Below are 57,671 nucleotides of genomic sequence, written 5' to 3'. Positions count from 1 at the left end.
TGACGCACACGCCCGGCGTCGGTTACCGCGACCTCCCGCTCCCCGCCGGGTACGACGTCTCGATGGTCAGCCTGACCGACATCAACGACCGCGGCGACGTCCTCGCCAAGTGGTGGGGCACGAGCACGCTCCCGCAGGCCGCACTGCTGTGGCGGGCGGACGGCAGCGCCCCGGTCGTCATCAACCCGCCCGAGGTGCCGCGCCCGAACCCGGTCGCGATCCGCAACGACGGCACGGTGCTGCTCGGCGGCACGTGGGACCCGGTGTGGCTGTGGCGCGACGGAGCACTGACCTCGCTGGGCGACTGGGGCTCCTCGGTTCGCCCGCGCGACCTCACCCGGGACGGCCTGATCGCCACCCGCGACTACGACAGGCCGCGCACCTCGTGGAAGTGGCACGAGTCGACCGGGCAGATGGAGCGCGTCGACGTCGACGGGGTGATCGAGGAGGTCAACGAGGACGGCCTGGCCATCGGCTACCTCGACGACGGCCGCTACACCTACGCCGTGTGGCAGGGCACCAGGTTCGTGGCAACCCTCCCGATGGCCGCCGGCGCCTCCGAGGCGACGGCCAGCGCGGTCGGCGCGAACGGCGTGATCGCCGGGTACTCCGGCACGAAGCCGGTCGTCTGGACCTGCGGCTGACGTTGGGGGGCGGGCTGGAGGGCTGGTCCGCCCCGGCGACCGACGTCCGGAGGCAGGCCGGAAGGCCGGTCCGCCCCAGACGACGATCACCCCGCGTCCGCCGCCGCGATCACCCCGCCGCGCCGATCACATCGCCCGCAGCACGCTCGACACGTCCGGCTGAACCTCGACCACCCGGTCGACCCCGGTCATCTCCAGCACCCGCCGCACGATGCCGCCATGCGCGACCACCACCAGCCGCACGCCCAGCCGGGTGGCCTCCTTCTGCGCCCGCACCAGCAGGTTGAGGCCCGAGGACCCCATGAACACGACCCCGGTGAGGTCGAGGACGAGCACTTCCGGCCGGGTCGCGAGCTGGGCGCGGACCTCGCGGCCGATCACCTCGTCGGTCGTGGTGTCGATCTCGCCGACGACGGAGGTGATCGGGACGGGACCGGTGTGGCCGGTCCGGACCGACACGGGCTGACCTGGATCGAGCTTCGTCATGCCGTCGCTCTTCCTGCCGCGGGCGCACCACCGGAACGGGCGGAGCGCGTTCGGACGAGGTACCCGATCGACACCTGCGACAAACGCGTGATTCGCGGAACGACCGCGTGTCGCGGTTTACGTGCGCCGGGCCGTGGGTAACGGAGGGTTTCGAACGTCTTCACGGAAGAGGGTCGGTTCGCCATGGAGTCCAGCGACGAACCCCCTCCGCGACCGGACGTCGCCCTGGAGTTGCACGAACCCACGCCTCCCCTCGCCTCCCTGCGCCACCTGGTCTCCGAGGTCTTCGACGACCTGGCCGAGGAGTCGCTGGAGGACCTGCACCTCGTCGTCACCGAGCTGGTCAGCAACGCCTACGACCACGGCCTGCACCCCCGCCACCTCCGGCTCCGGCGCCTGCCCGCCCCCGCCCTGCTCCGCGTCGAGGTCGACGACGGGTCGTCGGACCGGCCGGTCCTCGGCCGGTCCCGGATCGACGACACGCGCGGGCGGGGGCTGATCATCGTGGACAAGATCGCCCGGGATTGGGGCGTCATCGGGCGCACGACCGGGAAGACCGTCTGGGCCGACCTGTAGTCGCCGGCGTGACGGGCGCGCCTGCAGGGCGCGAACCGGTCAGCAGGTGACGTTGACGGTCGCGCTCGCCTGGAACGACACGTGCACGTGGTCCATGTGGTTGGCCGTGGGGCTGCCGCGGTCCTCCATCGGCGTGAAGCCACTGCCGTCGTTGTAGCGCTGGCGCCAGATCACGTAGGTGACGCCGAACGCCTTGCGGTTGGCCAGCACGTAGTCGGCGAGGGCGTTGCCCGTGGCGGTGTCGACCATGAAATCGAGCGCCAGGCCGGTGGGGTGGTCGCCGGAGCCGGCCCGGCCGGTGGCGCCACCGATGTCGTCCACGCCGAACTTGCCTCCGACGTGGTGGCCCACCTGCGCCACGTGCGGCTTGACGCCGTTCAGGGTGGTCGGGCAGGGCGGTGGCGGGGGTGGTGGCGGCGGCGTGGTGGTCTCGGGGGTCGTCGTGGTCACCGGGGGCGGCGTCGTGGTCACCGGAGGCGGTGAGGACGACGGCGTGCTGGACGACGTCGCGGTGGACGACGGGGTCTGACCGGCGGAGTTCGACGTGGCGGCGAGGTTGGCGGCCGCTCCGGTGGGGTCGACCGGCTGATCGGAGGTGCGGACGACCCAGAAGGTCGCGACGAGGCCCACCGTGAGGGTGGCGGCGACCGCGATGGGGAGCTTCCGGCTTGGTTTCTCTTGCGTTCTATGTCGGCCCGGCATTCGGGAAACACCTTGCGTCGGGGACGGGGTCAGGTACGGCGGGCCATATTACGAAACGAACACGGAAGCGTCACAGCCGAGTGTTGACGGTCACATCTCCGCTGGTGAGCGCACCACTACGGGTGGTGACCGCCCTGCGGTCGCGCCTGGTCAGGCGGACGCGGCCGCAGGGTTCTCAGCCGGCGAAATGGCGGTGGCTCAACGAAAGGAGCTTCTGCCGCACGGCGGAATCGTGCGACACGGCCGGAGTGCTCGCCTCTTCGGCCCGCCGGAAGTAACGCCCGGTCACGCCGGCCAGGCCGGGGTCGGTGGCCAGCCGCAACGCGCTCGCCGCGCCTTCGGCCGGGGTGAGCAGGCCGCTTCGGATCAGCGTCCGCATCGGGCGGAGCAGCGGGGGCACCAGGTCGTCGACGATGCCGGTGGCGACGAGGCCCGGATGCAGGGCGTTGATGGTCACCCCGTCGGCGCTGAAGTCGGGTGCCAGGGCGTAGCCGGCGGTGACGGTCATGAGCTTGGCGCGCGCGTAGGCCTCGAACGGCACGAAACCGTCGGCGGGGTTGAGCTCGGCCAGGTCGTCGACGCCGGTGAGGTCCAGGGTCGCCGGTCTGGGCCTGCCCGGGAACTTGATCTGCCTGGTGTCGTTGAGGGTGTCGCTGGCGACGTTCACGACCCGCGCCCGGCCGCGGCGCAGCGGCGCTCTCAGCAGGGTGGTGAGGCCGTAGGCGGCCAGGTAGTCGAGCGCGACGTGCATCTCGATCCCGTCGGCGGAGAGGCGGCGCCCGGAGAAGTGGGCACCGGCGTTGTTGACCAGGAGGTGGACCCGGTCGTGCCTGGTCGCGACGGTCGTCGCCGCCGCGATCACGTCGGCACGGCGGGACAGGTCGGCCGCGACGACCTCGACCCTGTCCGCCGCCCGCGCTCCGACGCCCGCCCGGAGCGCCTCCGCCTTGGCGGGGTCGCGGGCGATGGCGACCACGTGTGCGCCGGCCCCGGCCAGTTCGGTGGCGATCACCTGCCCCATGCCGCCGGTCGCACCGGTGACGACGGCGACCTTGCCGGTCAGGTCGGCGTTCATCGCGCGATTCTCGGGAAGGCACGGGTGTACCGCGGGGTCTCGGCCTCGTCCAGCAGGAACGCGGCGAGGTCGGCTCGGCCGATGGAGCTCCACAACCGGATCGGCAGGTCGGTGCCGGTCCGGTACCGGCCGATCGCGTCGTGGTCCGCCAGCTTCGGCGGCCGGACGATCGTCCACCGCAGACCGGAGGCGGTGATGAGCGGCTCCATCGTCTCCTTGTCCCGCATGCGTTCCGCCACGTTCGCCCACACCGCCACGGAGTACAGCGACTTGTCGTGCGTCTCCAGCACCCCGTGTGCGCTGACGGCGATCAGACGGTCCACTTCGGCCGCCTTCATCGCGGCGACCGCGGACCGGATGCCGTCCGTGCAGACCGTCGTCGGTCCCCTGTCCGCTCCGCCCAGTGCGCTGATGACCACGTCCGCGCCCGGCAGAGCGCGGGCGAGGGCCGTCGTGTCGGCGACGTCGGGCCAGACCACCTCGTCGAGGTTCGCGGCCGGTGCGAGTGTTCCCGCGCGGCGAACCAGTGCGACCACGTGGTGCCCGCGCGCCAGTGCCGCGGACACCACCTGACGGCCGGTGGCGCCCGTCGCCCCGAGGACGGCCACCCTCATCTGTGATACAGATTGTCTCATAGCGAGAAGGATGCACGTCGATCCTACTTCGAGTCAAGTTGTCTCATAGACTCGTCCGGTGACCAGCGAGACGGACCCCCGGTACCTGCGCAGCCGGGAAGCGATCCTCAACGCCGCCCGCGAGCTGTTGCTGGAGAGCGGCCCGACGGCGGTGACGCACGCGCAGGTCGCCGAGCAGGCGGGCGTGGGACGCGCCACGGTCTACCGCCACTGGCCCCAGGTCGCACCGCTCCTGCTCGAGGCGATGGCCACCGTGCCCATGCCGTTCCTCGACTCACCGTCCACACCGAGCCGCGAGTGGCTGCGGCGGGAGCTGACGGCCATCGCGAACCAGCTGGAACTGGACGACGTGCGCGCGGTGTCGACCACTCTCGCCAACGCGGCCCTGTGGGACGAGACGATGAACGCCCGCCGCGCGCAGTTCGCGGGCATCCTCACCGACCGCCTGGCCGCCGCGCTCGACGACGCCCGGGCGCGCGGCGAACTCGTTCCCGCACTGCCGAGCCGGGATGCCGCCGCCATGACCATCGGGCCGCTGTTCTACCGCGCCACCATCGAACGCGCCCCCACCGGCGCCGCCCTGATCGAAGCCGCCATCGCCGCATTGGGCACCTGGTCGAGCTGATGGCCCCTCGCGCCCACAGCGGAAAGGACGAGCAGCAGTGCGTTCAGCCCCAGGCAGGCGAACTCACGACGCCTGGCGTGGCCGAACATCGCGCCGATCATGGTGACCACCAGCCCCGCGGCGACAAGGGGTACGAACACGGGAGCGATGCTGGTCACCGCGGGGAGGACCAGCCCGAGCGCTGCGAGCACTTCGAGCACGCCGGGCACCTTGATGCCCGCGCGGCCACGAGGAGAGCGGCCATCGACCAGAGGACAACGTTCATGACCCACCTTTGACTTCGGACGAGGTGCGGACTGCCGGGTGTTCGCGGACTCTGCGCGCACTCATCTCAAGCCGGAGAAGGTGGCGCGCACGTCGTGCACGAAGTGGCCGGGCCGCTCCCAGCCGGCGAAGTGGCCCCAGGCCGGTGTCCGTCCGAAGTGGACGATGTTGGGGAAGCGGCGTTCGGCCCAGCGGCGGGACTTCCGCATGACGTCCCCCGGTGCCATCGTGATGCCGGTCGGCAGGGTCAGCGGATGGTCCTCGGTGACCGCGCTGCCCAGGTCACCGCCCTGCGCGCCCCACCGCTCGTGCCCCAGGCGGGCCATGAAGACCTCCCAGGCCGCCGCGGTCCGGGTGATGCCCCAGCCCGGTTCGGCCGGTGCCGCGGAGAAGCCGAAATCGGGCAGCGTCGGCAAGCGGACGTGCGCGAAGTCGATGTCGAGCCCGTCGATCCGGGTGCGGGACGGGTTCCAGCCGTTGAGCATCCGCTCCGCGGCGCGCCAGTCGTGACGCGTCCGCCAGTGTTCGAGCAACGCACGCATGCTGTCCATGATTCCTTCACGGGCGGAATGAGTACGGATTCGTACACTTATCTGTACGGTACGGTACACATGTGCAGACGCGTGGAGAAGCACGTCAGGACGAGATCCTCGGCGTCGTCGCGGAGTTGATCGCCGAGGTCGGTTGGGAGGGACTGACGGCGGACGCCGTGGTCGCGCGCGCCCAGACCTCGAAGACGACGCTCTACCGGCACTGGCCGGGCGGCAGGATCGACCTGGTGACGGCGGCCCTGCGCCGGGCGGCCGACTGCGCGCCGGCCGCGGTGGGCGACGCGGGCAGTGTCGTAGGCGACCTGCGGGCGTGCCTCGACTCGATGGTGGACGTGCTGGTCGGCGTCCACGGCATCGCGTTGATCGAACTGCTCAACGCCGCGCGCCGGGACGACGAGCTCCGCGCGCAGATGCGCCGCCTCTTCGACGCCTCGTGCCAGGAGAACGCGGCCGCGTTGACGCGCAACGCCGCCGCGCGGGGCGTCCGGCTCGACGGGCGACTCGTCGAACGAGCGCTGGAGGTGGCGTTCGCCTGGGCGATGAGCCAGATCGTGTTCGACGCCGTCCCGCCGGACGCGGAAGCACGCCAGGAGTTCGCCGAGCACACCCTGCTGCGGCTGATCGAGGGCACGCCGTGAGCGCGGGAACCGGCCGCGGCGACCTCTTCAACCCCGCCTGCCCGACGAGGATGCTGCTCGACCGCATCGGCACGAAGTGGACGTCGATGGCCGTGAAGCTCCTCGCCGAGGCGGGCGAGGGCGAGATCCGGTTCGCGGAACTGCAGCGGCGCATGCCCGGCGTCTCGCAGAAGATGTTGTCCACGACGCTGCGCTCGCTGACCCGTGACGGCCTGGTCGCCCGCCGCGTCGAACCGACGGTCCCACCGAAGGTGCACTACCGCCTCACCGCGCTGGGTCACTCGCTGGAGCTCCGGCTCGCCGCCTTGCGGGACTGGGCGGAGGAGCACATCGCCGAGATCGACCAGGCCAACGCCGCGAGCACCGACTGAGCCGTTACCCCGGGGAAACCACCTGACGCGGAAGTGCCGTCTTCCGCCGCCTTCCTGGCGTTCCTATCGTTGCCGCACAACACGTGCAACGAGATCGGAAAGCGGAACTGATGGTGCTGCGAAGGATTCACACCAACGGCGTCGAGCTGAACGTCGCGGTGGAAGGCGAAGGACCGGTTCTCGTGCTGCTGCACGGTTTCCCGCACACCTGGCAGGTGTGGGAACCGATCGTCCCGGCACTGGCCGCGCACCGGAGGGTCGTCGCGCCCGACCTGCGCGGCCTGGGCGCCTCGGCCCGGCCGGAGAGCGGGTACGCGGCAGCCGACGTGGCGAACGACGTGGCCGGGCTGCTCGACGCGCTGGGGATCGCCGAGGCGGACGTCGCCGCCATCGACCTGGGCGTGCCACCGGCGTTCCTGCTCGCGGCCGGACATCCCGGCCGGGTGCGCCGGCTGGTGCTGATGGAGGCGCTCGTCGGCACGCTTCCCGGCGCCGAGGACTTCCTGCGCCACGGACCGCCGTGGTGGTTCGGCTTCCACTCCGTCCCCGGCCTGGCGGAATCGGTCCTGCTCGGGCACGAGGCCGAGTACCTCGACTTCTTCCTGCACGCCGGTACCGCGGGTGATGGCGTCACTCCGCGTTTCCGCGACGCGGTTCACGAGGCTTACAAGGGCCGTGCGGCAATGAAAGCGGCGTTCGAGCACTACCGCGCACTGCCCGAGAGCGCGCGCCAGATCGAGGAGGCCGTCCGCCGGAGGCGTCTGTCCGTGCCGACGCTGACGATCGGGGCGGCTCCGGTCGGCGACGCGACCTGTCGGCAGGTGGAGCTGGTCGGGGACGAGGTGCGGAACGTGCGGCTCGAAGGCTGCGGCCACATCATTCCGCAGCACCGGCCCGAAGAACTGCTTGCCGTGCTTCGGGACTTCCTGTGAGGGAAGCCCGATCCGGTGCCGGACTACGGGTGAGCAGGATGCCGCCGATCACCACGGCCCCACCGGCAAGGGTGTGCCAGCCGACCGGTTCGGCCAGCAGGAACGCCCCCAGCGCGGTCGACCACAACGGGGTCACGTACGTGACCGTGGCCGCGACCGTCGGCCCCGCCGCCCGGATCAGGTCCAGGTTGAGCACGTACGCGTAGCCCGTGCCGACCGCGCCCAACACCAGCAGCGCGAGCACGGCGGGCAGGCCGGGCCAGGACGGCGGTCCGGAAAGGACAGGGGCGGCGACCGTCAACTGGACGGTGGCGCAGGTGATCTGCACGGCGGACAACGCGCTGGCGCGATGGGGACCACCGGACAGGAAGCGCCTGGTGTAAGCGAATCCCGCGCCGTAACAGGTCGTGGCGGCCAGGCAGGCCAGACCGCCCACCAGCACGTCACCGTCCAGTCCGCGCCACACGCCGAGAAGCACCAGCACGCCCGCGAAACCGAGCAGCAGGCCCGCGAGCCGCGTGGTCGTCACCCGCTCCCCCGGCACGACCAGCAACGCGAACGCCAGCGTCGTCAGCGGCGTCGTCGCGTTCAGCACGCCCGCCAGCACCGAGTCCACTCTGGACTCCCCGAAGGCCAGGAGCGTGAACGGCACCGAGTTGAGCAGGACCGCGACCACCGTCGCATGTCCCCACGTGCGCGCATCGCGCGGTATCGCCGCCCTTTGCACCGCACAGATCGCCCACAGCGCCACAGCGCCGAACAGACAGCGCGCCAGCGCGACCTGCACGGACGGCACACCCGCGTCCACCGCCACCTTGATCAACGCGAAGCTGCTGCCCCAGATCGCCGACAACAGCACGAACTTCCCAGTCGTCCCCACGGCGCGAGCATCACCCCGGCGGGCATCATGAGTCCAACAAGTGGTGATCGAGTGAGCATGAGATGCACTCATGACGTTGAACTTCGCCCAGCTCAGGGCATTCCTCGCCGTGGTCGACGAGGGCGGGTTCGGCGCGGCCGCCGACGCGCTGGGCGTCACGCAGTCCGCGGTGTCGCACGCGGTCGCCTCGCTCGAGCGCACGCTGGGCCACCCCGTGCTGGCGCGGCGCGGGCGGAGCACCCCCACCGCGTTCGGGGAAGAGGTCCTGGCCCACGCCCGTGCCGCGGTGACCGCGTCGGCCGCGATCGCCGACCTGGCCGAGCGCCGGCGCGGTGGAGTTCGCGGCACGATCAGGCTCGCGGCGCCGCCGACCGTCTGCCAGGGCCTGCTGCCCGGCCTGCTGGCACGGTGGGCGACGGCGTTCCCGCAGGTGCGGATCAGGGTGTTCGAGGGCGAGGACGACGAGGTCGCGGAGTGGCTCGCCGGCGGCACGGTCGAGGCCGCGGTCCTGGTCGACCCGCAGCCGGGGCCGGGCGCACAGATCGGTCAGGACGCCTTCCACGCCCTGCTGCGCACCGACCACCCGCTCGCGGGCGAGTCGCGGATCAGCGTCGCGGACCTCGGCGACGACCCGTTCCTGCTGTCGCACGGGGGTTGCGAGCGGCACGTGCGGCAGGCCCACGCGGGTCATCCGTTCACGCCGCGGCACCGGGTGCGCGAGCTGGGCACGCTGCTCGCCATGGTGCGCGCGGGCATCGGCGTGTCGCTCGTGCCGGGGCTGGTGGCGTCGATGTTGCCGCCGGACCTGGTGATGCTGCCCCTGCGGGAACAGGTCGTGCGCACGCTCGTCCTCAGCGGCCCGGCCGGCCGCGAGTGGCACCCGGCCGTGACGGCCCTGGTGGACTCGGTGCGCGGCGCCGCGGCAGGGGAACCCGTCCGGCTTTAGCGCGAAGGCGGTACCAGTCCGTGGATCGGACGCAGAGCCGTCCTACTCCCAGGGGTTGCTGCCGGACACCGTGGTGGGGGTCGTGTCGGTCACGGCCTGGGCGGTGGTGGCGGCGACGGTCGTGAGAGCCGCGACGGCGAGGGTGACGGCGGCGATCCTGGCGATGACGGTGCGGACCATTTCGGGCTCCTCAGGAATTCGTTTCTCCGGCGATGGGACAAACGTTATGGGGCCCGCTAATCCCGGTACTATCACGCGGTTTATCTCGCCACTATCCCGAGGGCGATAACTCCACCAAACCGCCCATGAGCTGCGACGAAGCGCAACAGCAGCAGTGTTTTGCAGGCAGGATATGTGCCGGGATTGCCGCGTGATAGCGGGCGTGCCGACTATTGGCCCGACAAAATCATCCGCCTGAAACGAGGATGCCGAGATGGCCACTCCGCCCGCCTTGGACCCCGGACTCCCGCCCTTCGCCCTGCTCCTGCGCCGGCACCGCAGCCGGGTCGGGTTGACGCAGCGGGAGCTGGCCGACCTGTCGACCGTGAGCGTGCGGGCCATCCGGGATCTGGAGCAGGGACGGGCGTTGCGGCCGCGGCCGGACACCGTGCGGTTGATCGCCGAGGGGTTGCGGCTCGGCAGCCGGGCCCGGCACGACCTGGAGGTGGCGGCGGACCCGGACCGGCGCGCCGAGGTCGACTCCGCCGCCGCGGTGCCGCCCACCTCGCTGGCCGCGCAGGTCGGCCGGGACGTCGAGACCGGCGCGCTGGCCGCCGAACTGGCCGGCGGGTGCAGGCTCGCGACCGTCGTGGGCCTGCCCGGGGTGGGGAAGACGCGGTTCGCGGCCGCGGTCGCCGAGGTGCTGCACGCCCGGATGCCGGTGCTGTGGGCCGGGGCGGACAGCACGCCGTTGCGGGATGCGCGGCTCGCAGGGCTGGTGACGGCGTGGTCCACGGCCGTGCGGACGGGTGGGCGGGTCGACGACGACCTCGCCGAGGTGATCGGCGCCCGGTCCGCGCTGGTGGTGCTCGACGGGGTGGACGGGCCGGTCCGCGGGGACGGCGTGCTGCGGCTGCTCGCCGACTGCCCCGGGGTGCGGGTGCTGATCACCGCGCCGGCGCCGTGCGGGCTCGCCGGGGAGCGGGTGTTCCTGCTCTCGGGGCTGGAGCCCGCCGACGCGGCTCGGCTGCTGCTCGCCGAGCAGCACGGCCCGGTGGACGCGGTCGAGGTCGACCGGTTGTGCCAGGCGCTCGACGGGGTGCCCGCCGCGCTGGCCGCCGTGGGGTCGTGGCTGTCGGTCTACCCGCTGTCGGAGCTGGCCGCCACCGATCCGGCCTGCCTGCTGGACGACGTGCTCGTGCGCGCTCTCGCCGGCGCCGCGGCGCCCTACCGCCGGTTCCTGGAGGACCTGCCGCCTCGGTTCGGCCCGTCGGCCGACACCGGGCGCCTGCTGCGCGACCTCCTGCAGCGCGGGCTGGTGCGGCCCGTCGAGACCGGGACCGGGCGCAGCTTCACCGTGTCGCCGTTGATCCGCTCGGTGCTGGCGGCCACGCCCTGACTCGCCTCCGGTCTGCCGCAGCGACTGCCGAGCGAGCCGCGTCCGCCGTGGTGGACTGGGATCCGACGCCGAGTTCCGGGAGCGTGACCGATGGCCGCCATGACCGACAACGGTCCGATAGGGGCCGCGACGGTTCCCCCCGTGCACGCCTTCTTCGTCCCCACCGGCCCGGAGGTGCTCACCGTGTGGCCTCCCACGCCGCACGCCCGCAGGGCGGCGGCGTGGGCGCTGCGGGCGCTGGGATACGACCACCTGGGCGGGGTGGTCTGCCTGATCACCCCCTCCCCCGACGCCCGCGCGGAGTGCCTGGCGACCGCGCTCGCCGTCGCCGACGCCGCGGCCGGAGGACACCGGCCGCCGGGTCCGCTGCCGGACCTCGCCGTCCGCCTGCGGGCCGACCCGGTCCACCTGTGCGGCCTCAGCGCCGCCGCGGGACTGGCCTGAAACCACGTGCCCGCACCGGAACCACCGTCCGGTGAACAGAGGAACGGCCCGGCCCCGCGAAGGAGGCCGGGCCTTTCCTGATGACCGCGTTACCCCGCCACCATCGAACCCGCGGGCACCGACCACCCCGCCGGCGACCACAGGTCCTCAGTGGACAGTGCGGACGGGTGGTACTTGCCCAGCGAGCTGATGAGCAGGCGCAGTTCGAGGGTCATCGCCTCCACCAGACGCGTCAGGCCGGAACGCGGGTTCTCGTCGACCGCCAGCAGAGCCGCCCGGCCGAGGCCGGTGGCGGTGGCGCCGGCGGCGAGGCACTTCACGGCGCGCAGCCCTTCCCAGACGCGGCCCGACACCAGCAGGCAGCCGCGCGGGGAACCGATGCGGCGCAGGCACTCCGCCAGCGGGAGGCCGACGCCCGCCAGTGACGCCGTGGGGGCCCAGCCGCTGCCGCCCTCGGCGCCGTCCACGGTGACCGCGTCCGCGCCCGCCTGCCACGCCACGTCCGCCGCCGCGGCGACGTCACGTCCCGGCGGCAGCTTCACCCACACCCGTGCGCGCGGGTAGTTGTTGCGCATCAGGCGGACCTGCTGCCGGAGGATCTCCTCGGTGAACGTGCCGGGGCTCGCGCTGCGCAGCACCCGGTCTCCCAGCGGTTCCAGGGCGTACTGGCCGGCCAGGCGTTCCGCCGCGTCGCCGTCGACGACGGTCAGCCCGCCGAGCCCGGGTTTGGCGCCCTGACCGACCTTGAGCTCGAACCCCAGCCGCCCGGACTCGAGCAGCGACCGCGTCGCCGGGTCGCTGTAGACGCGGTTCCAGACCTCGGCGTCGGCGTCCTCCGTGCTCTGCTGCACCACGACCCCGCCCGCGCCGTCCGGGGCGTGGTCGGCGTAGGCGGAGATCCGTGCCAGCAGGGACCGTTCGCCGGTGTAGCCGTCGACCGGGACGACGTTCTCGCCGACGACCATCGGGATGCCCAGGGCCCCCGCCTGGGCCGCGGCGGCGATGCCCAGGTCGGTGCCCACCGCGCGGGTCGAGCCGAACGCCGACAGGTACAGCGGGAGGCGTGCGGTGAAACCACCGACGGTCGTCGCCAGGTCCACGTCGCCGTGCAAAGGCTCACGGGCCAGGTCGATGAGCTTCTCCAGCCGCAACGGCATGAACACCGGGGGCACCAGGCGGGCGGCGTCGAGGGCGTCGGCGGGCGCGGGCCCCACCGGTTCGCCCAGCAGCGCGCTGCCGTAGTCCGACAGCGACGGGAACGCCGCCGCGGCACCGGTGCGGGCACGCTCCCGGACGGCCTGTTCCGGAAACGTGCCGGCGCGCAACGCGGTCACGGGGACACCACGCCGGGAATCTTCGGGAACGCGCTCGCCTGCCAGACCGACTCCAGCCCGCACAGGTAGCGGACCAGGCGCTCCAGACCGATGCCGAAGCCCGCGCTGGACGGCACGCCCTCGCGCACCATCTTCAGGTACCACGCGTACTTCGCGGGGTTCTCGCCGGTTTCGCGCATCCTGGCGATGATCGCGGCGTACTCGTGTTCGCGCTCGCTGCCGCTGCACAGCTCGCCGTAGCCCTCGGGGGCCAGCAGGTCGAAGTTGAGCAGCCGTCCGGGGTTCGCCGGGTTCTCGCGGTCGTAGAAACCGCGCGAGCCCTTGGGGTAGTCGGTCAGGAAGAACGGCCTGCTGGACTTGGACGACAGCAGGGCCTCCCCCGTCCAGTCGATCTCGGCGTCGGGGTTCTGGTCGTGACCGAACCCGTGCAGGTCGGCGACCGCGGTGGCGTGGGTGCGGCGCTCGAAACCGCGGCCGGACAACAGGTCCGTGAAGGCGTCCGGGTCACGGCCCAGGACCCCGAGCTCGGCGGCGCAGTGCTCGACGACCCGGCGCACGACGTGCATCACGAGGTCCTCGGCCACCCGCGTCGCGTCGTCGCGGGAGGCACCGGCGACCTCGACGTCGATCTGGTGGAACTCCGCGAGGTGCCTGCTGGTCGAACTGGTCTCCAGCGGCTCCAGGCGCACGTTGGGGGCGATGCAGAAGATCCGGTCGAACGCGGTCAGCGACGCCTGCTTGTAGAGGATGGCGCTGGTCATCAACTTGTAGCGGTGGCCGTAGTAGTCGACGTCGACCTGCTTGGCCCCGCGCGCGCCGGGGTCGGTGACCGGGCCGATGACCGGGGGCAGCATCTCGGTGAAACCCCGCCCGCCCAGGTGTTCGCGGACGGCGTCGAGCACGCGGTGCTGCACGCGCAGCACCGCGCGGGTCGCCGGGGAGGTCAGGTGGGCGCGCGGATCCACCGGCGCCGGGGTGGTGGTGTCCATCGTGGTCACTCCTTGGGGACGGGGATCAGCCTCGGTCGAAGGTGCGCTCGACGTGGGTGAGCGAGCGCAGGAGCTCGTCGGCGGTGTGGTCGGCGGCGGGGACTGCGCGGCCGGCCGGCAGCGGCAGGGCGCCGGTGCGCGACCACTGCAGCCGCCCGTCGCCGTCCACGAACGCCCTGGTGCGGCCGGCGTTGTCCTGGTGCAGGCAGTAGGGCACGTCGAGGTACCCGCGCTCGACCGCGCGGACCAGGGCGATGCCGACGTCCGGTGCGAGGTCGAGCACGGCCTCCACGAGCGCGCGGGCCTCGGCGAGCACGCCAGTGTCCTCGACCTCGCCGCCCGGCAGGGCGCGTGCCGCCGCGGCCGCGGCGGTCACCAGGGCGGCGACGTTCTCGACGACGGTCGGGATGCGGTGCGCCTCCGCCGTCGTCTTGACGATCAGCCGCTCCGCCCCGGTGCGCACGGCCAGTTCCGCGGAGCGCTCCAGCAGAGCGGTCGCGCCGTGCGGGGTGCGCGGGAACACGCCCATGTACGTGTACAGCACGACGTGCCAGTCCACATCGGACAGATGTTCGGTGGCGAGGGTGCGCAGGGCGGCCACGGCCTCGGCGTCCTGGTCCGCGTCGGTCTGCTGGGCGTAGCTCAACGACATGCTGTCCACGCCGTGCTGGCGGAAGAACAGAGCCTCCAGCACGCTGATCGCCACCAGCAGGCTCGGCGGGCAGAGCTGGCCCATCATGCAGCCGCCGAACGACTCCAGGTGCGGCCGGGCGCCGCGTTCGCGGGCGTCGGAGAGCAGCAGGCAGGACTCGGCCCACGCGCGCACCGACTCGGCGACGGGAACGCGGCTGTAGGGCAGGCAGTACGACAGCGGCCCGCCCTCCGTCGCGTCCAGACCGGCGGCCAGCAGGGCCGCCACGATCTTCTGCGGGCACGCCGAGCCGTGGCGCACCTGCACCGGGAAGTCCGGTTCGCGCAGACCGTCCAGCACGGCCCTGGTCGTCTCGGGCGGGTGGGCGGCGATGGGATAGCCGTTGAGCTCGGCGCCGGTGTCCAGGGCCCTGCGCACCGCGCGGTGGTCCCCCACGCGCGTGAAGCTGTCGACCGTGATCGTGCCCGCCGCCCGCACCCCGGCTCCGCGCACCGCGGCGAGCCCCGCCCGCATCCGCGCCGGTCCGGCGACGCCCATCCTGGGCTGCACGACCAGTTCGCCCGCGGCGGCGGCGCGGGCGACGAACTCGCCGAACGAGCCACCGGTCACGACCGCACCCCCGCGGCGAGCCGGTCGACGTAGCGGCGGAAGGCCGGGATGGCGTCGCCGTCCTCGAACACCGCGTCGAACCCGGCGGCCAGCAGGGCCTCCGCGCGACCGCCCGCGCCGTCGACGCCGAGCTTGCCGCCGATCACGACCGGGGTGCTCGCGAGGCGTGCGCGCAGCGGTCCGATGACGCGCCGGGCGTCCTGGAAGCCGTGCCCGTTCACGCTGCTGATCACGACGAGGTCCGGTGCCGCCTGTCCGCACCGGGACGTCAGCATCCCGTCGGGGACGCACGCGCCCAGGTTGGTCACGCGGTGACCCATCTCCTCCAGCACCAGCTGCAGGTACACGAGGTTCCAGGTGTGCGCGTCGGAGGCGAGCCCGGAGACCACGATGTCGAGGCGGGCTGAGTCCGTCCGGGCGGCGTCCAACTCCATGGGGGCGAGCTCCCTTTGTCGCGCGGGTGTTTCCCTGTCCCGAACGTAGGAGCCGCGCCCGGCGCCTCCAGGCAGCGGCGACGGCAGCCTTCCGGCAGTTGGCGCTATCGGGAAGGCGGATCGAAGTAGTAGAAACGTCGGCTGCAGAGCAAAAGGCCCTCGTCCGACAGGGTCACCACGTCGGCGAACTCGGCCGGGTCGGGGCACTCCGCGTCCGGAGGAGGGGTGTAGCGGCCGACGACGACCACGGTGTCCTTGTCCGCCACCAGTTTGTGGATGTGGTGGCGGCCGCGCAGGGCCGGCAGGGCGGTCAGCAGCCCGACGGTGTGGTCGCGGCCGTGCCCCGCAGGCGCGTCACAGCGTTTGAGCTGCATGTCCGGATGCAGCAGGGAGGCGTACCCGTCCAGGTCCCCCGTGTCCAGGTAGTGGTAGGAGAGGCGGACGTGGTCGGCGCCTGCGGCGGTGCTCATGGCGGGTCTCCTCACGCGATGCGCCACAACCGTCCCGCCGCCGGGCAACCTGCCGATATCTTCCCGCTATCGCGGGGGCTTGTCCTCCTCCGTGATCATGTGCTTACTCTCGGGGCATCGCAGATCCGGAAAGGGTGGCCGCGCGCTATGTCCCCAGGGGGTTTCCGGGTTCTCGGCCCGGTGGAGGTCGACGGTCTCGGCGGCGCGGCGCGGATCCCGCCGGGCAGGCAGCAGGTGATCCTCGGGCTGCTGCTCGTGGAGGCGGGCCGGGTGGTGAGCACGGCGACGCTGGTCGACGCCCTGTGGGACGAGAACCCCCCGGACACCGCACGCACGCAGGTGCAGATCTGCGTCTCCCGGCTGCGCCGCACGCTCGACACCGCCGGCATGTCCGCGGTCATCGACACCCGCCCGCCGGGCTACCAGTTGCGCCTCAACGGGGACGCGCTGGACCTCGCCGAGTTCCTCACCCGCACCGCGGAGGCCCGCGTGCTGGCCAAGGAGGGCCGTGCCGCCGAGGCGGCCGCGCTGCTGCGGGAGGCCGCGGCGTTGTGGCGCGGGCCGTGCCTGGGCGGGGCTCCCAACCGATCGCTGCGCACCCGCGCGATGAGGCTGGACGAGGACCGGCTCACCTGCGTCGAGGACTACCTGGAACTCGAACTGGAACTGGGCCAGCACCACCAGCTCGTCGGGGAGGTCACGCGCCTGGTGCACGAGCACCCGTTGCGGGAACGGCCGCGCGCCCTGCTGATGCTCGCGCTGCACCGCTCCGGCAGGCAGGCCGAGGCCCTCGACACCTACCGCGCCGGCCGGACCCTGCTGGTCGAGGAACTGGGCCTGGAGCCCGGCGAACGGTTGCGGGAGCTGGAGGCGGCGATCCTCGCCGGCGAGACGCCGGCCAGGCCCCAGGCCGAGCCGGCTCCGAAGGCCGAAGAGGTCGTGCGCACGGCACGGCCGCGGCAGCTGCCCGCCGACACCGCCGACTTCGTCGGTGACGAGGACATGTTGCGGGGCGCGGAATCCGTCCTCGTCGGGGACGCCGGGCGGTCGGCCGTGGGGGTCGTCGTGATCACCGGACGGCCCGGCGTCGGCAAGAGCACCGTGGCCGCCCACCTGGCGCACCGGGTGGCGCAGGAGCACTTCCCCGACGGGCAGCTCTACTGCGACCTGCACGGCACCGGTTCCCCGTCCACCGTGGACGACGTGCTGGGCCGGTTCCTGCTGGCGCTGGGGATTCCCGGGCCGGTGATCCCCGACGGCGTCGACGCGAGGCTGGAGATGTACCGGACGCTGCTGGCCGACCGGCGGGTGCTGGTCGTGCTGGACGACGCGGCCACCGAGGGCCAGGTCCTGCCGCTGCTGCCGGGCAGCAGCACGTGCGCGGTGGTGGTGACCAGCCGCTCACGGCTGACCGGTCTGCCCGGCGCCCGCCAGATCGAGCTCGACGTCCTCGACACCGGCCAGTCGCTGCGCCTGCTGGGCCTGGTCGTCGGGGAGCACCGGGTGACCCGCGAGCCCGAGGCCGCCGAGGCGCTGGTGCGCACCGTCGGCGGACTGCCGCTGGCGTTGCGGATCATCGCGGCCCGCCTGGCCGCACGTCCACATTGGACGCTTGCGTCGATGGTGCTCCGGCTCGCCAGCGAACGGCACCGCCTCGACGAGCTCGCCCACGGCGAGCTGACCATCCGCGCCAGCCTCGCGCTGACCCACGACGGCCTCGACCGCCGCTCCCGCCTGCTGTTCGGGTTGCTGAGCCTCGCCGAGGGCCCCGCCGTCCCCGGCTGGGTCGCGGGCGCGGTCCTGGACGACGACCGGCCGTTCCCGTCGGACCTGCTCGAGCCGCTGGTGGACGTGCAGGTGCTCGACGTGGTCTCGGTGGAGCCGACGGGCGAGTTCCGCTACCGCTACCAGGACGTCCTGCGTCTGTTCGCGAGGGAGAAGGCGGCGGAGGAGATCCCCGCCGCCGACCGCGCCGCCGCCGTGTCCCGCCTGCTCGGCGGCTGGCTGGCCCTGGCCGAGCAGGCACACCGCGACATCTACGGCGGTGACTACACCGTGCTGCACGGAACCGCACCGCGCTGGCGTCCGCCGACGGCACAGGCCGATCCCCTGGAGTGGCTGGACGGCGAGCTGGAGAACCTGTGCGCGGCCGTTCACCAGGCGGCCACCGCGGGCCTCGACGAGCTGTGCTGGGACCTCGCGGTCACGTCGGTCACGCTGTTCGAGTCACGCGGCTACCTCGACGACTGGGAGCGAACCCACGCCGAGGCCCTGGCCGCCGTCCGCGCGGCGGGCAACAAACGCGGCACCGCGGCGGTCCTGAGCTCGCTGGGCACCCTGCACATCAACCGAGGCCGCCTCGACGCCTCCCGCGACGCGCTCCTCCCGGCCGTGGAGCTGTTCGAGGAGTTGGGCGACACGCACGGCCTGGCCCTGTGCCACCGCGACCTGGCGCTGATCGCCCGCAACACCGGCGACGACACCACCGCCCTGCGCCTGTACGACCGTTCGCTCGCCGGCTACACGTCGGTCGACGACGTGGTGGGCCGCGCGATCGTCCTGACCCAGCGCGCGTTCATCCTGGCGGGCGACGGCGAGATCGCCCGAGCCCGCACCGACCTCGCCGAGGCGATGGCGGTCCACGAGTCCGTGGGGTACACCGGGGGCGCCGCCCGCACGCTCAACCGCATCGGCCAGGTCCAGGCGATGGCGGGCGAGCACGCCGAGGCCGCCGCGACCATGCGGCGGGTGCTGGACATGGTGCGGGAGACCCGTGACGTCATCGGTGAGGGACAGCTGTTGCGGAACCTGGGTCAGGTGAGTGCGGCCGCAGGTCGTTATGGGGAGGCTCGGGCGTATTTGGAGGAGGCTCTGGCTGTTCGCGAGCGGATCCTGGACCACGGGGCCGCGTCGACGATTCGGGCGGAGTTGGCGGCGTTGCCGTTGCGGGAGGGGCACACGCTGGTGGCGGCGGGCTGACCACCGGGTGTGGCGGGAGAACAGGATGCTTTCCGAGGCGGGATGGCGCGATGGGATGCGGGGTGACGAAGCCTCGGCCCTGTCCCCCGCGCCCACCTCCCCCACCCGTCACACCCCGGCGGGAACCGGTTCCAGCGCCGGGATGTGCCGCGGCAGCGACCGCCACACCTCCTCGGTGTAGAAGTGCCCACCGGGCAACTCCACGTGCCGGTACTCCCCACCGGCCAGCGCCCGCCACTGCGCCGCCGTGTCCGCGACGATCACGTCGTCGTCGGCCCCCGTCAGCACCTGCAGCGGCACGCTCACCGCGGCCCCGTCGGTGTAGGCGAACGTGTCCCGCACCCGGATGTCGGCCCGCATCAGCTCCAGCGCCATCTCGCGCAGCTCCTCGTTGCCGAGGACGTAGTCGGCGAGCAGCCCGTTGACCGTCATCCACGAAAGCAGCCCGGCATCGGTGTCGCTTTGCGCGGGGAACATGTCGCGGGGCGTCAGGCCCCTGCTCGGCGCGTTGGCCGACGACACCACCAGGGCGTCCGGGCGGCGGCCGCCCAGGCGCTCGATCCTCGCGGCCACGTCGAACGCCATCCAGCCGCCCATGCTGTGTCCGAAGAGGACGTACGGGCGGGTCGCCGCGGCGAGCACGGCGGCAGTGGCGTCGGCCGCGAGGGCCTGCCAGTCCTCGGCGTGGTCCTCGAGGAACCTGCCGTCGCGGCCCGGGTAGCAGATCGCGGCGAGTTCCACGTCCGCCGGCAGGACGTCGGCCCAGGGCAGGTACGGGCCGGCGCCGCCGCCGCAGAACCCCAGGCACACCAGCGACCGCGTGGCCTCCGGCTTGCGGCGGGGTCGGACCACCACGTTGTCGATGTTGTCCACCAGTCCTCCTAGATGGTTGATTCCAAGGTCAGTGGTCGTAGGCGATCAGTGAGCGTTTGACGGGCTGGGCGGTGTGGTCGTTGTGCCAGATCGCGGCGGTCAGGGCGAGGATGCGTTGCAGGACTCGGACGATGACGCCGGCGGGTGTGCGTCCGCCGTGGCGTTCGAGGTCGAGCTGGCCTTTGAACGTCTGGTTGATCGACTCGATGGTCTGGCGCAGCGGCTTGAACAGTCGTGCGCCAGGCCGCGGGGCCTCGCCCTTGCGGGCCTGTCGTAACAGCACGATCCCGGCGGTGCGCAGGGCATGCTCGAAGTCGCGGCCGTAGTAGTGCTTGTCCGCGATCAGTGTCTGGCCTTGCCGGTCTGCGACCAGGTCCAGGTCTTCCTCGAGCATGCCCAGCAGAGTCTGCCGCTCGTCGGCTTTGGCGCCGGTCAGAGCGAACGCGATGGGCAGGCCGCCCAGGGTGCAGACCAGGTGCAGGCGTAGCCCCCAGAAGAACCGGGAGTGGCTGGAGCAGTAGCCGAACTGCGCCCACCCGGCAAGATCTGAGCGTTTCGAGGTCTCGCGGGAACGACCGCACTCGACCGGGGTGGAGTCGGCCAGCCACACGTCATCGGTCCACAACGTCGTGTCGACGGCCAGTAGCCGGATCATCGACCGGATCAGTGCCGCAGCGCGGCGCAGCCGCTTGTTGTAGCCGGGCTGCTGGGGCAGATAGCGGAACAGATGCCCCAGATGCGCTCGGGCATGCCGCAACCAGCGGGCCTCGGACGTGAAGCCCAGCAACGCCTGCATCACCGCGAGCGTGACGAGTTCGGCGTCGGTCAGCTGGGGCTTGATCCCGATCTTCGGCCGCCACGGCGCTAACCCCGGTGCCCCTGCCAGCAGATCATCAGTTCTCACATAGAGTGCGGTCGCGAGGGTGTCCACTTCATTCGTCACACAATGATCATGGACACCCTCGTCCCATGCCTGGATCCAGGCCTACCCCTTGGAATCAACCATCTAGACGCGCAGGGACTCGACGTGCCGGGCGAGGTCGGTCAGGCGGGGGTGGCGGTAGACGTCGCGGGTGGACATCTTGAGGCCGAAGGTCTTCTTCACCTTCGACACCACCCGCAGCGCGACCAGGGAGTGGCCGCCGAGGGCGAAGAAGTCGTCGTCGGCGTTGACCGAGTCGCGGCCGAGGACCTCGGCCCACACCTGGGCGATGAACTGCTCGAACTCGCCCTCCGGTGCGGTGCCCGACTGTGCGGGCGGTGCGGGCAGGGCGGCGGTGTCGAGCTTGCCGCCCGGGGTCAGCGGCAGCGCGGCGACCTCGACGAACGCGGCCGGCACCATGACCTCCGGCAGCGCTGCCGCGGCGTGCTCGCGCAGCCCCTCCGCGCCCGCGAGGCCCGACGGCACGTAGTAGGCGACGGGCTGGCCGCCCAGGTCGTCGCGGACGACGACCGCGGCCGCGGCGACGGCGGGTGAGGACCGCACGACGGTCTCGATCTCGCCCAGCTCCACCCGGTGGCCGCGGATCTTCACCTGGCGGTCGGCACGGCCGTGGAACTCCAGCAGGCCGTCCTCGGTGCGGCGCACCAGGTCGCCGGTGCGGTACATGCGCCCACCGGCCTCGCCGGAGGGGTCCGGCAGGAAGCGGGCACCGGTCAGGCCGGAGCGGCCGAGGTAGCCGTGGGTGACGCGCGGGCCCGCGACGTACAGTTCGCCGATCTCGCCGTCCGGAACCTCGCGCAGCTTCGCGTCGAGCACCAGGAGCCGGTTGCCGGGCAGCGCGTCACCGATGGTCGGGTGGTCGCCTTCGACGACGGCGACCGTCGTGTCGACGGTGCACTCGGTCGGGCCGTAGAGGTTGAACGCCTCCACGGTGGCGGCGGCGGCCAGTTCCCGCCACACCGGCACGCTGATCGGTTCGCCGCCGATGAACAGGCGCAGCCGCCTGCCGTCGGGGCGTCCGGGCAGCAGGTGCTCGCGCAGCATCTCCCAGTGCGTCGGCGTCATGTCCACATCGGTCACCCCGCACTCGTCGAGCCACGCGGCCAGCTTGGCGGGCTCGGTGCGGTGTGCGTCCTCCAGCACGACGATCGTGTCACCGCGGCAGATCCGGGCCCACTGCTGCACGGACGCGTCGAAGGACGCACTCGCGTTCCACGCGACGACAGAGGGTTCGGCCGAGTACACGGCCATCTGCTCCAGTCCGTCCACAAGGGACGCGACGCCGCCGCGGGTGGCCTGGACACCCTTGGGCAGCCCGGTGGAGCCGGAGGTGTAGATGACGTAGGCGGCGTCGTCGGCCGACACGGCCACGTCGCTGAACGCACCGGCGCCGACGACCAGGTCCTCCGGCGTCACGGTCGTGCGCACCGCGGCGTCGGACGTCATGTGCGCCAACCGGTCCGCCGGGTAGGCCGGGTCGAGCGGCACGTACGCCGCCCCGGCCCGCCACACCGCCAGCAGCGCGACGAGGAGTCCGTTGCCGCGCGGCACGCTCACGCCCACGCGGTCACCGCGGACCACTCCGCGCTCGACGAGCACGGCGGCCAGCGCGGCCGTGCGCGCCTCCAGTTCGGCGAACGTCAGCGCGCCGGCGGTGTCGCGCACGGCGATCCGCTCGGGCGCCGTCCGCACGACGTCGTGGAAGCAGGACAGCAGGTCTCGGCCCGTCATCGGCCCTCTCCGCTCATCGGGGTGGCCGACGGGGCGACGGTCGGCGCGCAGTCCAGCACGGAGACCGGCTCGCCCATGGCGACGACGATCTTGCGGTCGCCGCGGAACGGGTCGCGACCGTGCGTGGACAGGATGTTGTCGACCAGCAGCAGGCCACCGCGTTCCCAGCGCCGGCGGGTGGTGGCGGCGTCGTACGCGGCCTGGATGGTGGCGAGCTCCTCGCGGCTGAGCACCGTGCCGTCGCCGAAGGCGGTGTTGAACGGCAGGTCCTCGACGCCGAACTCGTCGACCAGCGCGTCGCGCAGCTCCTCGTCGAGCGCCCACTCGTTCCAGAACGCCATGTGGTTGAACCACACCTCGGCGCCGGTCACCGGGTGCGAGATGATCCCGGGACGCAGCTGCGTGGTGCGCAGGTGGCCGTCGGACTGCCACTGGCACGAGACCAGGTTCTCCGCGCCGTACGCCTCCACCTCCTCCTTCGTGGTGGCGGCGAACGCGGTCTGCCACGACGTGGAGATGTGCTCGGAGTAGCTGCGGTTGAGCAGCCAGCCGACCTTCCGCATCTTGGCGACCAGCTCCGCCGGCAGCGACGCGAGCACCTTGCGGCAGTCGGCCACCGGGGTCGCGCCGCCCTCCGGCGGGGCGATCAGGCAGGCGAACATGAGCAGGCCGGGGAACGTCAGCGTGTAGCTGTTCTCGTTGTGCATGTGGATCGGCTGCGCGGCGGGCAGGTCGGTCGACGAGAAGACGCCGTTGCCGAAGTCGCTGCGCGGGGTGGCCTTCTCGCGGTACGGCGTGCGCTCGGGCATGAGCGTGTCGCGCACGAGGCCGAAGTCGTCGACGTCGTGCACGGGCAGGCCGCGCACGTACAGCGCGGCGTGCTCGTGCAGCAGGCCGCGCAGGGCGTCGGCGTTGGCCCGCAACCACTCCGTGGCCTGCTCGATCGTGTGCACGTTCCCGGCGTCGACGGTGGCGGGCGCGCCGGGCTCGATCGTGACCACCAACGGCGCCGTTCCTGACAAAGCGGTGGGGCTCATCGCACTTTCCTCTCTGCTGGCGTGGTGCCGACGCTAGGGAGGCCGCGAACCGTTGTGCGGCAGGCGGTGCGGCAGCTGCTGGGGCAGGTGGCTGCTTCCGCCAAGGTGCCGCTCGACCTGCCGATCCGGCCGTCGGGGCGCGCCTAGCTTTCGTCTCGAACGTCCACCGCGCACACCGATCCGGAGGGTGACATGTCGCTGCACGAGGAGGTCGGCCGCATCGCGACCGCCGCACCGGATCGCACCGCGGTGCGAATCGGGGGGAGGTCGACCGGCTACGCCGAGCTCGACCGGACGGCGGGCGCGCTGGCCGCGGAACTCGCCGGCGCGGGCCTGCTGCCCGGCGGCGTCGTCGCGGTGCGCAGCCGGTCGAGGGCCGACTACGTGACCGCGATGCTCGCGGTGTGGCGGGCCGGCGGCGTGTACCTGCCGCTCGACCCGGAAGCGCCCGTCGGACGCACGCGGGACATGGTCGGGGACGCCGGCGCGACCCTGATCGTCGAGGACGGCGTCGTCCGCAGGACCGGGATCGCCGCCCGCGGCACGACGGCCGGGCTGGCCTACCTGATCTACACCTCGGGCACCACCGGGCGCCCCAAGGGCGTCGCCGTCGACCACGCCGCGCTGGCCGCCCACGTTCCCGCCATCGCGGAGCGCTTCGGGATCACCGACCAGGACGTCGTCCTGCAGCTCGCGGGCCCGTCGGTCGACGTCGCCGTCGAGCAGGTGCTGACCGCGCTCACCGCGGGCGCCTGCCTGGTGCTGCCCGAACGGCGGTTGCTGTCGGTCGACGAGCTGCTGGGCCTCGTCGAGGACGAGCAGGTCACCGTCGCCAACCTCCCCGCCGGCTACTTCCACGACTTCACCGCCGCCCTGGACCGGGTGCCACCGTCGTTGCGCACCATGGTCTCCGGCAGCGACCGGCTGTCCCCGGCCGCCGCGGCCGAGTGGACCCGGCGCACCGGGGTGCGGCTGCTCAACGCCTACGGCCCCACCGAGACCGTGATCACCGCGACCGTGCACGAGACGGCCGGCGAGACCGGTTCGGTGCCGATCGGCACGCCCGTCGGCGGGCGGCGTGCGCACGTCCTCGACGGCCTGCGCCCGAGCGACGAGGGCGAGCTGTACCTCGGCGGCCCCGAGCTCGCCGTGGGGTACCTGGGCAGCGCGGCGCTGACGGCCGCGCGCTTCCTGCCCGACCCGTCCGGTCCGCCCGGATCGCGCATGTACCGCACCGGCGACACCGTCCGCCGCGGCGCCGACGGCGTGCTCGACTTCGTCGGCCGCGGCGACGACCAGGTCAAGGTCCGCGGCTACCGGGTGGAGCTGGGCGAGGTGCAGCACGCCCTCGCCGCGCACCCGGCTGTGGAGACCTGCGCGGTCGTCCCGCACGGCACCGGCCTCGCCGCCTACGTCACCGGCACCATCGACACCGCCGAGGTGCGCGACTTCCTCGCCCGGCGGCTGCCGGCGCACATGGTCCCCGCCTCGGTGACCCCGCTAGACCGGTTGCCCCTCACCGACGGCGGCAAGGTCGACCGCGCCGCGCTGCCCGCCCCTGCCTCCGCCTCCGCCGAACCCGTCGCCGACGACGCGCCCCGAGACCAGACAGAGCAGCTGCTCGCCGGGATCTGGGCCGACGTCCTGGGCGTTCGCCGGGTCGGCGCGCACGACAACTTCTTCCACCTCGGCGGCGACTCGCTGACCGCCGTCCGGGTCGCGAGCCGCGTTTTCGAGGCGTTCGGACCGGTCTCGCCGTACCTGGTCTTCGAGGCGCCCACGCTCGCCGGGTTCGCCGCCGCGCTGCGCGCCGGGTCGACGCCGGCCCGCCCCGGACCGGTCGCCCGGCCCGGTGCCCCCGCGCCGTTGTCGCGGTTCCAGCGCGGGCTGTGGCTGCGGGAGTGCTGGGAGCCCGGCGGCTCGGTCTACAACGTGCCGTGGCTGTTCCAGTTCTCCGGGCCGCTCGACACCTCCGCGTTGCGCCAGGCGTTGCAGGCGGTGGCCGACCGGCACGACGCGTTGCGCTCGACCGTCGGCACGGACGCGGACATGGCTCCGGTGCTGGTCGTCCACGACCACGTCGAGGTGCCGTTCACCGAGACCCGCGCGGAGCTCGAGGAGCAGGTCGCCGTCGTGGCACAGCTCCCGTTCGACCTGGCCGAGGGGCCGCTGCTGCGCGCCCACCTGGTCCACACCGGTGACGACGAGGCGACCCTCGTGCTCGTCGTGCACCACATCGTCTGGGACGAGAGCTCGCTGCGGGTGCTCGACCGCGAACTCCGCGAGTGCTACCTCGCCGCCGTCGAGGGCCGCTCGCCGCAGCTGCCCGAACTGGCGGTCCAGTACAGCGACTACGCCCGGTGGTCCGCAGAGGACGAGTCCGATGTGGACTACTGGGTCGAGCACCTGCGCGGTGCGCCTTCCGCACCCGCCATCGGCCCGGACCGCGACGGCGGCGCGGGCACCGGACGCGGCGAGGTCCTGCCCTTCGCCTTCGAACCCGAACTGGCCGAGGGGGTGCGCGCGCTCGCCCGTGCCGCCGGCGCGACCCCGTACCTCGTCCTGCTGGCCGCCCTCGTCGAGGTGCACCGCCGTCGCGGGATCGAGGACGTCGTGATCGGCACGCCGGTCAGCGTCCGTGACCGCGCCGAGCTCGACGCCCTCGTCGGCTACTTCATCAACCTGGTCCCGCTGCGCTTCCGGCCCGACGGCGAGGAACTGACCGGCCGCGACCTGCTCGACCACGTCCGGTCGGTGGCGCTCGACGGCTTCCGCCACCAGGGCGTGCCGTTCGAGGAGATCGTCGCCGCGACGTCCGGCGAGCGCGACGGCGGGGGCACTCCCCTGTTCCAGCTCGTGTTCGAGATGCACACCGCCGACGCCGCCACGGCCCCGTACGGCGAGGTCGAGATGCGGAAGAGGTTGCACGCCAACGAGTTCTCCCGGTTCGACCTGTCCTGGTCCGTGGAGGACGACGGCGTCGGCCTCCACGGCCGGGTCGAGTACGCCGCCGACCTGTTCGACCGCGCGACCGCCGCGGCGCTGGGTGCGCAGTGGCGGGCGGTGGTCGAGGAACTGGTCGCCGACGTCGACGCGGAACTGCCCCTGCCGGCCGCGCCCGTCGACATCGACACCCCGGTGCACGTCCGCATCGCCTCGCAGGCCGAGCGGACCCCGGACGCGATCGCCCTGGTGTCCGGCGCGGAGTCGCTGACCTACGCGGAACTCGACGCCACCGCCGACCGGGTGGCCCGGCACCTGCGCGGGCTCGGGGTCGCTCCCGGTGACGTGGTGGCCGTGCGCATCCCGCGGGACACGGCGCTGGTCGTGGCGTTGCTCGCCGTGCTCAAGGCCGGGGCGGCGTACACGTTGCTCGACCCGGACCTGCCCGCCGCCCGCCAGGAGCAGGTGATCGCGGACGCGGGAGTGCGCCTGGTGGTCACCGCCGAGACCGTGGCCGGGGCCGTGGGCGGCGATCAGGACTTCGTCGTTCCGGTCGACGCGGACGCCGTCGCCTGCGTCATGTACACCTCCGGCTCCACCGGCCGTCCCAAGGGCGTCGCCGCGACCCACCGGGCGCTCGCGGCCACCTACAGCGGCCAGGACTACGCCGGGTTCGGCCCCGACGAGGTGTGGTTGCAGTGCTCGCCGGTCTCGTGGGACGCGTTCGGGCTGGAGCTCTACGGGGCGCTGATGTTCGGCGGAACCTGCGTGCTGCACCCCGGCCAGCGGCCCGATCCGCAGACGATGGCCGAACTGGTCGCGCGGCACGGGGTCACGCAGTTGCAGCTGTCGTCGAGCCTGTTCAACTTCCTCGTCGACGAGTTCCCCGAGGTCTTCTCCGGCCTGCGGGTGGCGTTCACCGGCGGTGAGCGCGCCTCGGCCGCCCACATCGCCCGCCTCGCCGAGCGGTACCCGCACGTGCGAGTCGTGAACGGCTACGGGCCTGTGGAGAGCATGGGCTTCACCACGACCCACGACGTGGTGTCGGCCGATCCCACCGCGGCCGTGCCGATCGGCCGGGCCGTGGCGCACAAGGGAGTCCGCGTCCTCGACGACAAGCTGCAGCCCGTCGGCGGCACCGAACTCGGCGAGATCTGGGTGACCGGCGCGGGCCTCGCGCTGGGTTACGTCGCCCAGCCCGGCATCACCGCCGGCCGCTTCCTGCCCGACCCGCTCGGCCCGCCCGGATCGCGGATGTACCGCACCGGCGACATCGGCGGCTGGAACCCCGACGGCACGCTGGCCATCACCGGCCGCGCCGACGACCAGGTCAAGATCCGCGGGTTCCGGGTGGAGCCCGGCGAGGTGGCGGTCGTGCTGGCGGGATGTCCCGGGGTGGGCGACTGCGCGGTCGTGGCGCACGAACCCGAGCCTGGACGGCCGCGTCTCGCCGCCTACGTCACCGCACTCGGCGACGTCGTCCCGGACCTCGCCTCGGTGCACGACTTCCTCACGGGCCTGCTGCCCGACTACATGCTGCCGTCCAGCGTGACCGTCCTCGACGCGCTTCCGTTGACCGCCAACGGCAAACTCGACCGGGCCGCGCTCCCCGCTCCCGCCGAGACCGTCGTCCTGTCGGGCGGACCGGTCACGACCGACGCCGAACGGCTGGTGGCACGGGTGTGGGCCGAGGTGCTCGGGCTCGCCGAAGTGGGCCCTGACGACAACTTCTTCCGCGTCGGCGGCAACTCCCTGGCCGCCGTCCGGGTCGCCATGCACCTGTCCAGCGCGACCGGGTCCCGCGTCCTGCCCCGGCAGGTGTTCGCCGCACGGACCGTCAGCGCCCTCGCCCGCACGCTCGAGACGACTGGAGCAGCACAGTGAGCACCACGACGCCGGTCTCCGGCCTGCAGCGCGGCCTGTGGTTCATGGACCGCTGGACCCCGGGCTCCCCCGCCTACCTCGTGCCGTGGGTCTTCTCGTTCGACGGCGCCGTGGACGCCTCCGTCCTGCACCGCGCCCTGCTGGTGCTGGTCGAACGGCACGAGGCCCTGCGCACGACGTTCGACCTCGGCTCGGACGGTCCCGTTCGGACTGTCCACTCCGGAGCGCGGCTGCCGTTCTCGTCGGTCGCCGTGGACGGGCCGGCCGAGCTGCGGTCGGTGCTGGACCGCGAGACCCGCACCGGCTTCGACCTGGCCGAAGGACCGCTGCTGCGGGCCACCTTCGCGACCGGGCCCGGGGTGGCGGACACGCTCGTCCTGGTGGTGCACCACATCGTGTGGGACGGCTGGTCGGCCGGCGTGTTCGAGCGAGAGCTGGCCGAGGTCTACAACGCCCTGACCGAGGACCGCGAGCCGGAACTCGTTCCGCTGATCGCCGCCGGTGAGGCCGCGACGTCCGGCGACTCACTGGCGTACTGGACCGAACGGCTCGCCGGCGCCCCCGCCGAGCTGGCGCTGCCCACCGACCGCCCGCGCCCGCCCACCCGGACCTTCGCCGGCGGCACCGAGGCGTTCGGCCTGCCGGCGGGCACCTCCGCCCGCATCGGCGACCTGGCCGCCGACCTCGGCGCAACACCGTTCGTGGTGCAGGTGGCCGCGTTCGCCGCACTGCTGCACCGCTACACCGGCGCCCGCGACCTCGTGGTCGGCACCCCGGTCACCACCCGCGACCGCCCCGAACTGGCCGGCGTCGTCGGCTACTTCGTCAACATCATCGCCCTGCGCCTGACCATCGACCCCGCCGCCACCTTCGCCGACCTGGTCGAGCAGGTCCGCGACGCCGCCTTCGACGCCTACGCGTACCTGGACGTGCCGTTCGACGAGGTCGTCGACGCGCTGGCGTTGGAGCGCTCGGCCCGCCACGCACCCCTGGTGCAGGTCGTCTTCGGCGCACACGCCGAGGACCCGTCGCCGCTGCGCTTCGGCGCGGCCACCGCCACCCGGCGCATGCACCACAACGGCACCAGCAAGTTCGACCTGACGTGGTCGACGTTCGACGACGGCGAGCTGCGCGGGGAGGTGGAGTACGCCACGGACCTGTTCGACCGGGAGACCGTGCTGCGGATGGCGGGCCACTGGCGCACGCTGCTCGCGGCGGCGCTGGACGCGCCGGAGGTGGCGCTGTGGCGGCTGAGCCCGCTGGACGCGGCGGAGAGGGCGGCGGCACTGGCACCGCCGCGCGCCGGCTCGGCCCTGGCGCCATCGCACAACGAACAGGCCGTTGCGCCTTCGCCTGCCGCGCAGGAGATTCCTCTACCCCTGCACCGCGCGTTCGAGGCCGCCGCCGACGCCCACCCCGACCGCCTCGCCCTCACCCACGGCGACCGCTCCTGGACCTACGCCGAACTCGACGCCGCCGCCAACCGCGTGGCCCACACCCTGGCCGCCGACGGCGTCCGCAGGGGCGACCGGGTCGGCGTGCTGCTGGAGCGGGGCGAACGGGTCGTCACCACCATCCTCGGCGTCCTCAAGGCCGGCGCCGCCTACGTGCCCGTCGACCTGACCACCCCGCAGGACCGCGCCGACTTCGTCTTCAGCGACACCGGCGTCGACGTGGTCGTCACAGACGACTACCTGACCCACTCGCGCCTCGACGAAGCACCAGAACACCGCCCGGACACCCACGTCGACCCGGCCGACCTCGCCTACATCATCTTCACCTCCGGCTCGACCGGCCGCCCCAAGGGCGTCGCCGTCTCGCACGAGCACGTCGGCCGGTTGATGCGCTCGGGCCACGACCACTTCGAGTTCGCCGAGACCGACGTGTGGACGCTGTTCCACTCCTACGCGTTCGACTGGACGGTCTGGGAGCTGTGGGGCCCGCTGCACCACGGCGGGCGGCTGGTCGTGGTGCCGCGGGTGGTCAGCCGGTCGCCCGAGGCGTTCGCGGACCTGCTGGCCGGCGAAGGCGTCACCCGGTTGTGCCTGACGCCGTCGGCGCTGCGGACGCTGGAGGGCGTGCTGCGCTCGTGGCCGCTTCCGTTGCCCGCGTTGCGATCCGTCATGCTCGGTGGTGAGGCGCTCGACCCGGCCGTGGTCCGGCGGTGGTTCGCGTTGGAGCACTGCCCGCCCGCCGTGCTGTGCAACCTCTACGGCATCACCGAGACCACGGTGCACGTCACCACGCTCGACCTGCCGGACGCGAGCACGTTCCAGCGCAGCCTCGTCGGCGAACCGATGCCGCACCTGTCGGCGCTGGTGCTCGACGAGCGCCTGCAGCCGTGTCCGGTCGGCGTCGCCGGCGAGCTGTACATCGGGGGCGGGTCGCTCGCCAACGGGTACTGGGGGCGGCCGTCGCTCACCGCGCGGCGGTTCCTGCCCGACCCGTACGGCGTCGTGCCCGGCGGCCGGCTCTACCGCACCGGGGACGTCGCCCGGCGGCTGGCCGGTGGTGGTCTGGAGTACGTGGGCCGGTGCGACGACCAGGTCAAGATCCGCGGGTTCCGCATCGAGCTCGGTGAGGTCGAGGCCGCCGTCACCACCCATCCCGCCGTCACCTCGTGCGTGGTGACGGTGCACGACAACAGCCTCGCCGCGTACGTCACGGTCGATGGCGACGCACCGTCGTACGCCGAGTTGCGTGCGTTCCTGGCCGCGTCGCTGCCCGAGCACATGATCCCGGCGACGGCGACAGTGCTCGCGGTGATTCCCCTGACCGTCAACGGCAAGGTCGACCGGGCCGCGCTGCCCGCCCCCGACCTCGGGTCGGTGCGCGACGCCGACGCGCACGTCGAGCCCGCCACGCCGCAGGAACACGCGCTCGCCGAGGTCTACGCCGAGGTGCTCGGGGTCGACGGGGTGGGCGCCGGGGACAACTTCTTCCACCTCGGCGGCGACTCCATCCGCGCCGTCCACCTGGCGGGGAAGCTGCGTGAGCGCGGCTGGACGCTGGAGCTGCCGGACCTGTTCGGCGCGCCGACGCCGGCCGAGCTCGGCCCTCTGCTGAAAACTCTGGCCCGCAACGAAAAGGAGTCCGCGCCGTTCGACCTCGTGTCCGAAAAGGACAGGGCGGCGCTGCCCGACGACGTCGTGGACGCCTACCCGATGGTCGCCATGCAGATGTCGATGATCTTCCACATGGAGCTGTCCGACGACGCGGGCGGCTACCACAACGTCAACAGCTACCGGGTCGCCGGCACGCTCGACGAGACCGCGCTGCGCCGGGCCGTCGCTGACGCCATGACCCGCCACCCGGTCCTGCGGACCACGCTCGACGTCTCGCGTTACAGCGAGCCGCTCCAACTGGTGCACGCCGAGGCGCCGGTCCCGGTCCACGTCACCGACCTGCGCGGGCTGAGCACCGACGAGCAGGACGCCGCGGTCGCCGAGGTGTTCGACGACAACGTCGCCGCGCGCTTCGACCTGCGCACCGCCCCGCTGTTCCGGGTCACCGCCCAGCACCTCGCCGACGACGCCTTCCAGCTCACGGTCGCCGAGCACCACGCCATCCTCGACGGCTGGAGCTTCACGTCGCTGCTCGCCGAGGTCCTGGAACGCCACAGCGCTCTCGCCGCCGACCCGGACAGCACACCGCTGCCGCTCCCGCGGTCGACCTTCCGCGAGTTCGTCGCCGTCGAACGGGAAGCGCTCGCCTCGCGGGAGAGCGAGCGGTACTGGAAGTCCACACTGGACGGAGCGAGCGGCGCGATCTGGTCCAGCGGACCACCCGAGCTCGACGAGCCGGAGATCCCGCGCACGATCGAGCGCGTCCTGCCCGGCGCCGACGCGGTGCTGCGCGACACCGCCCGCAGGCACGGCGTGACGGTGAAGACCGTCGGCCTCGCCGCACATGTCGCCGCGCTGCACCGGATCACCGGCCTGACGCGCTTCGTCACCGGACTGTCGGTCAACGGCCGGCTCGAGACCGACGGCGGCGCCGAGGCGTACGGGCTGTTCCTCAACACCGTCCCGCTGGTGGTCGACCACACCGAGAACGGCGCCGCCCTGGTCAAGGCGATGCACGAGGCCGAGGCGGCGATGCTCCCCCACCGCCGCATGCCGTTCGCCCGGATCGCCCGCCACCTCGCCGACACCCGGCTGGAGGCCTGCTTCGCCTTCCTGCGCTTCCACTCGCTGGGCAGGCTGGCCGACTCCCCGACCAAGCTGCTCGACGACCGCATCGGCTGCGAGCCGACCATGCGTTACGAGCCCACCAACTTCGCCCTCGGCGCCGCCCTGGTGCAGGACCCCTCGTCGGCACGCGTGCTCCTCGCCGTCGACCACCTGCCCTCCGTCGTTCCCGACGACGTCGCCGACGCGTACGCCGACGCCTACGCCGAGGCGCTGCACCTGCTCGCCGAGGACACGGACTCACTGGTTCCGGCGTTCGCCCGCTAGCCCCAGATTTTCCCGTTGGAGAAAGGAAAACCCATGGACGCGTTCACCGACTTCGCCGTGGTGATCAACCACGAGGAGCAGTACTCGATCTGGCCGACGGAGCTGGACGTGCCGGCGGGCTGGCACGCGGTCGGCAAGAGCGGCGCGCAGCAGGAGTGCCTCGACTACATCGACGAGGTGTGGACCGACATCCGCCCGCTGAGCCTGCGCACCGCGCTGGGGGTCTGACATGACCGCCACCACCGACATCGAGGGCGTGGTCGCCGAAGTCTGGGCCGACGTGCTCGGCGTCGAGCAGGTCGCGCCGACCGACGGCTTCTTCGCCCTGGGCGGCTACTCGCAGCAGGCGGTGCGCACCGTGCACCTGCTGCGGGACCGCCTGGGCGTGGCCGTCACCCTGCGGGACCTGATGTCGGCGGGCACGCTCGCCGACTTCACCGCCGCCGTGCGGGCCCGTGCCGAGGCGGGCGCGCCCGCCCGGCCGGTGGTGCGCCTGACCGGCAGGCGCGGTACGCGATGACCACCGCCGTCGCCCGCCCGGTCGTGCTGGACGACTGGTCCTACCTGCCCCGTCCGCAGAGGACGGGGACGCAGCGCCTGGTGTGCTTCCCGCACGCGGGCGGCGACGTCGGCACCTTCGCGGAGCTCGCCGCCGCGGTCGGACCGGACGTCGAGGTGCTCGCCGTCCGGCTCCCCGGCCGGGGCGGGCGCTACACCCACCCGCTGCCGGACACGTTCGCCGAACTGACGTCCGCGGTCGCCGCGGGCATCGGTCCCCGGCTCGGTCCGGACGCGGTGTTCTACGGCCAGAGCTTCGGCGCCCTGCTCGCCCACGAGGTGGCGGTGGCGTTGGGGCACAGGGGTCCCGCGGCGGTCGTGGCCGCCTCGGCGCCCGCCCCGGCCGACTGGGAACGCACGGTCCGGGACGTCACAGCCGACCCCGCCGCGGGAGCGGAGCGGTTGCTCGCCGAGTGCGGGCTGACCGTGCCCGACGACGACGCGGTCCGCGCCATGGTGCTGGCCGTGCTGCGCGCCGACATCGCCGTCGGCGCGACCTACCGGCACCGGCCGGGCCCACCGGCCCGGTTCGCCGTCCACGCCCTGGCGGGTGCCGCCGACTCCGGCGCGAGCCCGCCCGGGACGTGGGCCGGCACCACGACGGGTCCGTTCACGTCGGCGGTGCTGCCCGGCGGGCACCTGCTCGTCGCACCCGGCGACCCCGGGCCGGCCGACCTCCTCCGAACCCTCTGCCTGGGAGCGCGCAGTGACCACGACCACGACAGTTGACCTGACCGACGCCCGCCTCTGGGCAGAACCCGGCATCGGCGCGCTCGTCGACGAGCTGCGCGCCGTCGCCCCCGTCCAGCTCACCCACACCGCCGAGGACGGTCCGGTGTGGTCGGTGCTGTCGTACGAGCACTCGTCCGCCGTGCTGACCGACGCCGCCACGTTCACCTCGGCGGGCGGCTCCCTGCTCGGCACCGGTGGTGCGCCCGCCGGGGCCGGGAAGATGATGGCGCTGACCGACGGCAAGCACCACCGCGACCTGCGGGCACCGCTGCTGCCGTTCTTCTCCCCCAAGGGCGTGCGCGGCAGCGCCGAGCGCATCAACGACCTCGCCGCCCAGGTCGTCGCCGAGGCGGTCGCTCGCCGGCAGGTCGACCTCGTCGAGGTCATGGCCACCGTGCCGCTGGTCGTGATGTGCGACGTCCTGGACATCCCCGAGTCCGACCGCGACATGGTCGTGTCGGTGTGCGACGCGGCGTTCCTCGGCACCACCCCGCAGGACCGCAGGGCCGCCCACCAGCGGCTGCTGCCCTACCTGTTCGACCAGGCGATGCGCCGCCGGATGGCCCCGGCCGGCGACCTGATCAGCGTGCTGGCCACGCACAAGGTGAAGGGCCGCCTGCTGCCGATCGAGGACGTCGTCCTCAACCTGGACAACATCATCGTCGGCGGCGTGCAGACCGTCCGGCACACCGCGGCGATGAGCATCATGGCGCTGCTGGACAACCCCGCGGAGTTCCAGCGGCTGCGCGAAGGCGCCGTCGAGGTCGACTCCGCCACCGACGAACTGCTCCGCTACACCTCCGTCGGCCTGCACGTGCTGCGCACCGCCACCCGCGACGTCCGGCTGGGCGGGGTCGACATCGCGGCCGGCGACAAGGTCGCGGTGTGGACGTGGGCCGCCGACCACGACGCGGCCGCGTTCGACGCCCCTCACGAGCTGCGCCTGGACCGGTCGCCCAACCGCCACCTGGCCCTGGGCGTCGGCCCGCACTACTGCATCGGCGCGCCGCTGGCCAAGGCCGAGCTCGGCGCCGTCTACCGGGCGCTGCTCGACCAGGTCGCCGAGATCGAGGTGTCCGGGGAACCGGTGCACAACCAGTCGATCATCAACTTCGGCTTCGACCACCTGCCCGTCACCCTGCACGCGCGCTGAGAGAGGTCCCTCCCATGTCCCAGACGACGACCGTCGGCGTCGCACCCCCCACCCGAAGGCCCGGCTGGACCCGCGTCGGGATCGTCCTGGGCGGCCAGGGCGTGTCGCTGATCGGCGACCAGGTCTTCTTCATCGCCGCGGTGTGGGCGGCCGCGCAGATGGGCGGCACCACCGCCGTCACGCTGGTCACCCTGGCCGAGTCGGTGCCCCGCGCCCTCGCGATGATCTTCGGCGGGGTGCTGTGCGACGCGCTGGGGCCGCGGGTCGTGTTGCTGCGCACCACCTCCGTGCGGATCGCGGTGCTCGGCGTGGCCACGGTGCTCGCGCTGACCTCGCCGTCGGTGTGGCTGCTCGTCGTGGTGGCCGCGCTGGAAGGCGCGTTGCTGGGCCTGGGCACGCCGTCGTTCGGCACGCTCATGCCGCGCATGGTGGACGGCGACCAGCTCGGCCGCGCGAACTCCGTGCGCACCATGGTCGCCCGGTTCGCGCCGATCATCGGATCGCCGTTCGGCGCGTGGCTCGTCGCCGAAGGGCAGCTGCCGGTCGCCCTCGGCGTGGTGACGGTCGGGTGTGTGGTCGCGCTGCTGTGCCTGGCACCGGTCACCAGGGAGATCTCCGCCCCCACCGGCGCGCCGAGCGGGGTGCCGATGTGGAAGCGCACCGGCGACGGGCTGAAGTTGCTGCGCTCCAACCAGAAGCTGCGCCTGCTGTTCCTCTCCGCGCTGTGCCTCGACTTCGCGTTCGCCTGGCCGATGAACCCGGGCCTGCCGGTGCTCGTGATCGAGCGCGGCTGGCAGGTCTCCGCCGTGGGCCTGGTGATCGCCTGCTGGGCGGGCGGTGCCCTGGCCGGAGCCGGGATCAGCGCCGTCGTCGGCGAGCGCGTCCCCTTGTCGTTCCGGCTCGTGGGCAGTGGTGTCGGCATCGGCGTGCTGCTGGTGGCGATGGTGCTCGCCCCGACGTTGACGGCGATGGCCGTCCTGTCCGTCGCTCTGGGACTCTGCTCAGGCCTCAACGGTCCCGCAGCCGTGACGCTCTACCAGAAGGCCGCCCCGGCCGACCGGCTCGGCACCGCCATGGCGATGCTCGCGCTGGCGGGCATCGGCTGCGCCCCCTTCGCCTACGCCCTCTCCGGCGCCCTCGCCGGCCTCACCTCGCCCGAGCTCGCCTGGGCGGTCACCGCGCTGGTCGCGTTCGGCGGGCCGATCGCGGCCGCCCGCGCGCTGCGGATCCCGTCGGCCTAGAAAGGAAAGCCTCCCATGTCCGCACTGTCGTTCGGCCAGCAGCGCCTGTGGTTCCTCGACCAGCTCGACGGTCCTGGTTCCGCCTACAACGTCCCGGTCGCCCTGCGGCTGCGCGGACCCCTGGACGTCGCCGCCCTGCGCGCCGCCGTGGCGGACGTGGCGGAGCGGCACGAGGTGCTGCGCACCGTGGTCCCGGTGGTGGACGGGACGCCGGGGTACCGGGTGGTGGAGGACGCGAGGCCCCCGTTCGAGGTGGTCGACGCCGCACTGCCCGCGGCACTGATCGCGGCGGCGTCCCGGCCGTTCGACCTCTCCACCGAGATCCCCCTGCGCACCACCCTGTTCCGGGTCGGGCCCGACGAGCACGTGCTCCTGGTGCTGCTGCACCACATCGCGGCCGACGGGGGCTCGTTCGGCCCGCTGCTGCGCGACCTCGACGCCGCCTACACGGCCCGGGTCGCAGGGACCGGCTCGGGCTGGGAGCCGCTGGAGGTGCAGTACGGCGACTTCGCGTTGTGGCAGCAGGAGGTGCTCGGCGACGAAGACGACCCGGGCAGCCTGCTCTCCGAGCAACTGGCGTACTGGGGCGGCAAGCTGGCCGGCCTGCCCGAACGGATCTCGTTGCCCGCCGGTGGTCACGGCACCGGAGCCGGGATCGTGGACGTGGAACTGCCGGCGGAGCTCTGCGCACGGCTGGCCGACGCGGCACGGGCGGCGGGCTGCACGCCCTTCGTCGGGCTGCAGGCGGCCGTCAGCGCCGTGCTGGCCCTGAACGGCGCCGGACCGGACGTCGTGCTGGGCACACCGGTGTCGGGCCGGCAGGACCCCGCACTGGACGACCTCGTCGGGTTCTTCGGCAACACCCTCGCGCTGCGCACCGACCTCTCCGGCGACCCCGGCTTCGGCGAGGTGCTGCGCCGAGCCAAGGAGACCGCGTTCGACGCGTACGCGCACCAGGACGTGCCGTTCGAACGGGTCGTCGAACGGCTCGGCGTGGATCGCGGTTCGAGCGCCCACCCGGTCTACCAGGTCATGCTGGTGCAGCAGGAGGACGCGGCGCCGCCGCGGCTGGGCGATCTCGACGTCACCGTGGAGCCGCTCGACCTCGCCGCGGCCAAGCTCGACCTGAGCGTGGTGTTCGGCCGGCGTGCCGACGGCGGCATGGACTGCCAGCTCGAGTACGCGGCCGACCGGCTCGACCGCGCCTTCGTCGCGCACCTGGGCGAGTCCCTCGTCCGACTGCTCGACGTCGCACTGTCCACTCCGGACCTTCCGCTGTCCCGGCTCGGCCTGCCCGCCACCCCCGCCCCGGTGCGGGCGGAGGAGCCGGTGCTGGTCGAGGAGGTTCCGGTCCGCCGGGAGCCGCGCGACGAGCGCGAACGCATCCTTTGTGGACTGTTCGCCGACGTGCTCGGCCTGGAGTCGGTCGGCGTCCACGACGGGTTCTTCGCGCTGGGCGGGCACTCGCTGCTGGCGACCCGGTTGATCAGCCGCATCGGTGCGGTGCTGGGCGTCAAGCCGGGCCTGCGCACCTTCTTCCGCGCGCCGACCGTCGCCGGGCTGGCCGCGGCCCTCGACCAGGCCTCCGGCGCGGCGCACCCGCCCTTGGTGGCCCGTCCACGCCCCGAGATCGTCCCGCTCTCGCCCGCCCAGCAGGGACTGTGGTTCCTCTCGGGCGTGCGCGGCCAGGACCGCGCCTACACGATCCCGTTGACCCTGCGGTTGAGCGGAAGCGTGGACATGCCCGCGCTCACCGCTGCCTTGCGCGATGTGGTCACGCGGCACGAGAGCCTGCGCACGGTGTTCCCCGCCGTCGACGGGCAGCCCCGCCAGCACGTCCTGGCCGAGTTCGGCGACGTGCTCACCACGCGCCGTTGTGCCGCCTCCGACCTCGACCGGCTCGTGGACGAAGCCGCCCGCGCGCCGTTCGACCTCGCCGCCGACCTCCCGTTGCGCGCGACGCTGCTCTCCACGAGCGACACCGAGTCCGTGCTCGTGCTCTCCCTGCACCACATCGCGAGCGACGGCGTGTCGAGCGGCCCGCTGCTGCGCGACCTGGGCACCGCCTACGAGGCCAGGCTGGTGGGTCGCGAGCCCGGCTGGGCGCCGCTGCCGGTGCAGTACGCCGACTACACGCTCTGGCAACGGGAACTGGACCTCGACGGGCGGATCGAGCACTGGAAGACCGCGCTCGACGGCCTGCCCGAAGAGCTCGCCCTGCCCTACGACCGCTCCCGCCCGGCCGACCCGACCCACGCCAAGGACGCCGTCACCGCCCGCGTCGACGCCGGCACCCACGCCTCCCTGACCGCTTTGGCGCGGGCCAACCAGGCGACGCTGTTCATGGTCGTGCACGCCGCACTCGCCGCCGCGCTCACGCGCATGGGCGCGGGCACCGACGTCGTCGTCGGCACGCCCGTCGCGGGCCGCGCCGACGAGGTCCTCGACGACCTGGTCGGGTTCTTCGTCAACTCCCTGGTGCTGCGGGTGGACACCGGCGGCGGACTCGCGTTCACCGAGCTGCTGGCCCGCGTCCGCGACGCCGACCTGGCCGCCTACGCCGCCGCCGACGTGCCGTTCGACCGGCTCGTCCAGGAGCTCAACCCGCCGCGCGTGCTCGCCCGCCACCCGCTGTTCCAGGTGGCGCTGTCGCTGACCGGCGGCGGGGACTCCGATGATCCGAAGTGGACAGGGCTCGACGTCCGCCTCGACGACGGCGCGCAGGGCAACGCGAAGTTCGACCTGACCCTGACCGTCGACGAGAAGCCGCGCGGCACGGGGCTGGACTGCACGCTGGAGTTCGCCACCGACCTGTTCGACCCGGCCACCGCACGCCGCCTGCTCACCGCCGTCACCCTGGTCCTCGACGCCGTCGCCGCCGATCCCGGCCAGGCCGTCGACCGCCTGCCCGTGCTCGACACCACCGACAGCGCGCTGGTGCTGCGCGAGTGGAACGACACCGGCGCGCCCTTCCCGGACGAGACCGTGCACGCCCTGTTCTCCGCCCGCGCCGCCACCCACCCCGACGCCGTCGCGCTGATCACCGACGACGCTCACGTCGGCTACCGCGAGCTGGACGAGCGGTCCCACCGCGTCGCGCGCCACCTGCGCGACTCCGGCGTGCGGCGCGGGGACGTCGTTGGCATCGCACTGGAACGCGGCGTCGACCTCGTGGCCGCCGTGCTCGGCGTGTTCAAGGCGGGCGCGGCGTACACCGTGCTCGACCCCGCGCTGCCGGCCGAGCGCGTCCGCGAGATCAGCACCGGCGCCGGGGTCGGCGAGGTCCTGACCCCGGCACGGATGGCGGCGGCCACCGCGCTGTCCGCCGCGCCCGTCGAAGTTCCGGGCGCGCCCACTGACGCCGCGTGCGTCATGTTCACCTCGGGCTCGACCGGGCGTCCCAAGGGGATTTTGAGCTCGCACCGCTCGATCGTGGCGAGCCTGCTGTCGCAGTCGTTCCTGGACTTCGGCGCGGAGGAGGTGTGGCTGCAGTGCTCGCCGGCGTCGTGGGACGCGTTCGTGCTGGAGCTGTTCGGGCCGCTGCTGACGGGGGCGGCCTGCGTGCTGCACCCCGGCTCGCGCCCCGAACCCGCGGTCGTCGCCCGGCTCATCCCCCGGCACGCCGTGACCACCGCCTACCTGTCGGCCAGTCTGTTCAACTACCTCGTCGACGAGCACCCGGACGTCTTCGCCGGGATGCGCCAGGTGATGACCGGCGGTGAGGCCGCCTCCACCCGCCACGTCGGTGAACTGCTGCGCCGCCACCCGCACGTCCGCCTGGTCAACGGCTACGGCCCGGTCGAGAACATGATCATCGGCACCAGCCACGAGCTGACGCCGGCCGACGCGCTCGGCCGGTCGGTCCCGATCGGCCGCTCCCTCGCCAACAAGCGCACGCACGTGCTCGACGCCGCCCTCCAGCCCGTGCCACCCGGTGTGGTCGGCGAGGTGTACCTGTCCGGCCTCGGCCTCGCCGAGGGCTACCTCGGCCAGTCCGGCCTCACCGCGGGACGGTTCGTCACCAGCCCGTTCGACGGGCCCGGTGAGCGCATGTACCGCACCGGCGACCTGGGGCGCTGGAATGCCGACGGCGTGCTGGAGTACGTCGGCCGCACCGACGACCAGGTCAAGATCCGCGGTTTCCGGGTGGAGCCGGGCGAGGTCGGCGCGGTGCTGACCCGGCACCCCGGGGTCGCCCAGGCCGCGGTGGTGGTGCGGGAGGACCGGCCCGGGGACAAGCGGCTGGTGGCGTATCTGGTGCCGGCGGACGGCAGGCTGGACACCGGCCAGGTCGGTGGGCCCGGCACCGCCGAAGCCCGCGTGCTCGACACCGCCGCCGTCCGTGCGCACGCCGCCGCCGCGCTCCCCGACTACCTCGTGCCCAGCGCGTTCGTCGTGCTCGACGCCCTTCCCCTCACCCCCAACGGCAAGCTCGACCGCCGCGCCCTGCCCGTCCCGTCGGCCGAGGCCCCCACCGACCAGGCCAGGCCGCGCACGGCCCGCGAGGAGATCCTCTGCGGGATGTTCGCCGACGTGCTCGGCGTCGAGGAGGTCGGCGTCCGCGACGGCTTCTTCGACCTCGGCGGCCACTCGCTGCTGGCGGCCAAGCTGATCGCCCGCGTCCGCACCACGTTCGACGCGGAGCTCGCGCTCGCCGACCTGTTCGCCGACCCGACCGTCGAGGGTGTCGCGGCCGCCGTCGACCGCGCCGCGGGCAGGCCCGTGCGCCCGGCTCTCACCGCGGGGCCCCGGCCGCGGGTGCTGCCGCTGTCGCCCGCCCAGTCCCGGCTGTGGTTCCTCAACCGCCTCGAGAACCAGGGCGCGGGCTACGCCGTCCCGTACGCGCTGCGGCTGACCGGCGCGCTCGATCGCGCCGCGCTCGAAGCCGCCCTGCACGACGTGGTCGACCGGCACGAGGCGCTGCGCACCGTCTTCCCCGAGGTGGACGGCACCCCGTGCCAGGTCGTGCTCGACGACTGGCGGCCCGCGCTGCACGTCGTCGAGGACGCCGACCTCGACAGCGCGCTCACCGACGCCGCCCGGCAGGAGTTCGACCTCGCCACCGAGGCGCCCGTGCGCACGACGCTGTTCACCGTCGGACCCGACGAGCACGTGCTCCTGTTGCTGCTGCACCACATCGCCGTCGACGGCGCGTCCCTCGGGCCGCTGGTCCGCGACCTGCGCACCGCCTACACCGCGCGGCTGGAGGGCGCCGAGCCCGGCTGGGCACCCTTGCCGGTGCAGTACGCGGACTACACGTTGTGGCAGCGCGACCTGCTCGACTCGCTGCTGGCGGGCCAGGTCGAGCACTGGCGTGGCGCGCTCGCGGGGCTGCCCGACGAGCTGGCGCTGCCCGCCGACCGCGCCCGTCCCGCCGTCGCCACCCACCGGGGTGGCACGGTGCCCGTCGAGATCGGCGCCGCCCTGCACGCCCGGCTGCTGGAGCTGGCCCGCGAGCACCGCGTGACGCTGTTCATGGTCCTGCAGGCCGCGCTCGCGACGCTGCTCACCCGCGTCGGCGCGGGCACGGACATCCCGATCGGCACCCCTGTCGCCGGTCGCGCGGACCGCGCCCTCGACGACGTCGTCGGGTTCTTCGTCAACACGCTCGTGCTGCGCGTCGACACGGCGGGCGACCCCGCGTTCACCGACGTGCTCGCCAGGGTCCGGGAGACCGACCTGCGCGCGTTCGAGCACCAGGACGTGCCGTTCGAGCGGCTCGTGCAGGAGCTGAACCCGGCGAGGTCGCTCGCGAGGCACCCGTTGTTCCAGGTGTCGCTGGTGCTGCAGAACAACGACCAGGCCGACCTGTCGCTGCCGGGCCTCGCCGTCACCGAGCACGAGATCGGCGCGGAGAGCGTCAAGTTCGACCTGGGGCTGGGCTTCGCCGAGTCCACGAGCGGTGGGCTGGACGGTTCTCTCGCCTACTCCGCCGACCTGTTCGACGCCGAGACCGCGCGGGACCTGGCCGACCGGTTCGTCCGCGTGCTGGCCGCCGTCGCCGCCGAACCCGGCCGGCGCATCCGCGAGATCGAGGTGCTCGCTCCGGCCGAGCGCGTGCGGATCCTGCAGGGCTGGAACGACACCGACGCCGACGTGCCCGCCACGACGTTGCCCGCGCTCTTCGCCGCCCAGGTCGCCCGCACCCCGCACGCGCCCGCGGTGGAGTTCGACGGCACCGGCCTGACCTACGCCGAACTGGACGACCGCGCCACCGCGCTGGCCCGCGCCCTGCACCGCGAGGGCGCCGCTCCGGGCCGCACGGTCGGCGTGGCGCTGCCGCGCTCGCTGGAGCTGATCGTCGCGCTGTACGCCGTGCACAAGACGGGCGCGGCCTACCTGCCCGTCGACCCCGGCTACCCGGCCGACCGGGTGGCGCACATGGTGTCCGACGCCGACCCGGTGCTCGTGCTGACCCCGGAGTCGCTCGCCGCTCTGCCCGCGGCGACCGAGGACGTCCCGCTGCCGTCGGCGACCCCGGACGACGCGGCGTACGTCATCTACACCTCCGGCTCCACCGGCAAGCCGAAGGGCGTGGTCGTCCCGCACTCCGGCATCGTGAACCGCCTGCTGTGGATGCAGGACCGCTACCGCCTCACCCCGGCGGACCGCGTCCTGCAGAAGACCCCGTCGAGCTTCGACGTGTCGGTGTGGGAGTTCTTCTGGCCGCTGATCACGGGCGCCGTCCTGGTCGTCGCGAAACCCGAGGGCCACAAGGACCCCGCGTACCTCGCGGACCTGATCGAGGACGCGGGCGTCACCGTCGCCCACTTCGTGCCGTCGATGCTGGAGGTCTTCACCGCCTCCGTCGCGCCCGGCCGCTGTCCCGGGCTGCGCCAGGTGGTCTGCAGCGGCGAGGCACTCCCCACGCCGTTGGCCGAGCGCTTCGCCGCAGGATTCGCCGCCCACCTCGACAACCTCTACGGCCCCACCGAGGCGTCCGTGGACGTGACGTGGCAACGGTTCCGGCACGACCCGACGCCGTCCGTCCCCATCGGACGTCCGGTGTGGAACACCCAGGTCTACGTCCTCGACCCCGCGCTGTCCCCGGTGCCCGCCGGCGCGACCGGGGAGCTCTACCTCTCCGGCACGCAGCTGGCCACCGGTTACCTGAACCGCCCGTCCACCACCGGTCAGCGCTTCGTGCCCAACCCCCACCGGCCTGGAGAGCGGATGTACCGCACCGGTGACCTGGTCCGCTGGCACGCCGGTGGAGTGCTGGAGTACCTGGGGCGCACCGACGACCAGGTCAAGATCCGCGGGGTGCGGATCGAGCTGGGCGAGGTGGCGGCGGCGGTCTCCGCGCACCCGTCGGTGATGCAGGCGGCCGCGGTGGTCCGGGAGGACCGGCCCGGGGACAAGAAGCTGGTCGTCTACGTCGTGCCCGTGGGGCCGGCCGGTTCCGGCCCGGCTCCGGGAACGGAGTTCGCCGGCTTCGACCCGGCCGCGGTGCGCGAGTTCGCGGCGCGATCCCTGCCCGAGGCCATGGTCCCCGCGGCCGTCGTCCCGGTGGCCGAACTGCCGCTGAGCCCGTCCGGCAAGCTCGACCGCAGGGCCCTGCCCGCCCCCGACTTCACCCGCACCCCGAGCCGCGCACCCCGCGACCACCGCGAACGCGTCCTCTGCGCCCTGTTCGCCGACGTCCTCGGCCTCGACTCCGTCGGCGTCGACGACGACTTCTTCGACCTGGGCGGCCACTCCCTGCTCGCCACCCGCCTGGTCGACCGCGTGCGCCGGGCCCTCGGTGTCCGCGCGACCATCCGGTCCGTCTTCGACGCCCCGACCCCCGCGGGGATGGCCACCCGCCTCGACGAGGCGGAGACCGACCCGCTCAACGTCCTGCTCCCGTTGCGCTCCACCGGTTCGAAGGCGCCGCTGTTCTGCGTCCACCCGGCCGCGGGCATCGGCTGGGTCTACTCAGGACTGCTCCGCCACCTCGACGACCGCCCCGTCCACGCGCTGCAGTCCAGGGCCCTCACCGAGCCGTGGTCCGGCACGCTGGACGAGATGGTCAAGGACTACGTCGCCGAGATCCGCGCCGTCCAGCCCGAGGGGCCGTACCACCTGCTGGGCTGGTCGTTCGGGGCCCAGGTGGCGCATGCGATCGCGACCCGGCTGCAGGCCGAGAACGCGGAGGTCGCGTTCCTGGCGCTCCTCGACGGCTACCCCGGCAACTCTGCGGGCACGGCGACGAACGCGGGGTCGACGAACACAATGCCTGCCACCGCCTCCGACCCGACCGCGGACCTCCTGGTCTCCCTCGGGCGCACGTCCCTGGACGACCTGGTCCCGGTCCTCGGTGCCCGAGCCGTGGCCGCCCTTCCGGCCGTCTTCGCCCACAACCGGCACCTGTCCGACACCCACACCCCCACGACCCCCTACCGCGGCGACGCCCTGTTCTTCCTGGCCACCGAGGGCCGCACCGAGTCCTCGCCGCACCCCGACGCGTGGGCCCCGCACATCACCGGGACCCTCCACCTCCACCCCGTCCCGACCACCCACGGCGACATGACCCACCCCGTCGCCCTGGCGGAGATCGGGGCCACGATCGGCGGCCACTTGAACAGCAAGTACTAGAGCCCAAGGCGCTGCTGTTCGGCCTGCACCACCCGCTGCTCCACCGACACGGCGGAGTCCAGCGCGCTCGCGTGCGAGTGCTTCGTGTCGCTCTCGCGCGCGTAGTGGTCGAACAGCAGGGTCTTGTGGTCGCGGATCTCCTGGACGCGCGCGTCCACGCTGTCCTTGACCAGCAACCGGTGCACGTGCACCTTGCGCACCTGGCCCATGCGGTGGCACCGGGCGATCGCCTGGTCCTCCGTGCTCGGCTTCCACTGCGGCTCCGTGATGATCACCACGGACGCGGCCTGGATGTTGAGGCCCACGCCGCCCGCCTCGATCTGGGCGAGCAGCACGGCGTGGTCCTCGCCGGCCGTGAAGGCGTCCACCAGCTCCTGACGGCCCTGTGCCGAGGTGGCGCCGGTCAGGGGTCCGAAGGCCTCCACGTGGTCGGCGACGGCGTCCAGCACGTCGTGGAAGTACGAGAACACCACGACCTTCCAGCCGTTGTCCCTCGACTCCTCGACGATCTCCAGCAGCCGCTCCAGCTTCGCCGAGCCGCGGGGTGTGCGCGGGGTGTAGGCGGCGCGGCGCATCGCCATCAGGTTGCCCTCGCGCACGGCGTCGAGGTAGGCGGCGCGGTCCTGCTTGCCGAACTCGACCCAGTCCTCCACCTCGAGCAGCTCCGGCAGCTCTCCGAGCACGTCCTCCTGGTTGCGGCGCAGGTAGACCGGCGCGACGACGCGGCGGAACGCCTTCGCCCCCACCACGGCGTCGGTGGCGCCCGTGCGGGCCGCGACGCCCGGCTGGAGGTAGGCGACGAGGTTGCGGAACTCCTCGACGCGGTTCTCCATCGGCGTGCCGGTGAGGAGCACGGCTCGTTCCGCGCGCTGCACGACCGCGTTGACCGCCTGCGAGCGCTGCGTGTCCGGGTTCTTCACGTAGTGCGCCTCGTCGACGACGACCAGCGTCGGGCGGAAGCGCTTCGGCAGCACCAGTTTCGGCAGGGTGCCGAACGTCGTCACGCCGACGCCGCCCTGCGCCAGCCACTTCTCCACCGCGCCGTCGCGACCCGTGCCGTGCAGCCGGTGCGGCACGAGGTCGCTGTGCCTCGCGATCTCGTTGACCCAGTTGACGACGACGCTCGCCGGGCAGACCACGAGAAAGCCCTTGCGGCCACCGGCGGCGAGGCTCGCCATCACCGCGACGGCCTCGATCGTCTTGCCCAGTCCCATCTCGTCACCGATGATGACGCGCTTGCGAGCCAGCGCGAACTTGGCCCCGAACTCCTGGTAGCCGCGCAGCGACACCTTCAGCAGGCTGGTGTCCAGCGGGGTCGCGTCGACCTCGTGCTCGATCTCGGCCGGGACGAAACCGTTGGCGGCACTGCGATCCGGCACCGCGTCCGCACCCGCGAGGTCGGCGAGGAGCGTGTTGTAGGCGGCCGCGTCGAGTTCGTAGTCGCGCCAGAGCGCGCGGTGGTCCAAATCCGGCACGCGCAGCTGCGTGCCCACGGCGCGCAACGCCGCCACGTCACGGCCGGCGAGCAGCGCTTCGAGCCGGCCGAGCGAGTCGAGGGCGGCCTGCCGGGTCCTGCGCAGCGAGAAGAACATCCGCACACGGCTCGCGGCACGGGACGCGGCGCGCACGTCCGCGTCGACCCTGCCCAGCACGTCCCCGAGCGCCTCGTGCAGCGGGCCGACGAGCTGGTTCGCCCTGCGCAGCTTGGACATCAGCTGCAGCAGCTCGGTCTGGAGGCGGTCGGCGCGGTCGGGGTTCAGCCGGACGGTCGTGTCGCGCGCGATGCCGTCGAGCACGGCACGGGCGACCCGCACGATCTGCTCGGCGGACTGCCTGCCGATGCCGGGCACGCGGTCGAGCTGGTCCGGGCGCGCCGCGGCGACGTCGGCGACGGTCCGGTACCCGGCCTCCTTCAGCGTGCTCAGCCGGAGGTTCGCCCTGGTGTCGCGGAGCTTCTCGACCGGCATGGCGCTGAGCTGCTCGGCCACCAGCGCGTCCCGCACCGCCTGGTACCGCTCGGCCACGAGCGCGAGCAGCCGGTCCGGTTCCGCGCGCACCCCCGCCGCCTCGGCGCGGAACGCCTTCGCGGCGGCCAGCACCTCACGAGCACGGCCACCGACCTTCGACGAGTCGTCCACCCGTGTCCTTCCGTCAGGCGGCCCGCAGGATATCGAACCGGGATCTGATCCGAAGGGGGTTTCCGATCGCGTCGGTGGCGCACGGACTTCCACGTCCGGATGCCGAAGGCATGCCCAGCGGTCAACCGGACGACGATCCCCTTCCCGCGGAACAAGACGGCACGTCGAACACCATCAACGGCTCGGTGTACGCGACCTCCGTGCAGGCGGGGAGCATCGGGTCGATCATCATCGGTGCTCCGAAACCGGCTTCCCCGCCGTCCCGGCACCACCTGCGGCTGTACCTGGCCCAGGTCGAACTGGGCGTCGTCGGGGCCGGCACGGTGATCAGCAGGCGCGTGGTGCGCCGTGCTGCGTTCCGAGGAGGACTACCACGCCGTCAAGAACGCCGTGTTCGACTTCGACGTGGCACTCACCCGGCACTGGCAGCGCACGGCCACCGTCACCTGAAACGCCCTGTGCCGTCAGCCCTTGCGACGGCGAGGCGTGGCCGACCGCGGCGGGGTCGAGCGCATGTGGTCGCGCACCGGCGCCAGCAGTCCGGCGAGGGTGTGGACGTCCTCGTGGGAGAGCGGTTCGAACAGCAGCCCGCTGACCACCTCGACGTGGCCGGGCAGCACCTTCGCCAGCAGCTCGCGGCCTGCGTCGGTGATGGTGACCGTGACGCTGCGCTCGTCCTCCGCGGACGGCGTGCGTTCGACGAGGTGGGCCTTCTCCAGCAGGCCGACCTGGTAGGTCAGGCCGCTGCGGCTGTAGACCACGCCGTCGGCCAGGTCGGTCATGCGGTGGCTGCCCGTCGGTGAGTCGCCGAGCCGCGCCAGCAGCTGGAACTGGACGTAGCTGAGGTCGCCCGCGTCCTTCAGCTGCTGTTCGACCGCGTGGCGCAGCAGGCTCGTCACCTCGACGAGGGCGAAGTAGGCGCCGAGCTGGACGGGGTCGAGCGACGGCGGTGAGTCGGGCATGACCGCAGTCTACTGCTTCGAATTCGAAGAGCTGAGCATCCCGGCGGCCACCTGCGGTCACCCGGCGGGCGTGGGAACCGGGATCGGCCTGGTGCGCCGTGTTCGACTTCGACACCGCAATCGCCCGGCACTGGCGGCGCGCCGGCACCGTCGTCTCCGCTTCCTGAGGTCAAAGCGCAGTCGCTGGAACGGGCGCGCCCGCACAGCTGCTCGTCGACGTGCGGCCGGTGTCGAAGAACGTCACCGCGGCTTCGGCGCAGGGCAGGTCCTGCAACGAGCCGTGCGCGTCGTCCTCGACCGTCATCAGGTCACCGCCGATGCGGCCGCGCATCTCCAGGGCCCAGCCGATCGGCGTCACCGGCTCGTACAGGTGGGCGACGAGCTGCACCGGGCTCCTGCCCGCCTTCACGCTCCACGGTCTTCCCTCCACCGGCCAGCCGACGCAGCGCTGTTCGAAGATCCCGAACCGGCCGGCGACGGGGAAGCGTTCGCCGCGCTCCTCGTGGTGGCGCCACACGGTCTCGAAGTCGCGAGGGCTGGGAGAGTCGTTGCACAGCAGGGCGGTCTGCGGGAACGGGTCGTATCGGTGAACGTCGGCGTCCCAGCCGAGTCCGGCGGGGCGTGCCGGTGCGGTTGCCCCGGTGTCCTCGACGGACCTGAGCCGGGCGGCGAGGTCCGCCCACTCCCTGCGGGGGTTGGCGTACATCAAGTTCACGGTGTCGCCGTCGACGACGCTGCCGTCGGGCATGGTGCGCGGGTGTGCGGTCAGCTCGGCCCTCAGGTCCAGGAGTGCCCGCACCACGGCGGTCTGGGTCGAGCCGAAGCGGTAGACGGTGTCGTAGCGGGCGATCCACGCGGCGAACTCGTGGAAGGTGTTCTCCCCCGCGTTGGCCTGACCATCGTCCATCGTCTTCACGTCGAGCACCGGTGGTACGACCGAGTCGAGCAGCATCCGGGTCACGCGGTCGTCGAACAGCGTGCGGTACATCGCCCCGAGACCGGTGCCCCACGAGATCCCGTAGTAGCCGATCTTCTGCTCGCCCAGCGCCTCGCGGATGACGTCCATGTCGCGGGCGACGTTCTCGGTCGTCATGGACCGGGCGAGCTCCGGGTCGCGGTCGAAGCACTCGCGGTTGCGCCTGGCGTCGCGTTCGGCGGTGAACCGGGCGCGTTCCCCGGGCGACAACGACGGTCCGGGCTGCGTCTCGTCGGGTTCGCACGCGATGGATGTGCTGTAGCCGATGCCGCGCGGGTCGAAGCCGATGAGGTCGTGGTGGACGTTGAGCCCGCTCGCCCTGCTCCCCGCCAGGTGGCGGGGCATCGTGACGCCCTGCCGGCCGGGGCCGCCGGGGTTCACCAGGATCACGCCAGTCCGGTCACCGATCGCCTCGAGCCTGCTGACCGCGATCTCGAGCTGCCGCCCGCCGGGGTCGTCGTGGTCGAGCGGGACCCGGACCACCGCGCATTCCGTGCGCTGGTCGTCCGGTTCCCACCCGGCGGCCACCGCCGAGCACGGTTTCCAGTCCGGACGGTCCGCGGCGGAAGCGACGCCGCTGGTGCAGAGCGCGAGCACGGAGCTCGTCAGTACGACCACGGAAATCATGGGGCGCAACGGTTTTCTCCTCGTCTCGAAGGTGGCGGTCACTCGGTGTCCGTCTTGATCGCCGTCAGGATCGGGATCCGCACGGCGCGGCGGGCGGGTACGAATGCCGCGGCGACACCGATCGCCACGGTGATCGCCAGGAACACCGCCAGCCGGTCCCAGGGCAGCACGGGGGTGGTGCTCGCCTGGCCGCTCACCGTCATCGCCCCGATCACGCAGCCCGACACGACACCGGTCACGGCACCGATCACCGCGATGATCACCGACTCGATCCGCAGCACGGCGCCGACCTGGGACCGGCCGAGCCCGACGGCGCGCAGCAGGCCGATCTCGCGAACGCGTTCCATCGTGGACATCGTCATGGTGTTGACGACGGACATCGCGCCGATCAGGACGGAGACGCTCAGCATCGCGTAGAGCAGGTTGAGGAACAGGTCGTACTGCGAGGCCTGCGACTCGGCGTGCTCGTCGCGCGTCTGCACCACCAGGGCCGGGTTGTCCAGCGCGCCGCGGATGTCGTCACGCACCTTCTCCGCCGACCCGCTGGCCTTGACCAGCACCTCGCGGTTCCACAGCTCGTCGGACGGGATGTTCGGCGTGTCGACCAGGGCGTCGGCGCCGAACTCCTCCGGTGCGTCGAACAGGGCCACGACCGTGAGAGGTTTCTCCTTGCCCACCTTCGATCCCAGCGTCCAGCCACGCGCCGCGGCGACGCCGCTGTCCAGTGCGATCCCCGTCCCCAGCTGGTCCAGCGAGCCTTCGCGAATCGTCAGCGGCACCAGGGCGCTGATCGACCCCGCGTTCACCGCGGTCACGTCCAGGAAGCCCTTGTCCAACGGCAGCGGCGCGTGCCGCAGAGCCGTGACGTGCTCGACGCCGGGAACCTTCGCGATCTCGTCGGCCACGCCAGGACCGATGTCCGCGAACGGGAGCGCCTCCACCCGCACGTCCGCGTGGTTCCAGGACTTCGCGTCCTCCGCGCTCTTCGCCGAGATCGACGCGATGGGCACGGTGACGGCCGCGCACACCGACAGCCCGATCATGAGCGCGCTCGCCGTCGCACCCGTGCGGCGGGGGTTGCGGCGCGTGTTCTCCACGGCGAGGGTGCCGGTGAGCCCGGCGACGCGGGTCAGCGGGCCGCGCAGCACGGAGGTCAGGCCCGCGGCGAGCAACGGGGTGAGGATGATCAGGCCGATCAGCATGGTGGGCGCGCCGAGGTAGATCATGGTCTGCTCACTCCGCCCGAGCACGACCATCAGCGTGCCGATCGCGGTCACCACGAAGCCGGTGATGTTCCTGCGGCGCAACGACTTCCCGGACGGAGGCAGACCGGTGCGCAGTGCCGCGACAGGCGGGACGGCGGCGGCCCGGCGAGCAGGGAGGTACGCGGCCAGCAGCGTCACGCCGAGCCCCACACCGAACGCCGCGAGCAGGGTGGCCGGGGTGAACGGCCGCAACGGGACCGGCGCCCCGTCGAACACGGCGAACCGTGCCTTCAACACCGCCGCGCCGGCCACGCCCAGCAGGTAGCCGAGCACGGTCGCGACGACGCCCAGCAGGGTGGCCTCGGTGAGGACCATGCGCAGCACGTACCGCCGCCCGGCGCCGACCGCCCGCAGCAACGCGTGTTCGCGTGACCGTGCGGCGGCGAGCATCGTGAAGGTGTTGGCCACCAGGAAGGCCGACGAGAACAGCGCCACGCCCGCGAAGATCAGCAGGATCGTGGTGAGCTTGTCGTTGTCACGCGCCTCGATCGCGGTCAGCTCGTCCGCGGTCGACGTCCGCAGATCGGGCAGCGCGTCGTCCACCGCCGCGGCCAGCGCACCCGGACCCGTGCCCGGCGCGGCGGTGAGCAACGCCGAGGTGTAGCCGCCGGCACCGGGGTCGAAGTGCTCCCTCGCCGTCTCGTCGGCGAACGCGACGAGCGCGCCTCCCTGCACGATCCTGGTGTCCTGGAAGTCGAACACGCCGGTCAGCCGGACGTCGTGCGCCGTGCCCGCCACCACGACCCGCATCGCGTCGCCGACCTGGTACCCCGCGCGTTCGGCGGCCCAGCGGTCGAGCGCGACCTCGTCCGGGCCGGCCGGAGCCGCGCCGCTGATCAGCTTGAAGCGCTGTGGGTCGAAGCCGATTCCGCCGTCGGCTCCCGGAGTCCCGACGAGCGCGCCGTCCCTGCCCACCAGGAAGGCCGGGCCCTCCGCGACCGGGCGCACGGAGCCCACCCCGGCCACGCCGCGCAGCCGTTCGACCGTCGCCGGGGACATCGCCTCGTTGTCCCGCCGCTCGACCTGGACGTCGAAGTCCTTGGGAGCGCCCTGCACCGCCGCCCGCACGGTGTCGCCGTAGACGAGCGACCCGGTGACGAACGCGACGCCGAACAGGATCGCGATCGCCGGCAGGAGGAAGCGCGTGCGGTTGTCCACCACGGACCGCCAGGCCACCCGGATCATCAGAGCACCGCCTGACCGTCGAAGTGGCGCATCCGGCCGAGCACCAGGTCCGGTGTGGGGTCGTGCATCTCGTCGACGATCCGTCCGTCGGCGAGGAACAGCACGCGGTCGGCGTACCCGGCGGCGATCGGGTCGTGCGTGACCATCAGGACCGTCTGCCCCCACTCCTTCGCGCACCGGCGCAACAAGGCCAGGATCTGCGCTCCGGTGCGGGAGTCGAGGTTGCCGGTCGGTTCGTCGGCCACCACGATCTCGGGCCGTGACACGAGCGCACGTGCGCAGGCCACGCGCTGCTGCTGGCCGCCGGACAGCTCCGAGGGCCGGTGCCCGAGCCGGTCACCCAGCCCCACGGCGTCGATCACCCGCCGCGTCCAGTCCTCGTCCGGTCGCGTCCCGGCGAGCGTCAACGGCAGGACGATGTTCTCCCAGGCCGTCAGCGTGGGCAGGAGGTTGAACGACTGGAAGACGAACCCGATCTTGTCGCGTCGCAGCCGCGTGAGCTCGGCCTCCTTCAACGAGCCGAGGTCGGCGCCACCGACCCAGGCCTTGCCCGAGGTCGGCGTGTCGAGCCCGGCCAGGCAGTGCATGAACGTGGACTTGCCGGAGCCGGAAGGCCCCATCACCGCGGTGAACTCACCGCGCCGGAACTGCGCGGACACCCCCGCCAGCGCCGTCACCGCGGCGGGCCCGGACCCGTACACCTTGCCCAGCCCGTCGGCCACGGCCACCGTTGCCTGAACCATCTGACACCGTTCTCGTCGACTTCGGGGAACGGTGCACAGCCTCTCGGCGGCAGGCCTCTCGCGGATCCACCTCACCGATGAGTGATCTCGGGGCGACTCCACCAGAAGGTTGAGGACGCCCCTGACGGCTCTGACCTACCGTCGGCGTCATGAAAGGCATCCTGGCGCGGCTCACGTGGTGGCAGCGCGTCGTCTTCGGGCTGATCGTCGCGGCCGGGGCCGCCCTGCTGGTGGTCGAGGCGGGCGCCTCACCGAGCGCGTACGGTGCCGTGGGCGTCGTGGTGTGCGGTGTCCTGCCCTCCGCGGCGCTGTTCACGCGCCACCTCACGGCGCTCGCGGTGGCGGGCATCGGCGCGCTGTCGATCACCTTCACCGTCCTGTGCGCGACCGTGGTCCCCGGTCATCTCGACAACACGTTCGGGTTGTTCGAGCTGATCGGGCTGGCCTGCCTCTCCGTCCGGACGCTGCTGGTCTTCAGCGCCTGGCGCGCGGCCGGGCTGTGCGCGCTGCTGGGCTTCGCCGCGACCACGCTTCCGTTGCGACTGGCGGACCTGGACGACCTCCTCACTCCGGCCATGATCATCGTCATCGCCGTGGTGCTCGCGTTCGTCCTGCTGCTCGGTCTGTTCATGCGACTGCACGACCGCAGCCGCACCGACTCGTTCCAGCTGTCCCGGCAGGCGCTACGCCTCGAGTACGCCCGCGACCTGCACGACTTCGTGGCACACCACGTGACGGCGATCGTCGTGCAGACCCAGGCCGTCCGCTTCGCCACCGGCAGCGGGCAGCTCCCGGACCCGGTGGTGCTGGACAACATGCTCGACGGCATCGAAAGGGCGGGCTCGCAGGCGTTGACGTCGATGCGGACCATGGTCGACGTCCTGCGCGACGACGCCACGCCGCTGCACCCCCACCAGGCGCTCACGCTGATGGTCACCGACCTCGCCACCAGCTTCACCGGCGCTCCCGTGACCACCGCCGTCGACCCGGCCATCGCCGCCCTGGACCTGCCCGCGACCACTGTGGACGCTGCCCGGCACGTCGTGCAGGAGGCGCTCACCAACGTGCTGCGGCACGCCACCCGCGTCAGCCAGGTGACGATCAGCGCCCGCTCCCGTGGCCAGGAGTTGGAGATCAGCGTCACCAACGACGGGCACGCGGGCGACAACGGCCTGCCCAAGGGCGGTTTCGGCCTCGTGGGCCTCACCGAACGGGTCGAGTCGGCAGGGGGGAGCCTCACCGCGGGACCGACAGGGCGCGGGTGGGCGGTCACCGCGCTTCTGCCATCCTCGGGCGCATGACCATCCGGGTGCTGATCGCCGACGACCAGGAGATGATCCGCTCGGCGTTCGGGATGATCCTCGGCACGCAGCCGGACATGGAGGTCGTGGCGAGCGTCGCGGACGGCGAGAGCGCGGTCGAGCAGGCCCGCCGCCTGCGCCCCGACGTCTGCCTGCTCGACATCCGGATGCCGGCCCTCGACGGCCTGGAGGCGACGCGTCTGCTCGCCGGACCCGGCGTCGACACGCCCCTCAACGTCCTCATCGCCACCACGTTCGACCTCGACGAGTACGTCTACCGCGCACTGCAGAACGGCGCGAAGGGCTTTCTGCTCAAGGATATGTCGCCGGCACTGCTGGTCGAGGCGGTCCGCGCCGCGGCCACCGGCACCAGCCTCATCTCCCCCGCCGTGACGGTACGCCTGCTGTCCAAGCTGGCACCGGCACGACAGAACTCCACTGTGGACAAACCGCTGCCCGAGCCGCTGACCGACCGCGAGTTGGACGTCGTGAAGCTGGTCGCCCACGGCCACACGAACGACGAGATCGGCGCCAAGCTGTACGTCTCCGTCGCCACCGTGAAGACGCACCTGGCGAACGCGCAGCGCAAGCTCGCGGTCCGCAACCGGGTCGAGGTGGCGGCTTGGGCGTGGCGTACCGGCGTTGTCGCCTGAGACCTGTTGCGGTTCGTGCCACTGATCACCGATGGCTGATTTCGGTCAACACTGAAGCCATAAAGAAAACAGAACCTCCGGTCGACCGTGAGCAGACCCGAGGTCAGCCGGCGAGAGCGGGAACCGGGATCGTCCTGGTGTGCAACAACTCCAGCACCCCGCGGGTGATGTCCGAGATCTCGACGGCACCACCGCTCGCGGTCCACTTCTGCACGACGACCTCGATGACGTTCATGGTGCTCGCGGCGGTGAGCTCGGCGAACAACTCGTCGTCCTCGACGTCCGGCCTGCGGAGGATCTCCTGGACCAGCCTCCGGCGCCAGGACCAGCAGAGGTCGGCGAGACCGGCCCGTAGACCCGTGGTGCGGCCGAAGATCTCGTAGAGGGCGAGCAGGCGCGCCGGGTTCTCCGTGATCGTCCGCTCGACGCTGTCGACGACCGCGTACAGCGCCTCGGACAGCGGCGTCTCGTCGGACTGGGCCTCGAACGCCTCCATCGCCGCGTTCAGCCCGTTCTCCACGAAGCTGACCACCAGCGCCTCTTTGGTGGCGTAGTAGCGGTACAGCGTGCGGGTGCCGACCTCGGCCGCCGCGGCGATCTGCTCGATCGTGGTGCCGTCGTAGCCGTGCGCGACGAACAGGTCGAACGCCGTGTCGGCGATGAACCGCCGGGTGCGTTCCATCTTCGTCTCGCGCAGACCCACAGCGCACCTCCTCGCCACGTTTGGCGGGAACGGTAGCACTGCCACTTGGCAGTGACTGTCAAGTGACACACGGTTGCGGCATGCATTGCCGTCTGGCAGCCTTGGTCATGTGACAGTGACTGCCATAATTCTTGGAGAAGGTGGCACGGACGAATGAGTGAGACCACCGTCGGCGCACGGCCGGACCTGGCCGGGTTCCCGACCGCGCGCGACCCCCGCTGCCCGTTCGACCCGCCCGCCGAGTACACCGAGCTCCGCGCCCAGGAGGGCACGGCTTCGCTGTCCTGCCCGGTCGGCATCGAGGCCCGCGTCGTCAGCCGGTACGACGACGTGCGCGCGATGCTGAGCAATCCGCAGCTCAGCTCGCACGCGGCCCCGTCCACGCACGTGGTGGCGGGCGGCCAGCTCGACCGGCCGGTGTCGCCCGGCAGCCTGCTGCACATGGACGGCCCGGACCACGCACGGCTGCGCCGCCTGCTGACGCCGGAGTTCACCGTCAAGCGGATCCAGGCCATGCGGCCCTACATCCAGCGACTGGTCGACGACCACGTCGACGCGCTGCTGGCGCACACCGGCCCCGTCGACCTGGTCTCGGAATTCGCGCTGCCGATCCCCTCGCTGGTGATCTGCGAGTTGCTCGGCGTCGACTACGCCGACCGCGACCGGTTCCAGCAGCAGACCGCGGTGCTCATCGCCACCAACAGCGACCCGGCCTCGCTGGAGCAGGCCAACCTCGAGGTCGTCGGGTTCATGACGCAGCTCGTGCTCGGCAAGCTCGCGGCGCCGGGCGACGACCTGCTGGGCAGGCTGATCGTCCGGGCGCGCGAGAGCGGCCGGGAGCTGTCCGTCGAGGAGCTCGTGACCCTGGGCATCACGCTGCTGATAGCCGGGCACGAGACCACGGCCAACATGATCGGCCTCAGCACGCTGGCCCTGTTGCGCCAGCCCGACCAGCTCGAGGCGCTGCGGGCGGACCCCGGTCTCGCGGGCACGGCCGTCGACGAGATGCTGCGGTACCTGTCGATCGTGCAGTTCGGCGTGCTGCGCCAGGCCACCGGCGACGTGACGGTCGGGGACGAGACGGTGAAGGCCGGGGAGTGGCTCGTCGCCGTGCTGTCCGCCGGCAACCGGGACGAGTCGGTGTTCCCCGACCCCGACCGCATCGACCTCCGGCGCCAGGCGACCGCGCACCTCGCGTTCGGCTACGGCATCCACCAGTGCCTCGGCCAGCAGCTCGCGAGGGTCGAACTGCAGGAGGTGTTCGCCCGGCTGCACCAGCGCATCCCGACGCTGCGGCTCGCCGTGCCGTTCGAGGAGGTCGAGTTCAAGGACGACGCGCTGGTCTACGGCGTGAAGGCGCTGCCGGTCACCTGGGACCGCGCCGGGGAGGACGCGCGATGAAGGTCCGGATCGACGTCGACGCCTGCGTGGGCGCGGGCCAGTGCGTGCTCGCCGCACCGGACGTGTTCGACCAGCGCGACGAGGACGGCATGGTGGTCCTGCTGCTGGAGACCCCGCCGCCCGCGCTGGAGGCGGCGGCCGAGCACGCCGCCCTGCTGTGCCCGGCGCTGGCGATCGCGGTGGACAGGTAGTGGGAAGCCTCGAACGGGTGGTCGTCGTCGGCGCTTCGGCCGCCGGCGTGACCACCGCCGAGACGCTGCGCCGCGAGGGTTACACCGGCGAACTCGTCCTGGTCGGCGACGAGAAGGTACTCCCCTACGACCGGCCGCCACTGTCCAAACAGGTCCTGGCGGGCACGTGGGAGCCGGAGAAGACGGTGCTGCGGCCCGATTCCGCGTACGCCGGGCACGGGATCGAGCTCAAGCTCGGGAGCGCCGCGACCGGACTGGACCTCGCCCGTCGCACGATCGCCCTGTCCACCGGCGAGGAGATCGGCTACGACGGCCTGGTGATCGCCACCGGGACGACCGCGCGGACGTTGCCGTCCGGACACGACCTCACCGGCGTGCACGTGCTGAGGACCGTCGACGACGCGGTGGCGTTGCGCGGCGACCTGCTGCGGTCGTCGTCGGTGGTGGTCGTCGGCGCCGGCTTCCTCGGCTCTGAGGCGGCGGCGTCGGCCCGGCGGCTCGGGCTGGACGTGACGCTGGTCGACCCACTACCGCTGCCGCTCGTCCGCCAGTTCGGCGACGAGGTCGGCACGGCGATCGCCGGACTCCACGAGGAGGAGGGCG

General features: G+C 72.7%; 46 protein-coding genes (2 of these 46 cut by a window edge). 23 read left to right on the top strand and 23 right to left on the bottom strand.

The features are described 5' to 3' along the window. A protein-coding gene (locus ND450_RS06035; protein ID WP_253325162.1) for a hypothetical protein crosses the window boundary here: on the top strand, positions 1 to 644 show its 3' portion. Its footprint begins 349 nt before the window's first position; 644 of the gene's 993 nt are visible here — the last part of the coding sequence; its start codon lies beyond the left edge, outside the window; it ends in the stop codon at positions 642 to 644. 126 nt (positions 645 to 770) lie between these two features. Here ND450_RS06035 and ND450_RS06030 read toward each other — a convergent pair whose 3' ends face one another. After that, on the bottom strand, positions 771 to 1,130 hold the full coding sequence (locus ND450_RS06030; RefSeq protein WP_253325161.1) for an STAS domain-containing protein: 360 nt from the start codon (positions 1,128 to 1,130) through the stop codon (positions 771 to 773). Positions 1,131 to 1,313: 183 nt separating this feature from the next. On the opposite strand from ND450_RS06030, the gene ND450_RS06025 reads away from it, so the two are divergent. Continuing rightward, positions 1,314 to 1,706, top strand: a complete 393-nt coding sequence (locus ND450_RS06025; protein WP_253325160.1) for an ATP-binding protein — start codon at positions 1,314 to 1,316, stop codon at positions 1,704 to 1,706. 39 nt (positions 1,707 to 1,745) lie between these two features. Here ND450_RS06025 and ND450_RS06020 read toward each other — a convergent pair whose 3' ends face one another. From ND450_RS06020 to ND450_RS06010, 3 genes are all read right to left on the bottom strand, one after another. After that, the gene (locus tag ND450_RS06020) at positions 1,746 to 2,336 is read right to left on the bottom strand and encodes a hypothetical protein (protein WP_253325159.1); all 591 of its coding nucleotides are present in this window, start codon (positions 2,334 to 2,336) and stop codon (positions 1,746 to 1,748) included. 247 nt (positions 2,337 to 2,583) lie between these two features. After that, positions 2,584 to 3,483 (bottom strand): SDR family NAD(P)-dependent oxidoreductase, encoded by a 900-nt coding sequence (locus tag ND450_RS06015; RefSeq protein ID WP_253325158.1) that lies wholly within the window; start codon positions 3,481 to 3,483, stop codon positions 2,584 to 2,586. Then, positions 3,480 to 4,097, bottom strand: coding sequence for an NAD(P)-dependent oxidoreductase (locus ND450_RS06010; protein WP_253325157.1), 618 nt, complete (start codon positions 4,095 to 4,097; stop codon positions 3,480 to 3,482). The genes ND450_RS06015 and ND450_RS06010 overlap by 4 nt, the downstream gene beginning before the upstream one ends. A gap of 79 nt (positions 4,098 to 4,176) precedes the next feature. On the opposite strand from ND450_RS06010, the gene ND450_RS06005 reads away from it, so the two are divergent. Beyond that, complete coding sequence (locus tag ND450_RS06005; RefSeq protein ID WP_253325156.1) at positions 4,177 to 4,743, top strand: TetR/AcrR family transcriptional regulator; 567 nt, start codon at positions 4,177 to 4,179, stop codon at positions 4,741 to 4,743. Here ND450_RS06005 and ND450_RS06000 read toward each other — a convergent pair. Both ND450_RS06000 and ND450_RS05995 read right to left on the bottom strand, forming a co-directional pair. Next, positions 4,659 to 4,943: a DoxX family protein gene (locus ND450_RS06000; protein ID WP_253325155.1), complete on the bottom strand. Its 285-nt coding sequence runs from the start codon at positions 4,941 to 4,943 to the stop codon at positions 4,659 to 4,661. The genes ND450_RS06005 and ND450_RS06000 overlap by 85 nt on opposite strands. Positions 4,944 to 5,069: 126 nt before the next feature. Continuing rightward, positions 5,070 to 5,558 carry an epoxide hydrolase N-terminal domain-containing protein gene (locus ND450_RS05995; protein ID WP_253325154.1) on the bottom strand — a complete coding sequence of 163 codons (489 nt, stop codon included), beginning with the start codon at positions 5,556 to 5,558 and terminating at the stop codon, positions 5,070 to 5,072. A gap of 62 nt (positions 5,559 to 5,620) precedes the next feature. Between ND450_RS05995 and ND450_RS05990 the strand changes: the two genes are divergently transcribed. From ND450_RS05990 to ND450_RS05980, 3 genes are all read left to right on the top strand, one after another. Beyond that, the gene (locus ND450_RS05990; protein WP_253325153.1) at positions 5,621 to 6,196 is read left to right on the top strand and encodes a TetR/AcrR family transcriptional regulator; all 576 of its coding nucleotides are present in this window, start codon (positions 5,621 to 5,623) and stop codon (positions 6,194 to 6,196) included. A gap of 50 nt (positions 6,197 to 6,246) precedes the next feature. Further along, positions 6,247 to 6,567: a helix-turn-helix domain-containing protein gene (locus tag ND450_RS05985; RefSeq protein ID WP_253327867.1), complete on the top strand. Its 321-nt coding sequence runs from the start codon at positions 6,247 to 6,249 to the stop codon at positions 6,565 to 6,567. Between the two features lie 110 nt (positions 6,568 to 6,677). Beyond that, positions 6,678 to 7,499: an alpha/beta fold hydrolase gene (locus ND450_RS05980; RefSeq protein ID WP_253325152.1), complete on the top strand. Its 822-nt coding sequence runs from the start codon at positions 6,678 to 6,680 to the stop codon at positions 7,497 to 7,499. Here ND450_RS05980 and ND450_RS05975 read toward each other — a convergent pair. After that, positions 7,444 to 8,379, bottom strand: coding sequence for a DMT family transporter (locus tag ND450_RS05975; RefSeq protein WP_253325151.1), 936 nt, complete (start codon positions 8,377 to 8,379; stop codon positions 7,444 to 7,446). The two genes, ND450_RS05980 and ND450_RS05975, sit on opposite strands and share 56 nt — an antisense overlap. A 70-nt stretch (positions 8,380 to 8,449) precedes the next feature. Here ND450_RS05975 and ND450_RS05970 point away from each other — a divergent pair, with 70 nt between their 5' ends. Beyond that, on the top strand, positions 8,450 to 9,325 hold the full coding sequence (locus ND450_RS05970; RefSeq protein WP_253325150.1) for a LysR family transcriptional regulator: 876 nt from the start codon (positions 8,450 to 8,452) through the stop codon (positions 9,323 to 9,325). A 42-nt stretch (positions 9,326 to 9,367) separates the two neighbouring features. Here the strand turns inward: ND450_RS05970 and ND450_RS05965 are convergent, their stop codons facing one another. Continuing rightward, positions 9,368 to 9,505 carry a hypothetical protein gene (locus tag ND450_RS05965; RefSeq protein ID WP_253325149.1) on the bottom strand — a complete coding sequence of 46 codons (138 nt, stop codon included), beginning with the start codon at positions 9,503 to 9,505 and terminating at the stop codon, positions 9,368 to 9,370. Positions 9,506 to 9,758: 253 nt separating this feature from the next. Here ND450_RS05965 and ND450_RS05960 point away from each other — a divergent pair, with 253 nt between their 5' ends. Together ND450_RS05960 and ND450_RS05955 are read left to right on the top strand one after the other, a co-directional pair. Beyond that, positions 9,759 to 10,883: a helix-turn-helix domain-containing protein gene (locus tag ND450_RS05960; protein WP_253325148.1), complete on the top strand. Its 1,125-nt coding sequence runs from the start codon at positions 9,759 to 9,761 to the stop codon at positions 10,881 to 10,883. A gap of 90 nt (positions 10,884 to 10,973) precedes the next feature. Next, a complete protein-coding gene (locus ND450_RS05955) occupies positions 10,974 to 11,327 on the top strand; it encodes a hypothetical protein (protein ID WP_253325147.1) in 354 nt (117 codons plus the stop codon). Between the two features lie 89 nt (positions 11,328 to 11,416). Here ND450_RS05955 and ND450_RS05950 read toward each other — a convergent pair whose 3' ends face one another. The 5 genes from ND450_RS05950 to ND450_RS05930 form a co-directional block, all read right to left on the bottom strand. Next, positions 11,417 to 12,661 carry a glutamate synthase-related protein gene (locus tag ND450_RS05950; RefSeq protein WP_253325146.1) on the bottom strand — a complete coding sequence of 415 codons (1,245 nt, stop codon included), beginning with the start codon at positions 12,659 to 12,661 and terminating at the stop codon, positions 11,417 to 11,419. Continuing rightward, positions 12,658 to 13,650, bottom strand: coding sequence for an asparagine synthetase A (locus ND450_RS05945; RefSeq protein ID WP_253325145.1), 993 nt, complete (start codon positions 13,648 to 13,650; stop codon positions 12,658 to 12,660). The genes ND450_RS05950 and ND450_RS05945 overlap by 4 nt, the downstream gene beginning before the upstream one ends. A 25-nt stretch (positions 13,651 to 13,675) precedes the next feature. Next, positions 13,676 to 14,911 carry a methylaspartate mutase gene (locus ND450_RS05940; RefSeq protein WP_253325144.1) on the bottom strand — a complete coding sequence of 412 codons (1,236 nt, stop codon included), beginning with the start codon at positions 14,909 to 14,911 and terminating at the stop codon, positions 13,676 to 13,678. Beyond that, entirely contained in the window at positions 14,908 to 15,345 is a 438-nt protein-coding gene (locus tag ND450_RS05935) for a cobalamin B12-binding domain-containing protein (RefSeq protein ID WP_253325143.1), read from the bottom strand. Before ND450_RS05935 ends, ND450_RS05940 begins: the two co-directional genes overlap by 4 nt. Before the next feature lie 104 nt (positions 15,346 to 15,449). Next, entirely contained in the window at positions 15,450 to 15,815 is a 366-nt protein-coding gene (locus ND450_RS05930) for a nuclear transport factor 2 family protein (RefSeq protein ID WP_089922762.1), read from the bottom strand. Between the two features lie 147 nt (positions 15,816 to 15,962). Here ND450_RS05930 and ND450_RS05925 point away from each other — a divergent pair, with 147 nt between their 5' ends. Beyond that, on the top strand, positions 15,963 to 18,794 hold the full coding sequence (locus ND450_RS05925; protein ID WP_253325142.1) for a BTAD domain-containing putative transcriptional regulator: 2,832 nt from the start codon (positions 15,963 to 15,965) through the stop codon (positions 18,792 to 18,794). 108 nt (positions 18,795 to 18,902) lie between these two features. Here the strand turns inward: ND450_RS05925 and ND450_RS05920 are convergent, their stop codons facing one another. The 4 genes from ND450_RS05920 to ND450_RS05905 form a co-directional block, all read right to left on the bottom strand. Continuing rightward, positions 18,903 to 19,667 carry a thioesterase II family protein gene (locus tag ND450_RS05920; RefSeq protein WP_253325141.1) on the bottom strand — a complete coding sequence of 255 codons (765 nt, stop codon included), beginning with the start codon at positions 19,665 to 19,667 and terminating at the stop codon, positions 18,903 to 18,905. A gap of 28 nt (positions 19,668 to 19,695) precedes the next feature. Next, positions 19,696 to 20,610 carry an IS982 family transposase gene (locus ND450_RS05915; RefSeq protein ID WP_253325140.1) on the bottom strand — a complete coding sequence of 305 codons (915 nt, stop codon included), beginning with the start codon at positions 20,608 to 20,610 and terminating at the stop codon, positions 19,696 to 19,698. 63 nt (positions 20,611 to 20,673) lie between these two features. Then, positions 20,674 to 22,341, bottom strand: a complete 1,668-nt coding sequence (locus ND450_RS05910) for a non-ribosomal peptide synthetase (protein ID WP_253325139.1) — start codon at positions 22,339 to 22,341, stop codon at positions 20,674 to 20,676. Further along, positions 22,338 to 23,378, bottom strand: a complete 1,041-nt coding sequence (locus ND450_RS05905) for a TauD/TfdA family dioxygenase (RefSeq protein WP_253325138.1) — start codon at positions 23,376 to 23,378, stop codon at positions 22,338 to 22,340. Before ND450_RS05905 ends, ND450_RS05910 begins: the two co-directional genes overlap by 4 nt. Positions 23,379 to 23,570: 192 nt before the next feature. On the opposite strand from ND450_RS05905, the gene ND450_RS05900 reads away from it, so the two are divergent. Genes ND450_RS05900 through ND450_RS05865 form a run of 8 tightly spaced genes read left to right on the top strand, consistent with a single transcriptional unit; the run spans position 23,571 to position 44,923 of the window. Next, positions 23,571 to 28,205 (top strand): non-ribosomal peptide synthetase, encoded by a 4,635-nt coding sequence (locus ND450_RS05900; protein ID WP_253325137.1) that lies wholly within the window; start codon positions 23,571 to 23,573, stop codon positions 28,203 to 28,205. Further along, entirely contained in the window at positions 28,202 to 32,662 is a 4,461-nt protein-coding gene (locus ND450_RS05895; protein ID WP_253325136.1) for an amino acid adenylation domain-containing protein, read from the top strand. The genes ND450_RS05900 and ND450_RS05895 overlap by 4 nt, the downstream gene beginning before the upstream one ends. A gap of 33 nt (positions 32,663 to 32,695) precedes the next feature. Continuing rightward, positions 32,696 to 32,890 (top strand): MbtH family NRPS accessory protein, encoded by a 195-nt coding sequence (locus ND450_RS05890; protein WP_089922775.1) that lies wholly within the window; start codon positions 32,696 to 32,698, stop codon positions 32,888 to 32,890. Between the two features lies 1 nt (position 32,891). Then, positions 32,892 to 33,182 (top strand): phosphopantetheine-binding protein, encoded by a 291-nt coding sequence (locus ND450_RS05885; protein ID WP_253325135.1) that lies wholly within the window; start codon positions 32,892 to 32,894, stop codon positions 33,180 to 33,182. Then, positions 33,179 to 33,949: a thioesterase II family protein gene (locus tag ND450_RS05880; RefSeq protein ID WP_253325134.1), complete on the top strand. Its 771-nt coding sequence runs from the start codon at positions 33,179 to 33,181 to the stop codon at positions 33,947 to 33,949. Before ND450_RS05885 ends, ND450_RS05880 begins: the two co-directional genes overlap by 4 nt. After that, entirely contained in the window at positions 33,927 to 35,105 is a 1,179-nt protein-coding gene (locus ND450_RS05875) for a cytochrome P450 (protein WP_253325133.1), read from the top strand. The genes ND450_RS05880 and ND450_RS05875 overlap by 23 nt, the downstream gene beginning before the upstream one ends. Before the next feature lie 14 nt (positions 35,106 to 35,119). Beyond that, a complete protein-coding gene (locus tag ND450_RS05870; protein WP_253325132.1) occupies positions 35,120 to 36,346 on the top strand; it encodes an MFS transporter in 1,227 nt (408 codons plus the stop codon). Between the two features lie 15 nt (positions 36,347 to 36,361). Beyond that, complete coding sequence (locus tag ND450_RS05865) at positions 36,362 to 44,923, top strand: non-ribosomal peptide synthetase (RefSeq protein ID WP_253325131.1); 8,562 nt, start codon at positions 36,362 to 36,364, stop codon at positions 44,921 to 44,923. Here ND450_RS05865 and ND450_RS05860 read toward each other — a convergent pair. The 5 genes from ND450_RS05860 to ND450_RS05840 form a co-directional block, all read right to left on the bottom strand. Beyond that, a complete protein-coding gene (locus tag ND450_RS05860) occupies positions 44,920 to 47,061 on the bottom strand; it encodes a DEAD/DEAH box helicase (protein WP_253325130.1) in 2,142 nt (713 codons plus the stop codon). The two genes, ND450_RS05865 and ND450_RS05860, sit on opposite strands and share 4 nt — an antisense overlap. Before the next feature lie 464 nt (positions 47,062 to 47,525). Continuing rightward, complete coding sequence (locus ND450_RS05855) at positions 47,526 to 48,023, bottom strand: MarR family winged helix-turn-helix transcriptional regulator (RefSeq protein ID WP_253325129.1); 498 nt, start codon at positions 48,021 to 48,023, stop codon at positions 47,526 to 47,528. 169 nt (positions 48,024 to 48,192) lie between these two features. Then, the gene (locus ND450_RS05850; protein ID WP_253325128.1) at positions 48,193 to 49,626 is read right to left on the bottom strand and encodes an alpha/beta fold hydrolase; all 1,434 of its coding nucleotides are present in this window, start codon (positions 49,624 to 49,626) and stop codon (positions 48,193 to 48,195) included. A gap of 38 nt (positions 49,627 to 49,664) precedes the next feature. Beyond that, positions 49,665 to 52,076 (bottom strand): ABC transporter permease, encoded by a 2,412-nt coding sequence (locus ND450_RS05845; protein WP_253325127.1) that lies wholly within the window; start codon positions 52,074 to 52,076, stop codon positions 49,665 to 49,667. Further along, complete coding sequence (locus tag ND450_RS05840) at positions 52,076 to 52,819, bottom strand: ABC transporter ATP-binding protein (protein WP_253325126.1); 744 nt, start codon at positions 52,817 to 52,819, stop codon at positions 52,076 to 52,078. The genes ND450_RS05845 and ND450_RS05840 overlap by 1 nt, the downstream gene beginning before the upstream one ends. Before the next feature lie 149 nt (positions 52,820 to 52,968). On the opposite strand from ND450_RS05840, the gene ND450_RS05835 reads away from it, so the two are divergent. Then, a complete protein-coding gene (locus ND450_RS05835) occupies positions 52,969 to 54,120 on the top strand; it encodes a sensor histidine kinase (protein ID WP_253325125.1) in 1,152 nt (383 codons plus the stop codon). Then, on the top strand, positions 54,117 to 54,773 hold the full coding sequence (locus ND450_RS05830; protein WP_253325124.1) for a response regulator transcription factor: 657 nt from the start codon (positions 54,117 to 54,119) through the stop codon (positions 54,771 to 54,773). The genes ND450_RS05835 and ND450_RS05830 overlap by 4 nt, the downstream gene beginning before the upstream one ends. Positions 54,774 to 54,876: 103 nt before the next feature. On the opposite strand, the gene ND450_RS05825 is transcribed toward ND450_RS05830, so the two are convergent. Then, entirely contained in the window at positions 54,877 to 55,476 is a 600-nt protein-coding gene (locus ND450_RS05825; RefSeq protein ID WP_253325123.1) for a TetR/AcrR family transcriptional regulator, read from the bottom strand. Between the two features lie 153 nt (positions 55,477 to 55,629). Between ND450_RS05825 and ND450_RS05820 the strand changes: the two genes are divergently transcribed. The 3 genes in view from ND450_RS05820 to ND450_RS05810 are tightly spaced (each overlapping or abutting the next) and all read left to right on the top strand, a layout consistent with a single transcriptional unit that may run on beyond the window. After that, positions 55,630 to 56,877 carry a cytochrome P450 gene (locus ND450_RS05820; RefSeq protein ID WP_253325122.1) on the top strand — a complete coding sequence of 416 codons (1,248 nt, stop codon included), beginning with the start codon at positions 55,630 to 55,632 and terminating at the stop codon, positions 56,875 to 56,877. Next, positions 56,874 to 57,068 (top strand): ferredoxin, encoded by a 195-nt coding sequence (locus tag ND450_RS05815; RefSeq protein WP_089922807.1) that lies wholly within the window; start codon positions 56,874 to 56,876, stop codon positions 57,066 to 57,068. Before ND450_RS05820 ends, ND450_RS05815 begins: the two co-directional genes overlap by 4 nt. Further along, positions 57,068 to 57,671, top strand: partial view of an NAD(P)/FAD-dependent oxidoreductase gene (locus ND450_RS05810; RefSeq protein ID WP_253325121.1) — the 5' portion only. 560 nt of this gene lie beyond the right edge of the window; the window shows 604 of its 1,164 coding nt (coding positions 1-604); it begins with the start codon at positions 57,068 to 57,070; its stop codon lies off the right edge, out of view. The genes ND450_RS05815 and ND450_RS05810 overlap by 1 nt, the downstream gene beginning before the upstream one ends.

The organism is Lentzea sp. HUAS12 (assembly GCF_024125735.1).
Lineage (GTDB): Bacteria > Actinomycetota > Actinomycetes > Mycobacteriales > Pseudonocardiaceae > Lentzea > Lentzea albida.
This window is presented reverse-complemented; position numbering and strand designations above follow the sequence as displayed.

What these genes read in the sequence shown, in the direction of transcription:
- ND450_RS05880 (WP_253325134.1), top strand. Translation starts at nt 33,179, where the DNA reads ATGACCACCGCCGTCGCCCGCCCGGTCGTGCTGGACGACTGGTCCTAC.
- ND450_RS06015 (WP_253325158.1), bottom strand. Translation starts at nt 3,483, where the DNA reads ATGAACGCCGACCTGACCGGCAAGGTCGCCGTCGTCACCGGTGCGACC.
- ND450_RS05980 (WP_253325152.1), top strand. Translation starts at nt 6,678, where the DNA reads ATGGTGCTGCGAAGGATTCACACCAACGGCGTCGAGCTGAACGTCGCG.
- ND450_RS06025 (WP_253325160.1), top strand. Translation starts at nt 1,314, where the DNA reads ATGGAGTCCAGCGACGAACCCCCTCCGCGACCGGACGTCGCCCTGGAG.
- ND450_RS05845 (WP_253325127.1), bottom strand. Translation starts at nt 52,076, where the DNA reads ATGATCCGGGTGGCCTGGCGGTCCGTGGTGGACAACCGCACGCGCTTC.
- ND450_RS05835 (WP_253325125.1), top strand. Translation starts at nt 52,969, where the DNA reads ATGAAAGGCATCCTGGCGCGGCTCACGTGGTGGCAGCGCGTCGTCTTC.
- ND450_RS05985 (WP_253327867.1), top strand. Translation starts at nt 6,247, where the DNA reads ATGCTGCTCGACCGCATCGGCACGAAGTGGACGTCGATGGCCGTGAAG.
- ND450_RS05840 (WP_253325126.1), bottom strand. Translation starts at nt 52,819, where the DNA reads ATGGTTCAGGCAACGGTGGCCGTGGCCGACGGGCTGGGCAAGGTGTAC.
- ND450_RS05905 (WP_253325138.1), bottom strand. Translation starts at nt 23,378, where the DNA reads ATGAGCCCCACCGCTTTGTCAGGAACGGCGCCGTTGGTGGTCACGATC.
- ND450_RS05910 (WP_253325139.1), bottom strand. Translation starts at nt 22,341, where the DNA reads ATGACGGGCCGAGACCTGCTGTCCTGCTTCCACGACGTCGTGCGGACG.
- ND450_RS05815 (WP_089922807.1), top strand. Translation starts at nt 56,874, where the DNA reads ATGAAGGTCCGGATCGACGTCGACGCCTGCGTGGGCGCGGGCCAGTGC.
- ND450_RS06030 (WP_253325161.1), bottom strand. Translation starts at nt 1,130, where the DNA reads ATGACGAAGCTCGATCCAGGTCAGCCCGTGTCGGTCCGGACCGGCCAC.
- ND450_RS05865 (WP_253325131.1), top strand. Translation starts at nt 36,362, where the DNA reads ATGTCCGCACTGTCGTTCGGCCAGCAGCGCCTGTGGTTCCTCGACCAG.
- ND450_RS05925 (WP_253325142.1), top strand. Translation starts at nt 15,963, where the DNA reads ATGTCCCCAGGGGGTTTCCGGGTTCTCGGCCCGGTGGAGGTCGACGGT.
- ND450_RS05850 (WP_253325128.1), bottom strand. Translation starts at nt 49,626, where the DNA reads ATGATTTCCGTGGTCGTACTGACGAGCTCCGTGCTCGCGCTCTGCACC.
- ND450_RS05870 (WP_253325132.1), top strand. Translation starts at nt 35,120, where the DNA reads ATGTCCCAGACGACGACCGTCGGCGTCGCACCCCCCACCCGAAGGCCC.
- ND450_RS05885 (WP_253325135.1), top strand. Translation starts at nt 32,892, where the DNA reads ATGACCGCCACCACCGACATCGAGGGCGTGGTCGCCGAAGTCTGGGCC.
- ND450_RS05820 (WP_253325122.1), top strand. Translation starts at nt 55,630, where the DNA reads ATGAGTGAGACCACCGTCGGCGCACGGCCGGACCTGGCCGGGTTCCCG.
- ND450_RS05970 (WP_253325150.1), top strand. Translation starts at nt 8,450, where the DNA reads ATGACGTTGAACTTCGCCCAGCTCAGGGCATTCCTCGCCGTGGTCGAC.
- ND450_RS05965 (WP_253325149.1), bottom strand. Translation starts at nt 9,505, where the DNA reads ATGGTCCGCACCGTCATCGCCAGGATCGCCGCCGTCACCCTCGCCGTC.
- ND450_RS05830 (WP_253325124.1), top strand. Translation starts at nt 54,117, where the DNA reads ATGACCATCCGGGTGCTGATCGCCGACGACCAGGAGATGATCCGCTCG.
- ND450_RS05935 (WP_253325143.1), bottom strand. Translation starts at nt 15,345, where the DNA reads ATGGAGTTGGACGCCGCCCGGACGGACTCAGCCCGCCTCGACATCGTG.
- ND450_RS05955 (WP_253325147.1), top strand. Translation starts at nt 10,974, where the DNA reads ATGGCCGCCATGACCGACAACGGTCCGATAGGGGCCGCGACGGTTCCC.
- ND450_RS05995 (WP_253325154.1), bottom strand. Translation starts at nt 5,558, where the DNA reads ATGGACAGCATGCGTGCGTTGCTCGAACACTGGCGGACGCGTCACGAC.
- ND450_RS05890 (WP_089922775.1), top strand. Translation starts at nt 32,696, where the DNA reads ATGGACGCGTTCACCGACTTCGCCGTGGTGATCAACCACGAGGAGCAG.
- ND450_RS05960 (WP_253325148.1), top strand. Translation starts at nt 9,759, where the DNA reads ATGGCCACTCCGCCCGCCTTGGACCCCGGACTCCCGCCCTTCGCCCTG.
- ND450_RS05855 (WP_253325129.1), bottom strand. Translation starts at nt 48,023, where the DNA reads ATGCCCGACTCACCGCCGTCGCTCGACCCCGTCCAGCTCGGCGCCTAC.
- ND450_RS05945 (WP_253325145.1), bottom strand. Translation starts at nt 13,650, where the DNA reads ATGGACACCACCACCCCGGCGCCGGTGGATCCGCGCGCCCACCTGACC.
- ND450_RS06010 (WP_253325157.1), bottom strand. Translation starts at nt 4,097, where the DNA reads ATGAGGGTGGCCGTCCTCGGGGCGACGGGCGCCACCGGCCGTCAGGTG.
- ND450_RS05900 (WP_253325137.1), top strand. Translation starts at nt 23,571, where the DNA reads ATGTCGCTGCACGAGGAGGTCGGCCGCATCGCGACCGCCGCACCGGAT.
- ND450_RS05930 (WP_089922762.1), bottom strand. Translation starts at nt 15,815, where the DNA reads ATGAGCACCGCCGCAGGCGCCGACCACGTCCGCCTCTCCTACCACTAC.